This window comes from Mycoplana dimorpha, from assembly GCF_003046475.1.
GTDB lineage: Bacteria > Pseudomonadota > Alphaproteobacteria > Rhizobiales > Rhizobiaceae > Mycoplana > Mycoplana dimorpha.
Window position 1 is genome coordinate 393286 of the sequence record NZ_PZZZ01000002.1, and the last position, 56963, is coordinate 450248.

Annotated in this window: 52 protein-coding genes and 1 pseudogene (2 of these 53 only partly in view); 33 read left to right on the forward strand and 20 right to left on the reverse strand. The window is 65.5% G+C overall.

Annotation, left to right across the window (positions count from 1 at the left end; translation table 11 throughout):
• Positions 1-364, reverse strand: the 5' portion of a protein-coding gene (gene ubiB, locus C7449_RS05485; protein ID WP_108001771.1) for a 2-polyprenylphenol 6-hydroxylase. Its footprint begins 1211 nt before the window's first position; the window shows 364 of its 1575 coding nt (coding positions 1-364); its start codon is at positions 362-364; its stop codon lies off the left edge, out of view.
• A gap of 107 nt (positions 365-471) precedes the next feature.
• Positions 472-1251 (reverse strand): bifunctional demethylmenaquinone methyltransferase/2-methoxy-6-polyprenyl-1,4-benzoquinol methylase UbiE, encoded by a 780-nt coding sequence (gene ubiE, locus C7449_RS05490; RefSeq protein ID WP_108002070.1) that lies wholly within the window; start codon positions 1249-1251, stop codon positions 472-474.
• Positions 1252-1425: 174 nt separating this feature from the next.
• Here ubiE and mutM point away from each other — a divergent pair, with 174 nt between their 5' ends.
• The 3 genes from mutM to dnaA all read left to right on the forward strand — a co-directional run bounded on the left by mutM (position 1426) and on the right by dnaA (position 5373).
• Positions 1426-2316 carry a bifunctional DNA-formamidopyrimidine glycosylase/DNA-(apurinic or apyrimidinic site) lyase gene (mutM, locus tag C7449_RS05495; protein ID WP_108001772.1) on the forward strand — a complete coding sequence of 297 codons (891 nt, stop codon included), beginning with the start codon at positions 1426-1428 and terminating at the stop codon, positions 2314-2316.
• A gap of 387 nt (positions 2317-2703) precedes the next feature.
• Entirely contained in the window at positions 2704-2970 is a 267-nt protein-coding gene (gene rpsT / locus C7449_RS05500; protein WP_108001773.1) for a 30S ribosomal protein S20, read from the forward strand.
• Positions 2971-3822: 852 nt separating this feature from the next.
• Entirely contained in the window at positions 3823-5373 is a 1551-nt protein-coding gene (gene dnaA / locus C7449_RS05505; RefSeq protein WP_108001774.1) for a chromosomal replication initiator protein DnaA, read from the forward strand.
• 397 nt (positions 5374-5770) lie between these two features.
• On the opposite strand, the gene hemW is transcribed toward dnaA, so the two are convergent.
• From hemW to rph, 4 genes are all read right to left on the reverse strand, one after another.
• Positions 5771-6967, reverse strand: coding sequence for a radical SAM family heme chaperone HemW (gene hemW / locus C7449_RS05510; RefSeq protein WP_108001775.1), 1197 nt, complete (start codon positions 6965-6967; stop codon positions 5771-5773).
• 7 nt (positions 6968-6974) lie between these two features.
• Positions 6975-7619, reverse strand: coding sequence for an RdgB/HAM1 family non-canonical purine NTP pyrophosphatase (gene rdgB / locus C7449_RS05515; RefSeq protein WP_108001776.1), 645 nt, complete (start codon positions 7617-7619; stop codon positions 6975-6977).
• Positions 7620-7630: 11 nt separating this feature from the next.
• Positions 7631-8050 carry a VOC family protein gene (locus C7449_RS05520; protein WP_108001777.1) on the reverse strand — a complete coding sequence of 140 codons (420 nt, stop codon included), beginning with the start codon at positions 8048-8050 and terminating at the stop codon, positions 7631-7633.
• 164 nt (positions 8051-8214) lie between these two features.
• Positions 8215-8931, reverse strand: a complete 717-nt coding sequence (rph, locus tag C7449_RS05525) for a ribonuclease PH (RefSeq protein ID WP_108001778.1) — start codon at positions 8929-8931, stop codon at positions 8215-8217.
• A gap of 163 nt (positions 8932-9094) precedes the next feature.
• Here rph and hrcA point away from each other — a divergent pair, with 163 nt between their 5' ends.
• From hrcA to C7449_RS05540, 3 genes are all read left to right on the forward strand, one after another.
• The gene (hrcA, locus tag C7449_RS05530; RefSeq protein ID WP_108001779.1) at positions 9095-10174 is read left to right on the forward strand and encodes a heat-inducible transcriptional repressor HrcA; all 1080 of its coding nucleotides are present in this window, start codon (positions 9095-9097) and stop codon (positions 10172-10174) included.
• Between the two features lie 224 nt (positions 10175-10398).
• Positions 10399-11022, forward strand: coding sequence for a nucleotide exchange factor GrpE (grpE, locus tag C7449_RS05535; protein WP_108001780.1), 624 nt, complete (start codon positions 10399-10401; stop codon positions 11020-11022).
• Positions 11023-11233: 211 nt separating this feature from the next.
• On the forward strand, positions 11234-13201 hold the full coding sequence (locus C7449_RS05540; protein ID WP_108001781.1) for a BCCT family transporter: 1968 nt from the start codon (positions 11234-11236) through the stop codon (positions 13199-13201).
• 183 nt (positions 13202-13384) lie between these two features.
• Here C7449_RS05540 and ptsN read toward each other — a convergent pair whose 3' ends face one another.
• The 6 genes and pseudogenes from ptsN to lptC form a co-directional block, all read right to left on the reverse strand.
• A complete protein-coding gene (gene ptsN, locus C7449_RS05545) occupies positions 13385-13846 on the reverse strand; it encodes a PTS IIA-like nitrogen regulatory protein PtsN (protein WP_108001782.1) in 462 nt (153 codons plus the stop codon).
• A gap of 72 nt (positions 13847-13918) precedes the next feature.
• Positions 13919-14491, reverse strand: a complete 573-nt coding sequence (hpf, locus tag C7449_RS05550; RefSeq protein ID WP_108001783.1) for a ribosome hibernation-promoting factor, HPF/YfiA family — start codon at positions 14489-14491, stop codon at positions 13919-13921.
• Between the two features lie 246 nt (positions 14492-14737).
• Positions 14738-16303, reverse strand: a pseudogene (rpoN, locus tag C7449_RS05555) (RNA polymerase factor sigma-54); the annotation flags it as partial.
• A gap of 244 nt (positions 16304-16547) precedes the next feature.
• Positions 16548-17333 carry an LPS export ABC transporter ATP-binding protein gene (gene lptB, locus C7449_RS05560; protein WP_108001785.1) on the reverse strand — a complete coding sequence of 262 codons (786 nt, stop codon included), beginning with the start codon at positions 17331-17333 and terminating at the stop codon, positions 16548-16550.
• A gap of 20 nt (positions 17334-17353) precedes the next feature.
• Complete coding sequence (locus C7449_RS05565) at positions 17354-17926, reverse strand: LptA/OstA family protein (RefSeq protein ID WP_108001786.1); 573 nt, start codon at positions 17924-17926, stop codon at positions 17354-17356.
• 7 nt (positions 17927-17933) lie between these two features.
• Positions 17934-18596, reverse strand: coding sequence for an LPS export ABC transporter periplasmic protein LptC (lptC, locus tag C7449_RS05570; RefSeq protein ID WP_108001787.1), 663 nt, complete (start codon positions 18594-18596; stop codon positions 17934-17936).
• 223 nt (positions 18597-18819) lie between these two features.
• On the opposite strand from lptC, the gene sppA reads away from it, so the two are divergent.
• From sppA to C7449_RS05585, 3 genes are read left to right on the forward strand one after another with little or no spacing between them, the layout of a single operon-like run.
• A complete protein-coding gene (sppA, locus tag C7449_RS05575; protein WP_108001788.1) occupies positions 18820-19770 on the forward strand; it encodes a signal peptide peptidase SppA in 951 nt (316 codons plus the stop codon).
• 27 nt (positions 19771-19797) lie between these two features.
• Positions 19798-20100, forward strand: coding sequence for an integration host factor subunit beta (locus tag C7449_RS05580; RefSeq protein WP_108001789.1), 303 nt, complete (start codon positions 19798-19800; stop codon positions 20098-20100).
• Positions 20101-20153: 53 nt separating this feature from the next.
• The gene (locus C7449_RS05585; RefSeq protein WP_108001790.1) at positions 20154-20495 is read left to right on the forward strand and encodes a LapA family protein; all 342 of its coding nucleotides are present in this window, start codon (positions 20154-20156) and stop codon (positions 20493-20495) included.
• A gap of 215 nt (positions 20496-20710) precedes the next feature.
• On the opposite strand, the gene C7449_RS05590 is transcribed toward C7449_RS05585, so the two are convergent.
• Positions 20711-21163, reverse strand: a complete 453-nt coding sequence (locus C7449_RS05590; RefSeq protein ID WP_108001791.1) for an SRPBCC family protein — start codon at positions 21161-21163, stop codon at positions 20711-20713.
• Between the two features lie 135 nt (positions 21164-21298).
• On the opposite strand from C7449_RS05590, the gene C7449_RS05595 reads away from it, so the two are divergent.
• The 5 genes from C7449_RS05595 to C7449_RS05615 all read left to right on the forward strand — a co-directional run bounded on the left by C7449_RS05595 (position 21299) and on the right by C7449_RS05615 (position 27183).
• Entirely contained in the window at positions 21299-22465 is a 1167-nt protein-coding gene (locus tag C7449_RS05595) for a class I SAM-dependent rRNA methyltransferase (RefSeq protein WP_108001792.1), read from the forward strand.
• On the forward strand, positions 22462-23322 hold the full coding sequence (locus tag C7449_RS05600) for a TrmH family RNA methyltransferase (protein WP_108001793.1): 861 nt from the start codon (positions 22462-22464) through the stop codon (positions 23320-23322). Before C7449_RS05595 ends, C7449_RS05600 begins: the two co-directional genes overlap by 4 nt.
• Positions 23319-23816, forward strand: a complete 498-nt coding sequence (gene lspA, locus C7449_RS05605) for a signal peptidase II (protein WP_108001794.1) — start codon at positions 23319-23321, stop codon at positions 23814-23816. Before C7449_RS05600 ends, lspA begins: the two co-directional genes overlap by 4 nt.
• A 62-nt stretch (positions 23817-23878) precedes the next feature.
• Positions 23879-26149 carry a hybrid sensor histidine kinase/response regulator gene (locus tag C7449_RS05610; RefSeq protein WP_108002071.1) on the forward strand — a complete coding sequence of 757 codons (2271 nt, stop codon included), beginning with the start codon at positions 23879-23881 and terminating at the stop codon, positions 26147-26149.
• A gap of 155 nt (positions 26150-26304) precedes the next feature.
• A complete protein-coding gene (locus tag C7449_RS05615) occupies positions 26305-27183 on the forward strand; it encodes a GNAT family N-acetyltransferase (protein WP_108001795.1) in 879 nt (292 codons plus the stop codon).
• A 77-nt stretch (positions 27184-27260) separates the two neighbouring features.
• Here C7449_RS05615 and C7449_RS05620 read toward each other — a convergent pair whose 3' ends face one another.
• From C7449_RS05620 to C7449_RS05635, 4 genes are all read right to left on the reverse strand, one after another.
• Positions 27261-28226, reverse strand: a complete 966-nt coding sequence (locus C7449_RS05620; RefSeq protein ID WP_108001796.1) for a LysR family transcriptional regulator — start codon at positions 28224-28226, stop codon at positions 27261-27263.
• Between the two features lie 89 nt (positions 28227-28315).
• On the reverse strand, positions 28316-29341 hold the full coding sequence (locus C7449_RS05625; protein WP_108001797.1) for a histone deacetylase family protein: 1026 nt from the start codon (positions 29339-29341) through the stop codon (positions 28316-28318).
• Between the two features lie 27 nt (positions 29342-29368).
• Positions 29369-30688: an MFS transporter gene (locus tag C7449_RS05630; RefSeq protein WP_108001798.1), complete on the reverse strand. Its 1320-nt coding sequence runs from the start codon at positions 30686-30688 to the stop codon at positions 29369-29371.
• 490 nt (positions 30689-31178) lie between these two features.
• Positions 31179-33464 (reverse strand): NADP-dependent malic enzyme, encoded by a 2286-nt coding sequence (locus tag C7449_RS05635; protein ID WP_108001799.1) that lies wholly within the window; start codon positions 33462-33464, stop codon positions 31179-31181.
• Between the two features lie 129 nt (positions 33465-33593).
• On the opposite strand from C7449_RS05635, the gene mutS reads away from it, so the two are divergent.
• The 3 genes from mutS (at position 33594) to murJ (ending at position 40841) form a co-directional block, all read left to right on the forward strand.
• Positions 33594-36323: a DNA mismatch repair protein MutS gene (mutS, locus tag C7449_RS05640; RefSeq protein ID WP_108001800.1), complete on the forward strand. Its 2730-nt coding sequence runs from the start codon at positions 33594-33596 to the stop codon at positions 36321-36323.
• A gap of 103 nt (positions 36324-36426) precedes the next feature.
• The gene (locus tag C7449_RS05645; RefSeq protein ID WP_108002072.1) at positions 36427-39249 is read left to right on the forward strand and encodes a [protein-PII] uridylyltransferase; all 2823 of its coding nucleotides are present in this window, start codon (positions 36427-36429) and stop codon (positions 39247-39249) included.
• Positions 39246-40841: a murein biosynthesis integral membrane protein MurJ gene (gene murJ, locus C7449_RS05650; protein ID WP_108001801.1), complete on the forward strand. Its 1596-nt coding sequence runs from the start codon at positions 39246-39248 to the stop codon at positions 40839-40841. Before C7449_RS05645 ends, murJ begins: the two co-directional genes overlap by 4 nt.
• A 36-nt stretch (positions 40842-40877) precedes the next feature.
• Here murJ and C7449_RS05655 read toward each other — a convergent pair whose 3' ends face one another.
• Entirely contained in the window at positions 40878-41369 is a 492-nt protein-coding gene (locus tag C7449_RS05655; protein WP_108001802.1) for a YcbK family protein, read from the reverse strand.
• 306 nt (positions 41370-41675) lie between these two features.
• Between C7449_RS05655 and trpS the strand changes: the two genes are divergently transcribed.
• The 15 genes from trpS to trmB all read left to right on the forward strand — a co-directional run bounded on the left by trpS (position 41676) and on the right by trmB (position 55418).
• Positions 41676-42740, forward strand: coding sequence for a tryptophan--tRNA ligase (gene trpS, locus C7449_RS05660; RefSeq protein WP_108001803.1), 1065 nt, complete (start codon positions 41676-41678; stop codon positions 42738-42740).
• A 197-nt stretch (positions 42741-42937) separates the two neighbouring features.
• Positions 42938-43429, forward strand: coding sequence for a universal stress protein (locus C7449_RS05665; protein WP_108001804.1), 492 nt, complete (start codon positions 42938-42940; stop codon positions 43427-43429).
• Positions 43430-43561: 132 nt separating this feature from the next.
• Positions 43562-44131, forward strand: coding sequence for a NifU family protein (locus C7449_RS05670; protein WP_108001805.1), 570 nt, complete (start codon positions 43562-43564; stop codon positions 44129-44131).
• A gap of 30 nt (positions 44132-44161) precedes the next feature.
• Complete coding sequence (tsaB, locus tag C7449_RS05675) at positions 44162-44821, forward strand: tRNA (adenosine(37)-N6)-threonylcarbamoyltransferase complex dimerization subunit type 1 TsaB (protein WP_108002073.1); 660 nt, start codon at positions 44162-44164, stop codon at positions 44819-44821.
• A 5-nt stretch (positions 44822-44826) separates the two neighbouring features.
• Positions 44827-45318 (forward strand): GNAT family N-acetyltransferase, encoded by a 492-nt coding sequence (locus tag C7449_RS05680; RefSeq protein ID WP_108001806.1) that lies wholly within the window; start codon positions 44827-44829, stop codon positions 45316-45318.
• Positions 45319-45382: 64 nt separating this feature from the next.
• Positions 45383-45811, forward strand: a complete 429-nt coding sequence (locus C7449_RS05685) for a Fur family transcriptional regulator (RefSeq protein WP_108001807.1) — start codon at positions 45383-45385, stop codon at positions 45809-45811.
• Positions 45812-45849: 38 nt separating this feature from the next.
• Complete coding sequence (locus C7449_RS05690; RefSeq protein ID WP_108001808.1) at positions 45850-46638, forward strand: lysophospholipid acyltransferase family protein; 789 nt, start codon at positions 45850-45852, stop codon at positions 46636-46638.
• 42 nt (positions 46639-46680) lie between these two features.
• The gene (gene miaB, locus C7449_RS05695; RefSeq protein ID WP_108001809.1) at positions 46681-48081 is read left to right on the forward strand and encodes a tRNA (N6-isopentenyl adenosine(37)-C2)-methylthiotransferase MiaB; all 1401 of its coding nucleotides are present in this window, start codon (positions 46681-46683) and stop codon (positions 48079-48081) included.
• A gap of 29 nt (positions 48082-48110) precedes the next feature.
• A complete protein-coding gene (locus C7449_RS05700; RefSeq protein WP_108001810.1) occupies positions 48111-49166 on the forward strand; it encodes a PhoH family protein in 1056 nt (351 codons plus the stop codon).
• A gap of 16 nt (positions 49167-49182) precedes the next feature.
• Positions 49183-49686, forward strand: coding sequence for an rRNA maturation RNase YbeY (gene ybeY, locus C7449_RS05705; RefSeq protein ID WP_108002074.1), 504 nt, complete (start codon positions 49183-49185; stop codon positions 49684-49686).
• A 12-nt stretch (positions 49687-49698) separates the two neighbouring features.
• Positions 49699-50871: a hemolysin family protein gene (locus C7449_RS05710; protein ID WP_108001811.1), complete on the forward strand. Its 1173-nt coding sequence runs from the start codon at positions 49699-49701 to the stop codon at positions 50869-50871.
• A gap of 174 nt (positions 50872-51045) precedes the next feature.
• Entirely contained in the window at positions 51046-52629 is a 1584-nt protein-coding gene (gene lnt / locus C7449_RS05715) for an apolipoprotein N-acyltransferase (RefSeq protein ID WP_108001812.1), read from the forward strand.
• A gap of 147 nt (positions 52630-52776) precedes the next feature.
• On the forward strand, positions 52777-53196 hold the full coding sequence (locus C7449_RS05720) for a helix-turn-helix domain-containing protein (RefSeq protein ID WP_108001813.1): 420 nt from the start codon (positions 52777-52779) through the stop codon (positions 53194-53196).
• 175 nt (positions 53197-53371) lie between these two features.
• A complete protein-coding gene (gene metK / locus C7449_RS05725) occupies positions 53372-54631 on the forward strand; it encodes a methionine adenosyltransferase (RefSeq protein WP_108001814.1) in 1260 nt (419 codons plus the stop codon).
• A gap of 85 nt (positions 54632-54716) precedes the next feature.
• Positions 54717-55418: a tRNA (guanine(46)-N(7))-methyltransferase TrmB gene (trmB, locus tag C7449_RS05730; protein WP_108001815.1), complete on the forward strand. Its 702-nt coding sequence runs from the start codon at positions 54717-54719 to the stop codon at positions 55416-55418.
• A gap of 15 nt (positions 55419-55433) precedes the next feature.
• Here the strand turns inward: trmB and C7449_RS05735 are convergent, their stop codons facing one another.
• Complete coding sequence (locus C7449_RS05735) at positions 55434-55691, reverse strand: BQ00720 family protein (RefSeq protein ID WP_108001816.1); 258 nt, start codon at positions 55689-55691, stop codon at positions 55434-55436.
• Between the two features lie 142 nt (positions 55692-55833).
• A complete protein-coding gene (locus C7449_RS05740) occupies positions 55834-56265 on the reverse strand; it encodes an Hsp20 family protein (protein ID WP_108001817.1) in 432 nt (143 codons plus the stop codon).
• 183 nt (positions 56266-56448) lie between these two features.
• Here C7449_RS05740 and C7449_RS05745 point away from each other — a divergent pair, with 183 nt between their 5' ends.
• Positions 56449-56963 carry the 5' portion of a nucleoside hydrolase gene (locus tag C7449_RS05745; protein WP_108001818.1) on the forward strand. 430 nt of this gene lie beyond the right edge of the window, so the window shows 515 of its 945 coding nt (coding positions 1-515); the start codon lies at positions 56449-56451; the stop codon falls past the right edge of the window.

Below are 56963 nucleotides of genomic sequence, written 5' to 3' on the forward strand. Positions count from 1 at the left end.
GGTCGGAGACGGTGCGACCGAGCGAGGCCTCGACCGTGGCCACGGCTTCGGCCATCGGGAAGGTCGCCATGCGGTCCTGCAGTGCCGACAGGTCGTCGGCGATGGCGACGCCGACGACGTCCGGGCGGGTAGCGAGGAACTGGCCCATCTTGACGTAGGAAGGCCCGAGCCGCTCGATGGCGTGCGCAAGCCTGGCACTGCGATCCTCCTTGGCGGAGCGGCGGCGGGCGAAGAGGCCGGCGACCTTGCTGAGGAAACGGGCCGACGGCGGCATCTCCTGGACCGGCAGCGTCGAGACGACGCCCTCGCGCACCAGCACCCAGCCGACGCGAACAAGGCGGAAGTAGGCGGCAGGCGTGGTCATGCGCGCTCACCGGAGCCGGAAAGGCCACTGCACGCCCGGACGGACGCGCCGCGGTCGTCGAGAGAGCTGGGTGTAGCGGACGATGTCTCGGATCGATGCCGCATGCCTCAGAGCTTCCAGCCGGAATGCAGCGCCGCGATGCCGCCGGTATAGTTGGTGAAGCTGACGCGCGAAAAGCCGGCGGTGCGGATCATCGTGGCAAAATCCTGCTGGTCGGGGAACTTGCGAATGGATTCGACCAGATACTGGTAGGGCTCGGCCTCGCCGGTGACCATCTTGCCGAACTGCGGGATCGCCTTGAACGACCAGGCGTCATAGAAGCGGTCCAGCAGCGGAACTTCGACTTCGGAAAACTCCAGCACGAGCAGGCGGCCGCCGCGCTTCAGGACACGATAGGCCTCCGACAGGGCGACGTCGATGCGCGGCACGTTGCGTATGCCGAAGGCGATCGTGTAGGCGTCGAAGGAGTTGGCCTCGAATGGCAGTTCCTCGGCATTGGCCTCAACGAAGTCGAGATTGGCCGAAAGCCGCTTCTTGGCAGCGCGGTCGGCCCCGACCGAGAGCATCGAGCCGTTGATGTCGAGCACGGTGGCATGCGCCTGCCGATCCGACGCCTCGACGATGCGAAAGGCGATATCGCCGGTGCCGCCGGCAACGTCGAGCACCCGGTAGGCGGGCTCCTTGCGCGGGTTGAGGGCGGCGATCATCGCGTCCTTCCAGGCCCGGTGCAGGCCGGCGGACATGATGTCATTCATGATGTCGTAGCGCTTGGCGACCTTGTGGAAGACGTCGTTGACGAGCGCCTGCTTTTCGCCGGCTGCCACCTGGCGGAAGCCGTAGGAGGTTTCCATGCCGCCATCCGCCGCGGTTCGTTCCCGATCGCTCATGCCTGTCTCCACCTGGGGCGCCTCGGCCGAACGGACCGGGTGCCGGGATTGCCGCGAAAGGCCCGTTTCGGGCTGCGGCATCGTCGCGCTGGTATATAGGATAAAGATCGGCGATAGGGAATTGCGCAGCCGCGGCAAATGCGCCGCACGGTTAAATCTCCCAAGGAGTTGGCAATGCCGGAACTGCCGGAAGTGGAAACGGTCAGGCGCGGCCTGGCACCGGTGATGGAGGGGGCGGTGATCGCCCGGGCCGAGCTCCGCCGGCCCGACCTGCGCTTTCCCTTTCCCGCCCGTTTCGCCGAACTGCTGTGCGGGCAGAAGGTGCTGTCGCTCGGGCGGCGTGCGAAATACCTGCTGATCGACCTCGAAGGCGGCGACGTCGTCATCGCCCATCTCGGCATGTCCGGCTCTTTCCGCGTCGTTGACGGCACGGCGGCGGAGGTGCCCGGCGATTTCCACCACCCGCGAGGCAAGGACGAGCGGCACGACCATGTGGTCCTGCATCTCGACACGGAAGGCGGGCGCAAGCGTGTCATCTATAACGATCCGCGTCGCTTCGGCTTTATGGACCTGGCCCGGCGCGAGGCGCTGGCCGACCATCCCTATCTGCGCGACCTCGGCGAGGAGCCGACCGGCAACGCGCTCGATGCCGCCTATCTGGCGGCACGCTTCCGCGGCAAGAGCCAGCCTCTCAAGACGGCGCTGCTCGACCAGAAGACGATCGCCGGGCTCGGCAACATCTATGTGTGCGAGGCGTTGTGGCGGGCGCACCTTGCCCCGGAGCGGCCGGCGGGTAGCCTGGTGACGGCGGCGGGCAAGCCGCGCAAGGAGCTTCTGGCGCTGACGGAGGCAATCCGCGCTGTGATCGCCGAGGCAATCGAGGCGGGCGGTTCGACCCTGCGCGACCACATCCGCGCCGACGGCTCGCTCGGCTATTTCCAGCATTCGTTTTCCGTCTACGATCGGGAAGGGGAGGCCTGCCGCACGCCAGGCTGCCGCGGTACCATCGGCCGCATCGTCCAGGCCGGCCGTTCGACGTTCCAGTGCACGGTCTGCCAGAAGTAGGGGCGTGGATCGCCACGCAAGAACGGGTGGGCCCGGCTTGCCGTCAAAGCGGAGGCGGAGGGTTCCCCGCAGGGCGGGTGCGGCACGCGGATAAGGCGAATTCATCACCTGAAGCGCACTCGGCAATTCTTGAGCCATGAGAACCAGGCGCATCCCGGGGCGGCAGGGGCAAAGCCCCGCATTCTGAATCGTTCGCGCCGGATTTCGCTGCCGGATTCTTCACATTCCGCGTTGACGGGCCCCGCAATTCCCGCTATACGCCGGCCACAGTTTGGAAAGCCTCATCAAGGTTTTCCGAGATTGCTCCCGAATTGCTTGGATGACAGGTCGCAGTGACCCGGCACGGCGAAGGCGGAGTTCGTGTCCGGTTTCTGAAGAGAGGCATCCATGGCCAATACGACTTCGGCGAAAAAGGCGACCCGCAAGATCGCTCGCCGCACTGCAATCAACAAGTCTCGCCGCTCGCGCGTCCGCACCTTCGTACGCAAGGTGGAAGAGGCGATCGCCTCCGGTGATGCAACCGCCGCCGCCGCCGCCCTGAAGGCAGCCCAGCCGGAACTGATGCGCGCCGCCACCAAGGGCGTGCTCCACGCCAATACGGCGTCCCGCAAGGTGTCGCGACTCGCGAGCCGCGTGAAGGCGCTGTCCGCCTGATATTTGCGACAAGCTATGCGTTTTTAAGAGAGCTCGGCGGTTTCGCCGGGCTTTTTCTTTGCCTTTTTGTCGCCGTTATGGTTAACGCGCAAAGCTTCGGCATTGTTGTCCGTGTGACACAATAAAGCTAATAAAAACAAACGCTTGTGGGAGGATGGCGGCAGGATCGCCGCCTTCGGTGGGGGCAATTGAGGCGCGCTGCGAGTCAAGAAAATTATTATTCTTTGCGATTCGCGTGCCCCTGAAAACGGCCTCCAACAGAAAGCCATTGATTCGTAACAGATTCTTCGCCGGAGGCCGCCGTCTGAGTCAAATTGCGGCTTCGGAGTCAACGGTTGCGGCTTAATATTGCGTAAAATTGGCCATTGATCTTGCCGTTTGATCCTGCCTAAATGCCTTCCACAGGGGACACACAATACGTGTAGACGAATTGCAGAACACTGCCGGAGCGGGTGGTGCGAAGTGGTTCGACCCTGTAGCGGAGTGCATAGCTCCGCCTCATCTGACACCGGAAGCAGTCGACCGGCCGCCGCAAGGCTTGGCCGGAGCGGTATCCCTTGCCGTCGACGAGGTCCGGTGTTGCCGCGAGGACGGCAGCAGCAAACTGCCAGATGAGGGAATGCCCGCCTGCGCGTCTATACGAGGAGTTGCGCATCGGCGGGAAGGACAGGCAGGCGCGACGGCAGAAGCCGAGCGCCTACGGGTCCGAAATGCGGGTCGCGTTCGTGGGGGCGAGGCGACCGGCAAATCCGACACCGCGCCGCCGATGGCTCCGGCAGCGCGCGTAGGGGGCAATGCAAACGGTGCCGGCATGACCTGCCGGTGCAGCGACTGAACTTGAAAGGCGGCAAAATGCAAGCGAACACGGCCACGTCTGTTGGTGCATTCGGCAATGGGGACGATGCACTCAAAGCGATCGCAGAGACAAGCGACAAGCCAGGGGACACGACCGATACCAAGCATGACGTCCTTTTTGATCGGGTCAGCGCACGTCTGAAGGCGCAAGTCGGCCAGGACGTCTATGCAAGCTGGTTCGGGCGGCTCAAGCTGCACTCCCATTCCAAAAGCGTCGTCCGGCTCTCGGTGCCGACGACCTTCCTCAAGTCCTGGATCAACAACCGCTATCTCGACCTGATCACCTCGCTCTTCCAGCAGGAAGACCCGGAGATCCTCAAGGTGGAGATCCTGGTGCGCTCGGCAGCCCGCAGCGGCGGTCCGCGCGTCGAGGAGACCGTTGCGGTCGCCGCGACCGCTGCGGCATCCCAGCCGCGCCGCCCCGCCGGTCCGCAGCCGATCGGCCAGGCCGTCGCCGGCGTCACCCCGCAGGCGGCGCCGCAGCGCCAGCCCGCCCAGGGTCCGTTGTTCGGCTCGCCGCTCGACCCGCGCTACACGTTCGAAAGTTTCGTCGAGGGGTCGTCCAACCGGGTTGCGCTCGCCGCCGCCAAGACGATCGCCGAAGCCGGTGCCGGCGCGGTGCGTTTCAACCCGCTGTTCCTTCATTCAACCGTCGGCCTTGGCAAGACGCATCTTCTGCAGGCGATCGCCAACGCGGCGCTGTCCAGCGCCCGCAGCCCGCGCGTCGTCTACCTCACGGCCGAGTATTTCATGTGGCGCTTCGCGACCGCGATCCGCGACAATGACGCGCTGTCGCTCAAGGAGACGCTGCGCAACATCGACCTCCTGGTCATCGACGACATGCAGTTCCTGCAGGGCAACTCGATCCAGAACGAGTTCTGCCATCTGCTCAACATGCTGCTCGATTCCGCCAAGCAGGTGGTGGTCGCGGCCGACCGGGCGCCCTGGGAGCTGGAATCGCTGGATCCCCGCGTCCGCTCCCGCCTGCAAGGCGGCGTCGCCATCGAGATGGAGGCGCCGGACTATGAGATGCGCCTCGAAATGCTCAAGCGCCGTCTCGAACTGGCCCGCCAGGAGGACGCCTCCCTGGATATCCCGGCCGAGATCCTCAGCCACGTTGCCCGCAACATCACCGCGAGCGGCCGCGAGCTTGAGGGTGCCTTCAACCAGCTGCTTTTCCGCCGCACCTTCGAGCCCCAGCTCACGGTCGAACGCGTCGACGAGTTGCTGGCGCATCTGGTCGCCGCCGGCGAGCCGCGCCGCGTGCGCATCGAGGACATCCAGCGGGTCGTCGCCAAGCACTACAACGTCTCGCGGCAGGAGCTGGTGTCGAGCCGGCGCACCCGCGTCGTCGTCATGCCGCGGCAGATCGCCATGTACCTGTCCAAGACGCTGACGCCGCGCTCCTTCCCGGAGATCGGCCGGCGGTTCGGCGGCCGCGACCACACGACCGTGCTGCACGCGGTGCGCAAGATCGAGGACCTGATCGCCTCCGACACCAAGCTCAGCCACGAGATCGAGCTGCTCAAGCGACTGATCAACGAATAGCATCGGCGAACCCGCCAGGAGATGCGGCCCTTGAGCCCGGGGAGTACGAGACCCCGGGCTTCTTTTTGCCCAGGCGATGATTGCGTAGCCAGCTATGATGATGCGAGCGGCGCGTAAATCCGGGCAGCCGGCCGTCATGCTTCTGCGCCAAGATGGCGCCGGCGAGCATCGTCTCGGGCGCTTCCCGCTCTCATCGGAAATATGGTGCTTTCGAAACCCCGCGCGGTCGCCGGCGATTTTAATCACGCACGTCAACTGCGTGGTGGCGCTGTCGGCACCCAGCTCTCGTTTGCCCGCTGCACGAGGCTGGCACTTCTTGGCCGAAGCTTAGCCGGATTTTTATTGGAGCGCTGGGCTGGTGGAAGTCGCGACGGTCGGGCGTTGAGGACAACCCCAGTCAGCAGGCGAGGTCGGCCACCACCGCGTCGAGGATCAGCATGCCGGAAGGCGTGCAGCGCAGCCGCGAATTGCCGAGGCGCTCGATGAAGCCGTGATCGATCAGGAACTGCTCGCGGTCGGGATCCGGGCCGCGGCCGGAAAGCGACTGCCAGCGGGCGAGGTCGACGCCCTCGGTCAGGCGCAGGCCCATCAGCAGCAGCTCATCCGCCTGCTCCTCCATTTCCAGCACCGTCTGCTCGACCATGCCGTGACCGTTCTCCTCGACCTGCATGAGCCAGGTCTCCGGGTGGCGTTCGGTGGCGGTGGCGATCTTCGCTCCCTGCGTTGAGAGACGGCCATGGGCGCCCGGGCCGATGCCGGCATAGTCGCCGTAGCGCCAATAGGTGAGGTTGTGGCGGCTTTCGGCGCCGGGGCGGGCGTGGTTGGAGACCTCATAGGCCGGCAGGCCCTCGCGGGCGGTGATTTCCTGCGTCGCCTCATAGAGGATCGCCGATTGCTCGCCGTCGGGAACGACCAGCTTGCCGGCTTTTTGCAGGCCGTGAAAGGCGGTGCCTTCCTCGATGGTCAACTGGTAGAGCGAGAGGTGGTCGACGGCATAGGAAACCGCCTGGCGCAGTTCGGCGTCCCACTCGGCCACCGTCTGGTCGGGCCGGGCATAGATCAGGTCGAAGGACATGCGCGGAAAAATCTCGCGGGCAAGGCGGATCGCCTTCAGCGCGTCCGCGACGTCGTGCAGGCGGCCGAGGAATTTGAGGTCGCGGTCGTTCAGCGCCTGGACGCCGAGCGAGACGCGGTTGACGCCGGCGGCGCGATAGCCGCGGAAGCGCTCCGCCTCGACGCTGGAGGGATTGGCCTCCATGGTGATCTCGATGCCGTCGGGCACATGCCAATGACGGGCGATCCCCGACAGGATCGCATCGACGGTCGAAGGCGCCATCAACGACGGCGTGCCGCCGCCCATGAAGATGCTGGTGACGGTGCGCGGGCCCGATAGCGCGCGCATGGTCGCCATCTCCTTCAGGAAGGCGGCGACGAAGCGCTCCTGGTCGACCGCCTGGTGGCGGACATGGCTGTTGAAGTCGCAATAGGGGCATTTGGCGGCACAGAACGGCCAATGCACATAGACGCCGAAGCCGGGATCGAAAGGATCGCCGCCGATCGGTTGGCGCGGTGCGAAGGGGGTGACCGCCGTCATCGCCGTCTCACGCTTCCAGGCAGGTTTCAACGAAGCGCTTGAAGGCGCGGGCGCGGTGCGACAGTGCTTCGGCCTGGCCCGGCTTCCAGCCGTGCTTCTGCTCGGCACTCATCTCGCCGAAGGTGACGTCATGCTTCTCCGGCTGAAACACCGGATCGTAGCCGAAGCCCTGGGTACCGCGCGGCGGCCAGACGACGGTGCCCTCGATCTCGCCGCGGAAGAACTCGGCGTGACCGTCCGGCCAGGCGAGGCAGAGGACGGAGACGAACCGGGCGGCGCGGTCCGCCGGGGTGGCGGCACCTTTTTCCGCAAGCGCCCGTTCAACCTTCTCCATCGCCATGGAGAAGTCGCGGCTGCCGTCTTCCTTCTCCGCCCAGTTGGCGGTGTAGACGCCGGGGGCGCCGTCGAGCGCGTCGATCACCAGGCCGGAGTCGTCCGACAGCGCCGGCAGGCCGGCGGCCCTTGCGGACGCCAGCGCCTTGATCGCGGCATTCTCCTCGAAGGTGGTGCCGGTCTCATCGGGTTCGGCAAAGTTCAGGTCGGCGGCGGACTTCGCTTCGAAGCCGAGCGGGCCGATCAGATCCTGAATCTCGCGGATCTTGCCGGCATTGTGGCTGGCGACGACGATGGTCCGGGTATCGAGCTTGCGCATGTGTTGTCCTGTCAGGTCAGCCCCCAAAGGGCGGGTTCGGCGCATTCGAGGCTGTTTCCGGCGGGGTCGCGGAAATAGATGGATCGGGCGCCGGTCGGCCAGCGGAAATCCGCTTCGATGGCGATGCCCGCTTCTTTGAGCTTTTCCGCCCAGAAATCAAGCGCGCTGGCTGAGACGCGAAAGCAGGCGTGGCCGGGGCCGGTCGTGCCGTGCACCGGAACCGGCAGCGCATGCGGCGGCGGCGGCACGGCTGTCTCCTTGGGATTGAAGATCAGCAGCACGCCCGGACCGCAGCGGTAGAAGACGTGACGCCCGCCATGGCGACTGATCTTCTCGAGGCCGAGCAGGCCGCCATAGAAGGCTTCCGCCGCGTTAAGGTCTTCGGCGTAGAGGGCGGTTTCGAGGATGCCTTCCAGCTTTGCGGTTTCCATATCGCGCCCTCGGCCGCTCGCCCCCTCGGCCGGTCGCTTTAGGCCGGCATGGGCCACCCATATTGGCCGCCGGCCCGCTCGATGCAAGGGGCGTCCCGGCGTGGCCGACGCCATGTAGGGATTAAGTCTCGCCGGCGGTAAAGAAGCCGGCGAGGGGGCAAATTTCAGGCGATGGCCTGCTTCTGCATTTCCACCAGTTCGGCGATGCCGGTGCGGGCGAGCGCCATCAGTCCGGCAAACTCTTCCTCGGTGAACGGCTTGCCCTCGGCGGTGCCCTGGATCTCGACGATGCCGCCAGACCCGGTCATGACGAAATTGGCGTCCGTCTCGGCGGCAGAATCCTCGAGATAATCGAGGTCGATCACCGACTGGCTGGCGAAGATGCCGCAGGAGATCGCGGCGACATGGTCCTTCAGGACCTTCTCGACCTTGACCATGCCGCGGGCCTCCATCCACCTCAGGCAGTCGTGGAGCGCGATCCAGGCGCCGGTGATGGCGGCGGTGCGGGTGCCGCCATCGGCCTGCAGGACGTCGCAGTCGATGGTGATCTGCTTCTCGCCGAGCGCCGTCAGGTCGACGACGGCGCGCAGCGAACGGCCGATCAGTCGCTGGATCTCCTGGGTGCGGCCGCCCTGCTTGCCGGCCGCCGCCTCGCGCTTCATCCGCTCGCCGGTGGCGCGCGGCAGCATGCCGTACTCGGCCGTGACCCAGCCCTTGCCGCTGTTTCTCAGCCACGGCGGCGTCTTCTCTTCGAGGCTCGCCGTGCACAGCACATGGGTATCGCCGAACTTGACGACGCAGGAGCCCTCTGCGTGCTTCGAGACATTGCGCTCGAAGGTGACCTTGCGCATCTGGTCGGTTTTTCTGCCTGACGGCCGCATCGCGAACTCCGTAACTCGCCTTGAACGTTTCGCCCATGCTTCTAGACGAGTTCGCCCCGCGAGGAAATTGCCGAATGGCCGATCTGCTGGAAAATCAACCGGCCTATTGGCGCTGGGCCGCAGGATAACTATAGTCCTGCATGAAAGGATGCGTTTGGCGGGCATGGCATTGAAGAACCGTACGGAGACAGAAATCCACAAGGCGCTGGACGAGCGTTCCGGCGAGATCTTCCGCCGGATCGTCGAGAGCTACCTGCAGCACGGGGAGCCGTTGGGGTCGCGCAGCCTGTCCCGCATCCTGCCCATGTCGCTGTCGCCGGCGTCGGTACGCAACGTCATGAGCGACCTCGAGGCGCTGGGGCTGATCTATTCGCCGCATGTCAGCGCCGGCCGGCTGCCGACCCAGTTGGGACTGCGCTTCTTCGTCGACGCCTTCATGCAGGTGGGCAGCATCTCCGAGGAGGATCGGGCCTCGATTGCCCGGCACGTGCATCGCCCCTCGCATGGTCAGGGCGTCGAGACGATGATGAGCGAGGCGAGCCAGATGCTGTCGGGCATGTCCCGCGGCGCCGGCATCGTCATCACGGCGAAGAGCGACTCCGTGCTCAAGCACGTCGAGTTCATCCGGCTCGAACCGACGAAGGCACTGGTGGTGCTGGTCGGCGAGCATGATCAGGTGGAAAACCGCATCATCGAACTGCCGGTCGGGACGACGAATTCGCAGCTGACGGAGGCGGCAAATTTCCTCAACGCCCATCTCGCCGGCAACACGATCGGCGAAGCCCGCACCCAATTGGAACGGCTGCGCCACGACGTGCGCCGGGAACTGGACCAGCTGTCGCAGGACCTGGTCGAGCGCGGGCTCGCCGTCTGGTCGGGCGGGGCGGACGAGGCCAGGCCGACGCGGCTGATCGTGCGCGGCCGCGCCAACCTGCTGGAAGGCGTTGCCGGTTCCGACGACGTCGAACGGCTCAGGATGCTGTTCGACGATCTGGAAAAGAAGGAAAGCCTGATCGAGCTTCTCAACCTTGCCGAGACCGGTCCGGGCGTGCGCATCTTCATCGGGTCGGAGAACAAGTTGTTCTCGCTTTCCGGCTCGTCGCTGATCGTGGCCCCTTACCGTGACAGCGACGAGCGGATCGTCGGCGCGGTCGGCGTGATCGGGCCGACGCGGCTGAACTATTCGCGGATCGTGCCGATGGTCGACTATACGGCCCAGCTGATGTCCCAGCTTTCCCGTTGACGCGAGCCGACGGACTTGGCTGCGAACGCCGATCAAGCCTTGATTTTTTCAGTCCGAAGCTCGATATCGGCCTCAACTCCCTCTGCCGATGCGTACCCTCCAGGGCGCGGCAGCCGGGAACAACACGGGCGCCTGTCGCTCTGGCACTTTAACCCCGCGCATGGCCCGGCGGCGCGACAGAGCGGTCCCGGGCCGGCGCTCGTTTTCTCAATCCGGAGAAACCAATGACCGACGATACCAGCAAGCATGCACCCGACGCCCCAGGTGACGAGCCCGAGCCCGCCGCTGTGTCGCCCGAAAACAGCGAAGCCGCCGCGCAGCCCCAGGCGGATGCCGATCCGCTTGAAGCACTGAAGACGGAGAACGCCGAGCTGCGCGACAAATATCTGAGGCTCGCTGCCGACATGGACAATCTGCGCCGCCGCACCGAGCGCGACATCAAGGACGCCAAGTCCTACTCCATCGCGGGCTTTGCGCGCGACATGCTGGGGGTGTCCGACAACCTGCGTCGCGGGCTGGAGGCGATACCGGCCGAGGCGCGCGAAGCCGGCGGAGCCGGGTTCACCGCCTTGATCGAGGGCGTCGAGATGACCGAGCGCTCGATGCTGGCGGCGCTGGAGCGCCATGGCGTGCGCAAGCTCGAGCCGATCGGCGAGAGGTTCGACCCGCATTTCCACCAGGCGATGTTCGAGATCCCGAACGCCGAGGTGCCGAACGGCACGGTCCTGCAGGTGGTGCAGGACGGCTACGTCATCGGTGAGCGCGTGCTGCGCCCGGCCATGGTCGGCGTCTCAAAGGGCGGCCCGAAGGCGCCGGCCAACGGCGGCGACCAGCCCGAGCAGGCCTGACGGCCGGCTCTTCGGCTGGAACGTGATGACAGCCCGGCGCGATGGCGCCGGGCTTTTCGTTTTCCGGAGGTGTCGCAACGGATCGCGGAAGGGGCGTGTAAGCCGATCCGTGCGCCAGGGCAAAACGAAAGGCTGTTCTGGAGGAGCTTCCGGGGTTACCCTCTGGCGCGATCCGCGCGTTGCCGAATGGCAGCGGAAAGGGAGGTCTGGAATGAAGCAGCCGCTCACCGGGATCTCGCCCATCTCTTTCTACGGCTCGGCGATCATCTCGCTGGGTCTCATCATATTTGCCTCCGCCGCACCCGATGCGGCTGCCGCCGTATTCAAGCACGCCAACGACTGGATCATTGCCGAGGCTGGCTGGTTCTACATGCTTGCCGTCGGCGGCTTCGTCATCTTCCTGCTGGTGCTTGCCATCAGCCCGCTTGGCCGGATCAAGCTCGGCCCCGACGAAGCGGAGCCGGATTACAGCTACGGCACCTGGGTGGCAATGCTGTTCAGCGCCGGCATGGGCATCGGCATCGTCTTCTACGGCGTCGCAGAGCCGATCATGCATTTCAGCGCGCCGCCGGATGCTGCACCCCGCACCCCGCAGGCCGCGCGTGATGCGATGGAAGTGACCTTCTTTCATTGGGGCGTGCACGCCTGGGCGATCTACGCCGTGATGGGGCTGGCGCTCGCCTATTTCGGCTACCGCAAGGACGAACCGCTGGTGATACGCTCGGCCTTCCGTCCTTTGCTGGGGGACCGGATCAACGGGGCGATCGGCGACGTCATCGACATCTTCGCCGTGGTCGGCACGCTGGCGGGACTTGCCACGTCGCTTGGCCTGGGGGTCGCCCAGCTCAACGCCACCGGCGCCTACCTGTTCGGCCTGGCGCAGAACCTTCCAACCCAGCTCGTGCTGATCGGGATCGTCACCGGGCTTGCGACCGTTACGGTCGCGACCGGGCTCGACAACGGCATTCGCCGGCTTAGCGAGATGATCATCATCGTCTCCTTCATCCTGATGTTCCTGATTTTGGCGCTCGGGCCGACGCGCTTCCTGCTGCAGGCGTTCGTTGAGAACATCGGCCTCTACCTGAACGGCTTCATTGGGCGCACCTTTCACATCTATGCCTACGAGCCGACGGAATGGGTGGGCACCTGGACGTTGTTCTATTGGGGCTGGTGGATTTCCTGGTCGCCCTTCGTCGGTCTGTTCATTGCCCGCATCTCGCGCGGGCGCACCATCCGCCAGTTCCTGCTGGGCGTGCTCTTCGCCCCGGCGGGCTTCAGTTTCATCTGGTTCACGGTCTTCGGCGACGTCGCTATCTGGCTCGACATCCACGAGGCGAACGGCCAGATCGCCACGACCGTGGCGGGAAACATGCCGATCGCGCTGTTCACCGTCTTCGAGTACCTGCCCTGGTCAAGCTTCCTCGCCTGGCTCACGGGCCTGCTGGTTGCGGTCTATTTCGTCACCGCCTCCGACGCCGGCGCGCTGGTGATCGCCATGATAACCTCGCAAGGGAACGAGGAGCCGGTGCTGTGGCTCCGGGTGTTCTGGTCGCTCGTCTGCGGCGGGGTCGCTGCCTGCCTGTTGCTGGCCGGCGGGCTGGGCGCCGTGCAGATGGCAGCGGTGATCGCGGCTCTGCCGCTTGCCGTGCTCATGGTGCTGATGTGCTACGGCATCTGGAAGGCGTTGAGCGACGAGGTGGCGCTGACGACCAGCGCCAGCCTGCCGGCGGCGCCGATGGTGCCGCACGAGGCGGCGCGATTCTGGCGGCGGCGCATTAGCGCCATCATCGACCACCCCGGCAGGCTCCAGGTGGAACGGTTCATCGCCACGACCGTGGCCAAGGCCTTCGAAAGCGTGGCGCGCGAACTGGAGAAGCCCGAGCACATCGACGCCGGCATCGAAAAGACCTCGGACGGCCTGCGCTTCGTCATCAGCCATGGCGAGACGGTGCCGCCCTTCGTCTATGAGGTCCGCCCCGTCAGCAAGCCGATTCCGGCTTTCGTCGTCACCGACGCTTCCCGCAAGGAGGGCGGACGCAACCGCTATTATCGCGCCGAGGTGTTCCTCGCCCAGGGCAGCCGCGGCTACGACATCTACGGCTACGATCTCGACCAGGTCATTGCCGACATCGTCAACCACTATGGCCGCTACCGCCATTACCTGGCGATCACGGCATGAGAGACGCGAAAAGGGAAGGGACTTCGGCGCGCCGGCAGCTCGCCGGATCGGCTGCTCCAGAGAGCAAACCCGCTGCGTGTGGCCGGCTGTTCCAGTCGCTTGTGCCGATGTCCGGCGAAGCAGCCTGGCCCCCGGCAGCTATGCGTGAAGGGGCGAGGCCGCGCGCCGTGCCCGGCCGCAATGTCAGGCGGCGTTGGCCTGTTCTTCGCTGAGGCAGGCGTAGATCGCCGTCGCCGAATCCGAGGCGCGCAGCTTGGCCACCATGGTCGGATCACGCAGCACCCGGGCGATGCGCGAAAGGGCCTTCAGGTGGTCGGCGCCGGCCCCCTCGGGAGCCAGCAGAAGGAAGACGAGATCGACGGGCTGATCGTCCAGCGCCTCGAAGTCCACCGGCGCTTCAAGACGGGCGAACACTCCGGTGATCTGCGCAAGATCCTTGAGCTTTCCGTGCGGGATGGCGATTCCGTTTCCAACCCCGGTCGATCCGAGTCGCTCCCGCTGGAGGATGACGTCGAAAATCTCCCGTTCGGGAAGTCCGGTGATTTTTGCCGCCTTTATCGCCAGCTCCTGAAGCAACTGCTTCTTCGAGTTGGCCTTCATCGCCGGAATAATCGCACTCTGCTGCAGCAAACCTGCCAATGCCATTCTTCTGTCCTCGTGAGCCGCAGTGAAGGAACGAAGCAGGAAGCGCCCAGCCCGGATCGCTTCCTCCCCACTTTAGCCTTTAATACTGGCTGCATCTATCCAGCCAATATTGCCGTCATTACGCCGATAGACGATGTTGAGCTGCTCCTGGTCGACACTGCGGAAGAGTAGAACCGGCTCGTCGGTCATATCCAGAGCCATGACGGCGCTCGCGACCGACATGGTCTCGAGCTTCTTGGTGCTCTCCGCAATGATGGTCGGAGCGTAGTTCTCGGGGAGTTCGTCCTCATCCGGAAAGGAATCCATGACGGTGTATGCGACTTCCGCATACGTGTCCTGGCCGTTGCCGTTGTGATGGTCCTTCAGTCTGCGCTTGTACCGGCGAAGGCGTTTTTCGATCCGCTCCGAAGCCGCGTCGAAGGCCAGGATCGGGTCGTTCGCCTCGCCGGTGGCCTGCAGGGCGGCACCAGTGTCGAGGTGAACCTTGCAGTCGGCGCTGAATCGCGGACCGGACTTTTCCACGGTGACCTGGCTCGAAAATCCTCCATCGAAATACTTGGTTACCGACGCCCCGATCTGCTCTTCGATTCGCAACCGGAACGCGTCGCCAATTTCCATATGTTTGCCGGAGACACGCACACTCATGGAGTTTCCTCTCTCAATGTGATCTGCGCGTGACAGTCTATTCCAACCAACCCCTTCATCCAAGCACTTCGCGCTGGCAGCGCTCCTTCGTGCGTCCTGCCGGGGGAGGAAAACGGGGATACTTGGAGCCGGTTCTTAATACCCCTGAATTGGGGCGGGCATCTAGCCTGTCCCTGAGGGCAAGTCAACAGCGCCATCGATAGTCGTGCTGCTAACGTTTTGGCCAGGGCTTGGTTCCCCGGCCTTGAAGCCGGTCGCCTTGGCCAGGGCCCGCTTTTCGCGGCGGCGTTGGACGGAGGAGGGGATGTTCATCGCTTCGCGGTATTTCGCAACGGTCCGGCGGGCGATCTCGACGCCGCCCTTGTTCAGGATGTCGACGATGTCGTCGTCCGACAACACCGCTTCGGGCGCCTCGAGGGCGATCAGGGCGCGGATCCGATGGCGGACGGATTCGGCCGAGTGGCCGTCCCCTCCGGCGGTCGCGCCGATCGAGACCGTGAAGAAGTATTTCAGCTCGAAAAGGCCGCGCGGCGTCAGCATGTACTTGTTGGACGTGACGCGGCTGACGGTCGATTCGTGCATATTGATGGCATCGGCCACGGTCTTGAGGTTCAGCGGCCGCAGATGGTCGATGCCATGGAGGAGAAAGGCGTCCTGGCGGCGGACGATCTCGCTTGCCACCTTCATGATGGTTTTGGCCCGCTGGTCGAGGCTGCGGGTCAGCCAGTTGGCGTTCTGCAGGCACTCGCTCAGGAACGCCTGATTCTCCCCGGTCCGCCCGGCGTGTCGCGAGACGGCGGCGTAGTAGTCGTTGTTCACCAGCACGCGCGGCAGTGCCTCGGGGTTGAGTTCGACGAGCCAGCTGCCGTCGGGCGCTGCCCGCACGACGACGTCGGGTACGACGGCTTCCGACGGGCCGGGCTGGAAGCGGGCGCCCGGCTTGGGGTCGAGCTTGCGGATTTCCGCCAGCATGTCGACGAGGTCCTCCTCGTCAACGCCGCAGAGCTTCCTCAGCGTCTGGAAGTCGCGGCGCGCCAGGAGTTCGAGATTGCCGACCAGCGCCGCCATGGCCGGGTCGAATCGGTCGCGGGCGCGAAGCTGGATCGCCAGGCACTCCGCGAGCGAGCGGGCGAAGACGCCGGGCGGATCCAGCTCCTGCAGCGTACCGAGCACTCGCTCGACCTCGCCGATCGGCTTGGCCAAGTGTTGCGCGATCGCCTGCAGCTCGGCAGGCAGATAGCCGGCCTCGTCGAGCTGGTCGATCAGGTGGGCGGCGATCAGCCGATCGACCGGGGAGGCGAGCGCGAACGGAACCTGGGCGGCGAGATGGTCGCGCAGCGACATCGGGGCCGAAACGTAGTCCTCCAGATCGTAGCCGGCCCCGTCGGCCGCCCCCGGCATCGATTTCCACTGCCCCAGCAGTTCCGGCGCGTCCGCAGCGCGCGGCCCGGCATCGTCGGGAAAGACGTTTTCCAGGCTGGCATCGAACGATTCCGTCATGGTGCCGGCGCTGCCGGCAGTCGCCGTGTCGTAGAGGTCGCCGGCCCCGCCGTCTCCAGATGCTTTGCCCTCGACGGGACGCTCCTCATTGACGGCGTAGTAATCCTCCCCCGTCGAGCGGGCGTCGTCGCCCCCGCGCCCTGTGTCCTCGCCGGCGACGAGTTCGAGGAGAGGGTTTTTCTCCACCTCGTTTTCGATGAACTGCATCAGTTCCAGATGGGTCATCTGCAGCAGCTGGATCGACTGCATCAGTTGCGGCGTCATCACCAGGGACTGGCTTTGCCGCAGAAGAAGGCTGGCTGCGAGTGCCATGCGGACGCTCAAACTCCTCTACGCCGCCGCATGCCGTCCCGGTCGATCAGGACGCCACAGGCCGTTGGATTTGCCGGGGATGGCGGGATTTGCAGGAGGCTTGCCGCTGGCGTGAACCGGCGTTGACGCGGCATGCCGCCGGCCCGGCATTCGGACTGGTCCAAAAATTGCTTGTTTGTCGTGCCGGGTCAAGCGACCGCATCGCAAGGCGGTCAAATTCGCCGCCGCCGTGACGTCCTTGCCGCTAGAGGCTGAAATTGTCGCCGAGATAGAGGCGCCGCACGTCGGGATTGGAGACGATGTCGTTGGCGCGGCCGTGGGTCAGCACCTCGCCGGCATGGATGATGTAGGCGCGGTCTATCAGCCCCAGCGTCTCGCGCACGTTGTGGTCGGTGATCAACACGCCGATGCCGCGCGAGGTCAGGTGCCGCACCAGCGCCTGAATGTCGGAAACCGAGATCGGATCGACGCCTGCGAAGGGTTCGTCGAGCAGCATGAAGGTCGGGTCGGTGGCCAGTGCGCGGGCGATTTCGAGCCGCCGCCGCTCGCCACCGGACAGGGCGATCGCCGCCGATTTGCGCAGGTGTGAGATCGAGAACTCGTCGAGGAGGCTGTCGAGCTTGCGCTCGCGGCGCGTCTTGTCCCGGTCGTGCACTTCGAGCACGGCGCGGATGTTCTGCTCGACGCTCAGTCCGCGGAAGATCGAGGCCTCCTGCGGCAGGTAGCCGACGCCCAGACGGGCCCGACGGTACATCGGCATGGTCGTCACGTCGTTGCCGTTCAGCTCGATCGTGCCTTCGACGACCGGCACCAGCCCGGTGATCATGTAGAAGCAGGTGGTCTTGCCGGCGCCGTTTGGCCCGAGCAGCCCGACCGCCTCGCCCCGCCGCACGACGAGCGACACGCCGTCGACGACCCGCCGTCCCCCATAGGTCTTGGTCAGGTTGCGGGCGATCAGCGTGCCTTCATAGCGCGAGGCGTCGAGGGTGCGGACAGCCTCGGGCGCAGGCTTCTTTGCTCGGCGCGTCATGCGGGGCAGCGATACAAGTGTCACGGGCGTGGGTTCGTCGGTTTGCGGGACTTCGGGTCGAGCTGGATCATCACGCGGCCGCCGCAGGCGTCGAGCTTGGCCTCGCCGGTTTTCATCAGGACGGTCAGCTGGCAGCCGACGAAGACGTTCTTGCCCTCCGACAGCACCACCTTGTCGCCCTTCAGCACGAAGACCTGGTCGACCAGGTTGAACGTGCCGGTATCGGCGGTCGCCTCCTGGGTGCCCGACTGCAGGAAGACCTTGTCGGCCACATCGATCTTTTCGATGTCCGCGTCACCGCTGGAAATGGAGCCGCCGCCCTGGGCGGTGTAGTGCACAACCATGCTGCCGGCCTGCAACGTCGTGGTGCCCTGCACGACCTTGACGTTGCCGGAGAACTGGGCGGTATTCGACTGCTGCTGGATCTCCAGCCTGTCGCTCTGGATCTGGATCGGCTTATCGTTGGACAGCTGAAGCCCCTTCAGCTGGCTCGTGGTTTCCTGCGCTGTTGCTGCGCTCGCGGCCAGGACGAGGCCGGCGGCGAGAAGCGGGAGAATGGCATGTCTTTGCGCGGGTTCAGAAAATGCGGACATCGTGGCCCTACTTCTCTCTGTTGCGGATGGCGGCGGGATCGACATTGACGACGACGTCTCCCTCAAAGACGACGGTCTGCCCTTTATCCGTCATTCGCAGCGACTGCGCAACAATCGAAGCTTCCTTCGACTGGATGGTGACCGGCTGCTGAGTGGCCATCCGGCCGCCGTTGATGTCCAGATGCGCGTCGCGGAAAGCGGCCTCCAGGCCGGTGTTGAGGCTGATGGTGAAGGGCGCGGTCATGTCGAGGACGTTACGGCCGCGGTCATAGATGCCGGTGACGGCATCGACCTGGGCCATCAGATTTTCGTTGACCGGCATCTTGGCGCGAATGTTTTCGAGCTGGATGATGTCGGGGTTCTTCATGTCCTGCAGGGCCCGGTCGGCCCGCATCGAATAGCTGATGCCGTCCCGGTTGCGCCCCGAGATGGCCGGGTTCTTCATCACCACCTTGCCGTCCTCGATCGTCGCGCTTTCGACATCGAGTTCGTCGGGCAGGTAGGTGCTGACGATCGAAACGACGGCGAAGATGCCGGCGATCAGCAGCCCAAGCACCGGTAGGGCGATCTTGAGGGTGCGCACGCGCGCGGAATGGCGCGCGGCGCGGCGGTAAGCCTCCGTCGACGCCCGGGGTTCGGCGAGATACGTATCAGCGACTGTCGTCAGCATATGCCTATTCGTTGTTCGGGCCTCGATCGCAGGACCCGTGCCGGATCAGCCGCCTTGGGGAATAACGGGCCCGATATGGCGATTATTCCCTGAACAACCAATGGATGCCCAAAAACGGCTAGGATGAATTGCTATTTGTGCTGCTAATGCCATATCGAAGAGGCACTTGGCAAATGGGACGTGTCCCTTTGCTGCAGGAACGACCGCACGGGGACCTTTCGCGATGAACCAGTCCACCATTGCCGACCGGCGGCAGTTGCGCCGCAAGCTCACTTTCTGGCGCGTCTTCGCCTCGCTGATCGCGGTGATCGCGGCGTTTGTGGTGATCGCGTTGAACTGGCCGCCACAGGCGGCCACCCAGGAGCATGTCGCCCGAGTCTCCATCCACGGCATCATCACCGACGACCGCGAACTGCTGGAACGGCTCGACCGCATCGCCAAGAACGACCGGGCCAAGGCGCTGGTGGTTTCGATCAATTCGCCGGGCGGCACCACCTATGGCGGCGAGGTGATCTTCAAGGCGTTGCGCAAGGTGGCCGAGAAGAAGCCGGTTGTTGCCGATGTGCGCACGCTCGCTGCTTCGGCCGGCTACATGATCGCTGCGGCAGGCGACACGATCATCGCCGGCGACAGCTCGATCACCGGCTCGATCGGCGTCATTTTCCAGTATCCGCAGCTGAAGGACCTGATGGACAAGGTCGGCGTCTCGCTCGACGAGATCAAGTCGGCGCCGTTGAAGGCAGAGCCGTCGCCGTTCCACCCGGCGAGCGAGGAAGCCAAGGCGATGATCCGCCGCATGGTGGACGACAGCTTTGCCTGGTTCGTCGATCTCGTCGCCGATCGCCGCAAGCTACCGCGCGAGGACGTGCTGCGGCTCGCCGACGGCAGCATCTACACCGGCCGGCAGGCCCTGCAGGCCAAGCTCGTCGACACCCTCGGCGGCGAGGAAGAAATCCGCGCCTACCTATCAACGCGGTCGCTCGACAAGAACCTGCCGGTCATCGACTACGAGGCGCCGCGCCGCGCCGGCCTGTTCGGCTTCAGTCTTGACGGGGCCGACTGGATGAGGGGGCTGCTGGGTTTCGACGTGGCCCCTTCCAAGGCGCTCGAAAAGCTCGGCGGCGAAAAGTTGTTCCTTGACGGTCTTGTCTCGGTTTGGCAGGTTGGGCCTTGAAAATACACGCGTTTTGAGGGGGCTACAGTGATCAAGTCTGAATTGGTACAGATCGTCGCCGCTCGTAATCCGCATCTTTACCATCGCGACGTCGAGAACATCGTCAACGCGGTGCTGGACGAAATCTCCGATGCACTCGCTGCCGGCAACCGGGTCGAGCTGCGCGGCTTCGGCGCCTTCTCAGTAAAGAACCGCCCCTCGCGTTCGGGTCGCAACCCGCGGACCGGCGATTCCGTCTTCGTCGAGGAGAAGTGGGTTCCCTTCTTCAAGACCGGCAAGGAACTGCGCGAGCGGCTCAACCCCGACCACGCGGACAAGGACGCCGACTGACCTCGGCGCCGCGCCGCGGCCCACCCTAACATCCAAATGCGGGAGGCGGCTCCATGTTCAGGAAGATCGTCAACATCCTCGTGCTGGCGCCGGTCGGCGTCATCCTGATCGTCCTGTCGGTTGCCAACCGGCAACCGGTGCGGCTGGCACTGAATCCGTTCCGACCGGATGATTCGATGCTTTCGACGACGGCGCCGTTCTTCGTCTATCTCTTCCTCGCCCTGCTTATCGGCATGGTCATCGGCGCACTCGCCACCTGGGTCAGCCAGCACAGGTACCGCAAGCGCGCCCGCACCGAGGCGGTCGAGGCCATGAAGTGGCAGACCGAGGCCGACAAGCATAAGGCGCGCGCCGAAACGCTCGCCGCGCAGTCGCTTCTTCCGGTGCAGAAGTAGTTGTCGGCAGCGCCGAGCGGGCGCCACCGCCCCTGAACCACCGCAGGTACGTCCCGCCGTCTGTCAATCCTTCATCAGGCAGCCTGCTCCTCAATGGGGCGAAGACGATGGGCCGACCGGTACCCTCTCCCCGCTTGCGGGGGCGGATGGAGGTAAGGCGAGGGCAATGCAGGTACGCGGTGGGGCCTCGCCGATCGGCGGGGGCAGCCGCGATGTCAGGCGTTCGTTCCGCTATTCAGCCGCTCGCTGAGATCGGTGAAGAACTGCGCTGCAAGCTTCTTCGAGGTGGAATCGATCAGGCGGGAGCCAAGCTGTGCGAGCTTGCCGCCGACCTGCGCCTTGACGGTGTAGGACAGGATCGTGTCGTTGCCGTCTTCGGCGAGGGTGACGTCGGCGCCGCCCTTGGCGAAGCCGGCGATACCGCCCTTGCCTTCGCCGGAGATCGTATAGCTCTGCGGCGGGTTCAGATCGGACAGCGTCACCTCGCCGTTGAAGGTGGCCGACACCGGGCCGATCTTGATCTTGACGGTGGCCTCGAGCTCGGTCGGCGACTTCATCGTCAGCGACTGGCAGCCGGGAATGCAGGCCTTCAGGATCTCGGGATCGTTGAGCGCCGCCCAGACGGCATCGCGCGGCGCGGCGATCCGCTCTTCACCAGACATGTCCATGGCGTCCTCCTCCTGGCTCCGCTCGATTTATCGCAGATCGGAAAGCGCTTTGCCAAGTGGGTGAGCAATGCTATTTGGTCTCGCTTTCCCCGCGGATCTTCGTCCGCTTGCACTGAACCGAAGACGGACTGCGACGTGAAGGACAAGAACCGCCGGCAGAACAAGGGCACCGCCGCCACAGGCGTCGCACGAGCCCAGCGCCCGCGACCGGCTTCGGCGCCTCGCAAGGCTGACAAGGCGGCGTCCAAGACCGGCGCCCAGCAGGCGCCGTCACGTCGGCCCGCGCCGGGAGAAGTCCGCGGCGAAGCGAGGAACCGGGCTCCGGCTAGCGGAGCACGCGCACCGGCGGCCGTCGAATCGCAGCGCCGTCTCATCGTTCGCACCGGCGAAGTGCCCGCCGAGCGGGTGCCGCTGATCCTCGAGACGGCCGGCACGGACGACTATCGCCTCATCGACAGCGGCGCCGGCGAAAAGCTCGAGCAGTACGGCCCATACCGGATCGTCCGTCCGGAGGCGCAGGCGCTATGGCCGCGCAGCCTGCCGACCCATGTCTGGGACAAGGCGGACGCGATCTTCACCGGCGACACCGACGAGGACGGCATGGGCCGCTGGCGCTTTCCGGGCGCGGCCCTTGGCGAGACCTGGCCGATGCGGCTGCTCGACACCGACTTCTACGGCCGCTTCACCGCCTTTCGCCATGTCGGCGTCTTTCCCGAGCAATTGGCGCACTGGAGCTGGATGAAGGCGCGCGTCGAGGCGGCCGACCGGCCGCTGAAGGTGCTGAACCTGTTCGGCTATACCGGCGTCGCCTCGCTGGTTGCCGCCCGCGCCGGTGCCGAAGTGACCCATGTCGACGCCTCGAAGAAGGCGATCGGCTGGGCGCGCGAGAACCAGGCGCTGGGGCGCGGCGAGAAGCTGCCGATCCGCTGGATCTGTGAAGACGCAATGAAGTTCATCCTGCGCGAGGAGCGCCGCGGCAGCCGCTACGACATCATCCTCGCCGACCCGCCGAAATTTGGGCGCGGCCCTAACGGCGAGGTCTGGCAGCTCTTCGACAACCTGCCGCTGATGCTCGACGTCTGCCGCGAGATCCTGGCGCCGGCCGAAGCGGCGCTGGTGCTGACCGCCTATTCGATCCGGGCGAGCTTCTACTCGATTCACGAGCTGGTGCGCGAGACGATGCGCGGCCGCGGCGGGCTGGTCGAATCCGGCGAACTCGTCATCCGCGAGGGCGGCATCGACGGCCGGACGCCCGGACGCGCGCTTTCCACCTCCCTCTTCAGCCGCTGGACCTCCGCATGAGCGAACATCACCGCGAACACGGGCCCCATCGCGTCGGACAGGTCAAGGAGGTGACGAGCCTCGCCAATCCGATCGTCAAGGACATCAAGGCGCTGGCGCAGAAGAAGGCGCGCGACGAGACGAAGACCTTCATCGCCGAAGGATTGAAGCTGGTGATCGACGCGCTCGAACTCGGCTGGACGATCCGCACGCTGGTCTATGCCAAGGCCGCCAAGGGCAAGCCGCAGGTGGAGCAGGTGGCCGCAAGGACATTTGCGAAGGGCGGACTGGTGCTGGAGGTCAGCGAGAAGGTGATGTCGGCGATCACCCGGCGCGACAATCCGCAGATGGTGGTCGGCGTGTTCGAGCAGCGTTACGCGACGCTGAAGGACATCCGCCCGAAGGCGGGCGAGACCTATGTGGCGCTCGACCGGGTGCGCGACCCGGGCAATCTCGGCACGATCATCCGCACCGCCGATGCCGCAGGCGCCAGTGGCGTCATCCTCCTCGGCGACACCACCGATCCCTTTTCACTCGAAACAGTGCGGGCGACCATGGGCTCGGTCTTCGCGATGCCGGTCGCCAAGGCATCCGTCGGCGATTTCCTGCGCTGGCGAAAGGATGTCGGCGCAAAGATCGTCGCCACCCACCTGGCCGGTGCCGTCGACTACCGCACCATCGACTACGGCAAGCAGCCGGTGGTGCTCTTGATGGGCAACGAGCAGGCAGGCATTCCCGACGAACTGGCGCGCGAGGCCGATGCGCTGGCGCGCATTCCGCAAGCCGGCCGGGCCGACAGCCTGAACCTTGCGATCGCCACCGGCATCATGCTGTTCGAGGCCCGCCGCCACCTGCTGTCGCTGGAGGCTTCGGCATGATCGACCGGCCCCCCTTCTTCTCCCGCCCGCTCCCGGTCGTCACGTTCGTGCTGCTTGCGGTGGTCCTCGACCAGTTGGTCAAGCTGGCAGTGGAGACCTGGTTGCCGTTCGAACAGCCCGTGCATGTCGTTCCGATGCTGGCGCTCTACCGCACCTACAATTTCGGCGTTGCCTTCTCGATGCTGTCGGGCATGGAGGGCTGGTTCATCGTCGGCTTGCGGCTCGTCGTCGTCGCCTTCGTGATCTGGCTGTGGCGGCAGACGCCGAAGGCGCGGGGGCTGGCCCATGCGGGCTACGCGCTGATCATAGCCGGGGCGATCGGAAATCTCGTCGATCGGCTGCTGTTCGGCTACGTCATCGACTATGTGCTGTTCTACACCGCGACCTGGTCCTTTGCCGTTTTCAATCTCGCCGACAGCTTCATCACCATCGGCGCCGGCGTCATCCTGCTCGATGAGCTGTTGCTGACGCGGGCGCGCAAGAGCAAGGCCTGATCGTTAAAATCCGAGCGGATTGCAAAAGCCGTTCTGAACGGGTGGCGTGCTACATCGGCGCCATGAGCGAACCGGCGAAACTTCAGCGCCGGCTCCGGGCGGAATTTGCGCAGGAGCCGCAACAACGGCAAGGCCCGCATCGCCAGCAAGGCGGCGCGGCCGGTGCGGCCTCGCCTGTATCCACGTTGCGGGCGAGCGGGAAAAAGGTCCCAGCCGATCCGGCCATCCTGACCGGCATCATTATAGGCGTTGCGGTGCTTTCGGCGGGGCTCGTGCTGGTTGCCGGCTTGCTGGGGGGATTCTACGCCGCGGCGCCTGCTCTCGCCGTCGCCGGGATCGCGAGTGCGCTCATTGTCTTGCGTGGCGGGCTGAAGGCGGAGCGGCGCCTGCGCGGCCACGCCGAAGATCACCGCGACCGGACCTGGGAGCAGGACGAGACGGCGGCGGTCACCGCCGCGATCCACGACATGCTGCGCGACATCGTCGTGGTGCGGTCGCTGGATGGGCGCATCCTCCGCGCCAACGCCGTGCTCAGGGATCTCGTCGGCCCCGTCGATCCAACCGGGCTGACCTGCGCGCAGCTCGGGCTCGAGTTCCGCGCGCGTGAGCTGCCACATCGTCACGATGTCGAGATCGCGACCCCCGATGGCGCGCGCATCTACGCCTGGCACGACATCACCATGCGCGATCATGCCGCCGGCGACCTGGTGGTCCACAGCATCGCCCGCGACGTCACCGAGGAACGCAGGGCAGAGCAAGAGCGCGAGCTCGCCCGCCGCCGGGCCGAGATCGCAAGCGAGGCGAAATCGCAGCTGCTCGCCACGGTCAGCCACGAAATCCGCACGCCGCTGTCCGGCATTCTCGGCATGTCGCACCTGATCGGCCAGACACGGCTGACGGCCGAGCAGAAGAACTACCTGGCCGGTATCCGCCAGTCCGGCCATGCTCTCGTCCAGCTTGTTGACGACCTTCTCGACTTCGCCACTATCGAGGCCGGTCGCTTCCAGTTGCGTCCGAGCGAGGAGCCGTTCCGGCCGCTGCTCGAAGGCGTGGTGGAAATGCTGTCGCCGCGGGCGCACGAAAAAGGAATCGAGATCGGTTCCTTCGTGTCGGCCGAGGTCCCCACGGTGATGCTCCTCGACGGGCCGCGGCTGCGGCAGGTGCTCTACAACGTGCTCGGCAATGCGGTGAAGTTCACCCAATCCGGCGGGGTCTTTCTCGAGACCACGGTCGAGGCCGGCCATCTTGTCGTGCGGGTGGCAGACACCGGCCCGGGCATGAGCGCCGAGGACCAGGCGCGGATCTTCGATGCCTTCGAGCAGGCGGGAGCGCTGACGCAGCGGCGCGGCGGAGCGGGCCTTGGCCTTGCGATCTCGGCGCGCATCCTGCGCGAGGCCGGTGGCGCGCTGACGCTCTCGAGTCAGCCGGGGCGCGGTTCCGTCTTCACGATCCGCATGCCGGCGGCGCCGACGACAGCCGCCATGACGGGGCAGGGGGTACCGCTGCGGGGGTCCCGGGTGTTCCTTTATGCTCCAGACGGACCTGCCGCCAGGGCGCTGCAGCGGACGATCGAGACGCTGGGCGGGAACTGCCGCCACCTGGCCGACCTCGCCGGAGCGCTGGCCTTTGCGCAGGGGGCGGCCGCCGGGGAGCTGACCGACGTCATCGTCGACAACAGGCTTTCCGCCGAGTTCCGGCGCGAGCTCGCCGAGCTTCCAGCCTTCGCCGACCGGCGGGTCCGCCGGATCTACCTCGTCAACCCCGAGGAACGCACCGGCCGGGCGATCGGCAACGGGGAGGGCTACGACGCCTGGCTGATCCGCCCCTTGCGCGAGCGCTCGCTGGTGGAGGTGCTGCGCGGCCGCATGAAAGGCATCGAGATTCGCGACGCGATCAACGACAACCGGCCGCCGCCTGACGAGCCGTGCGCCGAAGTGGGACCGGTCCCGTCCGTGGGCTCGGGACGGATCCTGCTTGCCGAGGACGATCCGGTGAACGCCATGCTGACCCGTTCGGTGCTGGCAAGGGCCGGATTCGAGGTGAGCCTGGTCGAAGATTTTCCTGCACTCCTGCGCGCACTGGACCAGCCGGAGGCTCCGCCCGTCGTCGTGATCACCGATCTCCGCATGCCGGGCGGTGACGGGCATGCCGTCGTGCGCCGGCTCGTCGGCGACGATCGGCACCGCCTGCCGGTGATCGTGCTGACGGCGGAAGCGAGCCCCGAACTCAGCGCGGAACTGATCGCCTGCGGCGCCGCAGCGGTCCTTCTCAAGCCCGCCGACCTGCAGGTTCTGCTCGGCGAGGTATCACGGCTCATCGCGGTGCACTCTTAGCTTCCGAAGGGCTCGCTTCCCGCCTCCGGCTGCGGCGCAGGAAAGACGGGCTTGCCGGCCGCTGCGCCCGCCCCTATGGTCCCCCCGCCGATGTCACGGTGCTGTCGCAGATTCGTGTTCTAAAGCGCATAGATGACGTTGAACGGGATTCGCGAATGACCATCGAGATCGCAGAGGCCGAAGTGGCCGCCGAGGCTCTGGCTTCGGCATGCCAGGCTTCACTTTCCAAGGGCACCGATGTGCTCGGCCGGATCGGCCCGCTGGAAACACGGGTGGCTCGGACCGACGCCGAGATCGATGCCGCACAGGCCATCCGCTACCGGGTTTTCGTCCAGGAGATGGGCGCCCAGGTTCCGCCGGACGCGATGCGCCGCGGCCGCGATATCGATGCCTGGGATTTGGTCTGCGACCATCTCCTGGTGCTCGACACCTCGATTGAGGGCGATGCCGACGAGCAGGTCGTCGCAACCTACCGGCTGCTGCGCCAGGACGTCGCAAGGCACGCCGGCGGCTTCTACTCGCAGACGGAGTTTGATCTCGAGCCGCTGCTCGCCCGCCATCCCGGCAAGCGTTTCATGGAACTCGGCCGCTCCTGCGTGCTGCCGCAGTACCGCACCAAGCGGACCATGGAGCTGCTCTGGCAGGGCGCCTGGGCCTATGCGTTGAAGCACCGCGTCGATGCCATGTTCGGCTGCGCTTCCTTCGCCGGCTCCGTGCCGGAGGAGCATGCGCTGGCGCTGTCCTTCCTGCACCAGAACGCACTTGCCGGCGGCGACTGGGCCGTCGCCGCCCATGCCGAGCAGTACCGCACGATGGACCTGATGCCGAGCGAGGCCGTCAACGCCCGCAAGGCGCTCTCGGCGATGCCGCCGCTGATCAAGGGCTATCTGCGGCTCGGCGCGATGATCGGCGACGGCGCGGTCGTTGACCACGCCTTCCGCACGACGGACGTGCTGATCGTGCTGCCGATCGAAAGCATCTCCGGGCGCTACCTCAACTACTATGGTGCCGATGCGGGGCGGTTCGCCAGCTGAGCCCCCCGGAAGCGGCGGCGGGCCACATGGGCTTGCGCCAGTCCTTGGCGATGGGCCGGTCTTGAGCACGGCCGGACTCAGATGGTGCGACTGGCGAGCGTGGTGCGCTGCAGGAATGCAAGGAAGGCGTCGCGGAAGGCCGTTTCAGGTTCGGTGAGCTTGCGCTCGGAATTCCAGACGAAGAACACATCGATCTCGGCAACGCCTTCGTCCGGGGGCAGGCGCCGCAACAACTGCGCCTCGACATCCCGGGCGATCAGGTGCTCGGGCAGCCAACTCAGCCCCATTCCGGTGATCACCATTCGCCTGATCTCGTCGATGTTGGACGAGGTGCCCACGACCCGCCCGGTGAAGTCGCGTTGGTCGCGGAAGATCGTCAGCGGCGAAAGCGCATCGCCGATCTGGTCGCTGGCGAAACGCACGAAATCCTGATCGCGCAAGGCCTCGAGGTCGACGACCGGGCGCGAAAACAGCGGGTGGTGGCGGCCGCAGACAATGACGTAGCGCTGTCGCATGAAGAGATGCCGCTGCAGGTCTTCCTGGCTGCTGCGCGACAGACAGATGCCGAGCCCGGGCTGACGCTTGGCAAGGGCGTCGAGGATGGCCGAACTCGGCAGGACCTCGATATTGAATTCGATGCCCGGATGGCGCCGGTGGAACTCGGTCAGGAACTCGTCATAGGCCATGCTCTGGATGCGGCTCATCACGAGCAGGCGCAGCGGGCCGGATACCTCGTCGCGGCTCTCTCCGACGGCCGCATCGATCCGGGCGACCGCACTATAGGCGTCACAGGCAATGGCGTAGATTTCTTCGCCAAGGGTGGTGAGGCGGAATTCGCCGCCGCGTCTCACCAGAAGCCTGCCGCCGAGATTGTCTTCGAGTCGCTTCAGCGACTGACTGACGGCGGGCTGGCTGACCTGCAAGGCGAGCGCTGCCCGTCCGACGCCGTGCTCCTGAACGACGAACATGAAGGTGCGCAGCAGGTTCCAGTCGATGCGCTGGCGCGCGAGGCTGGCGGCGGGGCGGGGGCGATTCCTGGTCATGCGGAGCGGTAGGGAAGATGAGGACGGGAATCTCCCGCCCTCTGTTGCGGCCGAAAGCGAAGCGCCGAACCGCTGCCTTCGGAGGCGGCTCAGGAACGACGGCTCATGAAACCCGTAAAGAACCGCTCTGACAAGGCCTTGAGGCCATCGATGTAGTAACCCCCCTCCTGGACGATCAACGTCGGAAGCTGGAGGGTTCCGATGGCCTCGCCGAGACGCTGGAAGCCATTCTCGGAAACGGCAACCTTGGCCTGCGGGTCGCGCTCGAAAATATCGAAGCCGAGCGACAGGACCAGGGCGTCCGGCTGGAAGAACTCCAGCGCCCGAACGGCCTGCGCCAGGCGATCGAAGAATACGCTCTCGGGCGAACCGTGCGGCATGGGCAGGTTGAGATTATATCCCTCGCCTTCGCCCGCACCGCGCTCGTCCTCGTAACCGGCAGTCACCGGGTAGAAGTTGGTCGGGTCGCCATGGATCGAGATGTAGAACACATCCCGCCGATCATAGAAGATCTCCTGGATCCCCTGGCCGTGATGCATGTCGGTGTCGAGAATGGCAACCCGCTTGTAGCGGGAGCGGAGGCGCTCCGCGGCGATCGCCGCGTTGTTGAGATAGCAGAACCCGCCCGCAGCGTCGCGGCGCGCGTGATGACCCGGGGGGCGGCACAGGGCATAGGCTTCGAGCGTGCCGTCGGCCAGGGCATCCGCCCCCGCTACCGCACACTGCGCGCTGGCGTAGGCGGCCCGGAACGTGCCCGGGCCGATCGGCGCGCTGCCGTCCGCCAGGTAGCGGGCCGCCTTGGCGAGAACGCCGCGCAGTGCGTTCGGTTCGCGCACGAAGATGTTGGAAACGACCTCCTCGCCCCAATCCTCGCCCAGCGCCATCCATTCGGCGTGGGCGTCCTGCAGGAAGCGCAGATAGTCGAGCCCATGCACGCGGGCGATGGGCTCTCCCCCTGCGTCAGCCGGCGTTTCGACGCCGAAGCCGAGGCTCTTGACGGCCGCCAGCAACGCCTCGGTGCGCTGCGGCACCTCCTGCGGCTGGCGCATCTGGCCGCGTGAAAAATAGGTGCGCGGATGATGCAGGGTCTGGTCCGGATGGTAGAAAGTTTTCATGGGTCACGGTCTTCCTTCTTGTCCGCCTCAGGCAGTCGCCTGCTGCAGCTGACGCTGGCGCGGGCGCTGCAGTGCGATTACCGACACCAGGGAGATCAGCGAGATGGCGCTGAAGAGGATGGCGAGCGGCGTCCAGTCGCCCTTGGCGTTCTCGGCGAGGATGGTGCCGACGATGGGCGTCAGGCCGCCGAAGATCGCGCCGCTCAGCTGGTAGGCCATGGAGATGCCCGTGTAGCGGATGCGGGTGGGGAAGCTGTCGCTGACAAAGCCGGCGATCACCGCGTAGAAGGCGCCGAGGCCGGCGACCGCCAGGCCGACGCCGATGGTGACGCTCGTCAGCGTTCCCTGATCGACCAGCGTGAACATCGCAAACGGGGTCACGACCGAGATGGCCGCCGTCGCAATCAGGAACCGATGGACGCCGACGCGCTCGGCGACATAGGCCGAAAGCGGCGTGATGAAGAACTGCATGATCGAGACGAGCAGCAGGCAGTTCAGGATCAGAGCACGATCCATGCCGAGATAGGTCGTCGTGTAGGCAATCATGAAGGTGTTGGTGAAGTAGAAGCCGGCGATGCCGAGAACATTGGCGCAAATGGCCGTGATCAGCAGCAGCGGCGCGCCGCGCAGCACTTCCCAGAGCGGCGGCTGGGCGGCCTTGGCCTCCTTCAGGCGGCGCTGCTGCTCGGCCACGAATTCCGGTGATTCCTTGACGCCGATGCGGATGGCAAAGCCGATGACCAGCATCACGGCACTGAACAGGAACGGCACGCGCCAACCCCACGACAGGAAGTCCTCTTCGGGCATCGCGGTGACGATCATGAACATGACCATCGAGAGGATCAGGCCGGCCGGGCTGCCGAGCTGGGCGAAGGACGCGAAGAACGTGCGGCGGTCCGGGCTCGGCGAATGTTCGCCGGCCATCAGGACCGCGCCGCCCCATTCGCCGCCGACCGCGACACCCTGGACAAGACGCAGCAGTACAAGCAGGACGGGCGCCCAGATGCCGATCGACGCATAGGTGGGCAGGAGACCGATGAGGATCGTGACGGTGCCCATCATGAAAAGCGTGATGATGAGCGACTTCTTGCGTCCGATGCGGTCGCCGACATGGCCGAAGATGGCCCCGCCCAGCGGCCGTGCGAGAAAGCCGACGGCGAACGTGCCGAATGCCGCGAGCGTGCCGTAGAAGCCATCCACCTGCGGGAAGAATAGCTTGCCGAAGACCAGCGCGGCAGCCGTGCCGTAGATGTAGAAGTCGTACCACTCGATCATGGTGCCGATGAAAGCCGCGGTGGAAGCCCGTACGGGTTGGTGCTCGCCCCCGGCGGTCACAGATGTCGCCATGCCAAAGATCCTCCAAGCATGATGGGAAGTCGGCCGACTTTAATTAGTCGGCAATCATAAGCTAGGCGGAGATTTGTTATCTCCTACATTCGCAATGCTTATGATGGGCCCTTGGCGCCGCCGGCGTCGGCGCGAGCAGGGGCATACCCAAGGAAACGGCCGACCGGCCCCAGCGCTTAAGGGGGCATTGCGGCAGCCGCGTGGTAGCGAAGTTAAAATTCTGACGATCCGCGACGCCGGCACGCGGTGGCCGCACGTGGGCGGCAACTGAGGGTTGCTGGGTATCTGACGCATGCGGGCCGTCCGCTTACCCGACGCTACCGCGCCAGCCTCGAAGGCGACCACAGGGGCTGCGCCGACGCAGGGTTCAGCAGGGCCGACGCTTCAATCCGCGATGCGCGAGGGAAACCTTATGCCCAACAACGCCTCTGGGCACTTACTCCGCAAAGGGCCGCAATCAAGCAAGGGCGGCCCTTCGGGGACGGTCAGTTCAAACCCCGGCGTTATACGCCGCGAGCGCCGCCATGTTGACGATGTCGCTGTCCTTTGCGCCCATCGAGACGATCTGCACCGACTTGTCGAGGCCGACCAGGAGCGGGCCGATGACGGTCGACCCGCCGAGTTCCTGCAGCATCTTGGTCGAGATCGAGGCCGAATGGAAGGCGGGCATGACGAGCACGTTGCCGGGCCCGGAGAGGCGGCAGAACGGATACTGCTCCATGATCTTCGGGTTCAGCGCCACATCGGCGGCCATCTCGCCGTCATACTCGAAATCGACGCGGCGCTTGTCGAGCATCTTCACCGCCTCGCGCACCCGCTCCGAGCGCTCGCCGGACGGGTTGCCGAAGGTGGAATAGGCGAGCATCGCCACCCGCGGCTCGTAGCCGAGCCGGCGCGCCAAGCCAGCGGCTTCCTCGGCGATGTCGGCCAGCTCTTCGGCAGACGGCATGTCGTGGACGGCGGTGTCGGCGACGAGCACGGTGCGGCCGCGGCAGAGCGCCAGCGAGGCGCCGATCACCCGGTGGCCGGGCTTGGCGTCGATGCAGCGGCGCACGTCCTCCAATGCGGTCGAGTAGTTGCGGGTCAGCCCCGTCACCATGCCGTCGGCATCGCCCAGCGCCACCATGCAGGCGGCGAAATGGTTGCGGTCGTTGTTGATCAGGCGCTGGGCGTCGCGGAACAGGTAGCCATTACGCTGCAGGCGGGCGTAGAGATAGTCGGTATAGGCATCGTTGCGCTTGGAGATGCGGGCATTGAGAAGCTCGATGCCCGGCCGGTCGAGATCGATGCCGGCCTTTTCGGCGACGCTGCGCATCCGCTCCTCGCGACCGAGGAGGATGGCGGTGCCAAGCTGCTGGTTGGCGTAGGAGACGGCGGCGCGCATCATCTGCTCTTCCTCGCCCTCGGCGAAGACGACGCGCTTCGGATGTCGGCGCACGCGCGCATAGATGTTCTGCAGCGTCGAGGCGATCGGGTCGCGCCGCGCCTTCAGTTCGCGCGCATAGGCGTCGAGATCGAGCAGCGGCCGGCGGGCGACGCCGCTGTCCATCGCCGCCTTCGCCACGGCGACCGGGATCGCCGAGATCAGGCGGGGGTCGAAGGGCACCGGGATGATGTACTGGGCGCCGAAGCGCGGGCGGTTGCCCTGGTAGGCGGCCGCCACGTCGTCAGGCACGTCCTCCTTGGCGAGGTTCGCCAGGGCCTGCGCCGCGGCGATCTTCATCGCGTCGTTGATCGTGGTGGCGCGAACGTCGAGGGCGCCGCGGAAGATGTAGGGGAAGCCGAGGACGTTGTTGACCTGGTTCGGATAGTCCGACCGTCCCGTTGCGACGATCGCGTCGTCGCGGATGCGGGTAACTTCTTCCGGGGTGATTTCAGGGTCGGGATTGGCCATGGCGAAGATGATCGGCTGCGGCGCCATCGATTTGACCATCTCCGCCGTCAGCGCCCCCTTGGCCGACAGGCCGAAGAACACGTCGGCGCCGTCGAGCGCCTCCTTCAGGCTGCGCCGGTCGGTGTCGACGGCGTGCGCCGACTTCCACTGGTTCATGCCCTCTTCGCGGCCCTGGTAGATGACGCCCTTGGTGTCGCAGAGGATGACGTTGTCCGGGGCAAAGCCCATCGCCTTGATCAGCTCGATGCAGGCGATCGCCGCCGCACCCGCGCCGTTGCAGACGAGCTTGGTCGTCTTGAAGTCGCGGCCCGTCAGTGCCAGCGCGTTGATCAGGCCCGCGGCGGCGATGATCGCCGTACCATGCTGGTCGTCGTGGAAGACGGGAATGTCCATCAGCTCGCGCAGGCGCTGCTCGATGATGAAGCAATCGGGCGCCTTGATGTCCTCGAGGTTGATGCCGCCGAAGGAGGGGCCGAGATAGCGCACGCAGTTGATGAACTCGTCGACATTTTCCGTGTCGACCTCAAGGTCGATCGAATCGACATCGGCGAAGCGCTTGAAGAGGACCGACTTGCCCTCCATCACTGGCTTGGAGGCGAGCGCGCCGAGATTGCCGAGCCCGAGGATGGCCGTGCCGTTCGAGATCACGGCGACCATGTTGCCGCGTGCGGTGTAGTCGTAGGCGCGCGAGGGATCCTCGGCGATCGCCTTGACCGGGACCGCGACCCCTGGCGAATAGGCGAGTGACAGGTCGCGCTGGGTCGCCATCGGCTTGGTCGGGGTGATCTCCAGCTTTCCGGGCCGGCCGTGGGCGTGGAAATCCAGCGCCTCCTGATCGGTCACGCTTGCGACCGCCCGCTTCTTCTTGCCGGTCTCCGACATCTGTACTCCCCATGCAAATTGGATCACGCTTCTGTGGGCAGCGCCTATCCGCACTCCCCCGAGCTGTTGTCTTCTATAGCGACGCGCGGCTAGGGTGGCACCTGTTTTTTTAGGGTGAATTGTCTTTCCGTGAACGACCAAACTCTGCGCAACAGCGACATATTGACGACGGCCGAACTCGCCAGCGGCGCGAGCCGCGCATCGGCGACGCCGATGATGGAACAGTATATCGAGATCAAGGCGAACAACCCCGATAGCCTGCTGTTCTATCGCATGGGTGATTTCTACGAGCTGTTCTTCCAGGATGCGGTTGACGCTTCCCGCGCGCTCGGCATCACGCTGACGAAGCGCGGCCAGCACATGGGGCAGGAGATTCCGATGTGCGGCGTGCCCATCCACGCCGCCGACGACTACCTGCAGAAGCTGATCGCGCTCGGCTTCCGCGTCGCCGTCTGCGAGCAGGTGGAGGATCCGGCCGAGGCGAAGAAGCGCGGTTCGAAATCGGTGGTGCGCCGCGACGTCGTGCGGCTCGTCACCCCGGGGACGCTGACGGAAGAGAAGCTGCTCTCGCCGTCCGACGCCAATTACCTGATGACGCTGTCGCGCATCCGCGGCGGCGGGGAGCCGTCGATGGCGCTCGCCTGGATCGACATCTCGACCGGCGTCTTCCGGCTGGCCGAGACGACGCAGCAACGCCTTCTCGCCGACATCCTGCGGATCGAGCCGCGCGAGCTGATCGTTCCGGACACGCTGTTCCACGACCCGGAGTTCCGGCCGGTGATCGACGTGCTCGGCCGCGTGGTCGTACCCCAGCCGGCGGTGCTGTTCGACAGCGCCACGGCCGAGGGGCGGATCGCGCGCTATTTCGACGTCGGCACGCTCGACGGCTTCGGCACCTTTTCGCGCGCCGAGCTGTCGGCGGCGTCTGCCGCGGTCGCCTATGTCGAGAAGACGCAGCTTGCCGAGCGCCCGCCGCCCGAGCGCGAAAGCGCCGCCTCCACGCTGTTCATCGATCCGGCGACGCGCGCCAACCTCGAACTTGTGCGGACCCTGTCCGGGGAAAAGAGCGGCACGCTTCTGAAGGCCATCGACCGGACGGTAACGAGCGGCGGCGCCCGGCTGCTGGCCGAGCGGCTGATGTCGCCGCTGACCGACCCGGAACCGATCAACGAACGGCTCGATTCGATCGCCGCGCTCACCGATCGGCCATCCTTCGCCTCCGACCTGCGCGACGCGCTGAAGCTCTTGCCCGACATGCCGCGGGCGTTGTCGCGGCTGGCGCTTGGCCGCGGCGGGCCGCGCGACCTCGGTGCCCTGCTGCAGGGCCTGCGCGCCGCGGCGGCGGTCGCGCGGATGATGGCGCAGGAGGAACTCGACGGCGAGTTGGCCGCGGCGCTCGCCGATATTGCGGCGCTGCCGACCGAGTTGGCGCAGCGGCTGGAGGCAATGCTGGCTGACGAACTGCCGCTTCTCAAGCGCGACGGCGGCTTCATCCGCGAAGGGGCGGATGCCGAACTCGACGAGATGCGGTCCTTGCGCGACCAGTCGCGCCGGGTGATCGCCGGTCTGCAGCTGCAATATGCCGAGGAGACCGGCGTCAAGTCGCTGAAGATCAAGCACAACAATGTGCTCGGCTATTTCATCGAGGTTTCGGCGGGCAATGCCGCGGCGCTGACCGACGGGGACGAGGCGAAGGCGCGGTTCATCCACCGTCAGACAATGGCCGGCGCGATGCGCTTCACGACGACGGTGCTGTCCGAACTGGAGACCAAGATCGCCAATGCGGCCGACCGGGCGCTGGCAATCGAGCTTGCCGCCTTCGATGCTCTGACCGAGGCCGTCGTCGCCGAGGCCGACGCGATCAAGGCGGCCGCGCGGGCCCTTTCCGTCATCGATGTCTCGCAGGGACTGGCGGTGCTCGCCGAAGAGCAGGCCTATTGCCGTCCGGTGGTCGACCGCTCGAAGATGTTTTCGATCGTCGGTGGCCGCCATCCGGTGGTCGAGCAGGCGCTGCGCCGCCAGGCCGGCAATCCTTTTGTCGCCAATTCCTGCGACCTGTCGCCGACCGGCGGCAAGGGCGCCAGGGGCGACGGCGCGATCTGGCTGCTGACCGGCCCCAACATGGGCGGCAAGTCGACCTTCCTGCGCCAGAACGCGCTAATCGCCATCCTGGCCCAGATGGGCTGCTACGTTCCGGCCGAGAGCGCCCACATCGGCATCGTCGACCGGCTGTTCTCGCGGGTCGGTGCGTCCGACGATCTGGCGCGCGGCCGCTCGACCTTCATGGTCGAGATGGTCGAGACCGCGGCGATCCTCAACCAGGCGACCGAGCACTCGCTGGTCATCCTCGACGAGATCGGCCGCGGCACGGCGACGTTCGACGGGCTGTCGATCGCCTGGGCGGCGGTGGAGCACCTGCACGAGGTCAATCGCTGCCGCGGCCTGTTTGCCACCCATTTCCACGAACTGACGGTGCTGTCGGAGAAGCTCGGCCGCCTTTCCAACGCCACGATGCGCGTGAAGGAATGGGACGGCGAGGTGATCTTTTTACACGAGGTCGGGCCCGGCGCGGCCGACCGTTCCTATGGCATCCAGGTGGCGCGGCTCGCGGGATTGCCGCCGTCGGTTGTGGCGCGGGCGAAGGACGTGCTCGCCAAGCTGGAGGACGCCGACCGCAAGAACCCGGCGAGCCAGCTGATCGATGACCTGCCGCTGTTCCAGGTGGCGGTGCGGCGCGAGGAGGCGAAGAGTGCCGGCGTCTCGAAGGTCGAGGAGATGCTGAAGGGCCTGAGCCCCGACGACCTGTCGCCGCGCGAGGCGCTGGAGGTACTCTACGCGCTGAAACGGGAAGCAGGCTGAACGACTGTCGCCGCGACCCGAAAAGGGCTATAGCCCATCAGCACCGACGAGGTGAAGAGACCCGAGAGGCAGCAGGCGGCCGGCATTGATGGACAGCAAGCTGATGGTTCCGGCCCATTCGGGCCTGCTCGATGGCGCGGCGCTCAGGGCGCAATGCGAATTCATCGCCCGCGCCCATGCCGATCATCGCGACCAGATGCGCCAGGCGCTGCTCGCCGCTCTGAAGAAGGCCTACGTCGAGGGCCGCGAGCAGGCGCGCGAACTTCTGTTCACCGACGGCAGCGGCAGCGCCTGTGCCGCTCGCCTGTCATGGCTGCAGGATCAGATCGTCACGGTGCTGCATGAATTTGCGCTGAACCACGTCTTCGGAGCGGTCGCCACGCCGGAATCCGCCCGGATCGCCGTGACGGCGGTCGGCGGCTACGGGCGCGACACGCTGGCGCCAGGATCCGACATCGACCTGCTCTTCCTGCTGCCGGCGAGACCCGCGCCGTGGAGCGAGCCGGCGATCGAGTTCATGCTCTACATACTGTGGGACATGGGCTTCAAGGTCGGCCACGCAACCCGCAGCCTGGAGGAGTGCATCCGCCTCTCCAAGGACGACATGACGATCCGCACGGCGATCCTCGAGGCGCGCTATCTCTGCGGTTCGCGGGATCTGTTCGATGAGCTGACCCGGCGCTTCGAGCACGAGATCGTGAGCGGGACGGGGCCGGAATTCATCGCTGCCAAGCTTGCCGAACGCGACGAGCGGCACGGCAAGGCCGGCGACAGCCGCTACCTGGTGGAGCCGAACGTCAAGGAAGGCAAGGGCGGGCTTCGCGACCTGCACACGCTGTTCTGGATCGCCAAGTATCATTACCACATCCGCGATCCGGAGGACCTCGTCAGGCTCGGGGTACTGTCCCGCCACGAGCTCAAGCTGTTCCAGAAGTCGGAAGATTTCCTGTGGGCGGTGCGGTGCCATATGCATTTCCTCACCGGCAAGGCCGAGGAGAGGCTGTCATTCGACATCCAGCCCGAGATCGCCGCTTCGCTCGGCTACCAGCCGCATCCGGGACTTTCCGCCGTCGAGCGATTCATGAAGCACTATTTCCTGGTGGCAAAGGACGTCGGCGACCTGACGCGGATCTTCTGCGCCGCGCTGGAGGATCAGCAGGCCAAGGAGGCGCCGGGTATCTCGGGTGCGTTCAGCCGCTTCACCCGTCGCAACCGCAAGATCGCCGGCACCCTCGACTTCGTCGAGGACCATGGCCGCATCACGATCGCCGGTCCGGATGTCTTCAAGCGCGATCCCGTCAACCTGATCCGGCTGTTCCACATCGCCGACATCAACGAACTGGAGTTTCATCCCGACGCGCTGAAGCTCGTCACCCGTTCGCTGAAGCTGATCAACAACGCCCTGCGGGAGGATGAGGAAGCGAACCGGCTGTTCCTGTCGATCCTGACCTCGCCGCGCGACCCGGCGCTGATCCTGCGCCGCATGAACGAATCCGGTGTGCTCGGCCGCTTCATACCCGACTTCGGCAAGATCGTCGCGATGATGCAGTTCAACATGTACCACCACTACACGGTCGACGAACACCTCATCCGCTCCGTCGGCGTACTTGCAGCCATCGATCAGGGACGCGAGGCCGAGGCACACCCGCTCACCGCCCAGATCATGCCGGGCCTCGAGGACCGCGTGCCCCTGTATGTGGCCGTGCTGCTGCACGACATCGCCAAGGGACGGCCGGAGGATCACTCTGTCGCCGGCGCCAGGGTGGCGCGCAAGCTCTGTCAGCGCTTGGGGCTGTCGCCGAAGCAGACCGAACTGGTCGTCTGGCTTATCGAGGAGCACCTGCTGATGTCGATGGTGGCGCAGACGCGCGACCTCAACGACCGCAAGACGATCGTCGACTTCGCCGAGAAGGTGCGGTCGATGGAGCGGCTGAAGATGCTGCTAATCTTGACGGTTTGCGACACGCGCGCCGTCGGGCCGGGCGTGTGGAACGGCTGGAAGGGGCAACTGCTGCGCACGCTCTACTACGAGACGGAACTGCTGCTGTCCGGCGGCTTCTCGGAAGTGTCGCGCAAGGAACGGGCGAAGTTCGCCCGCGAGACGCTTGCGGAGGCACTGGTCGACTGGCCCCAAAGGGAGCGCAAGGCCTATGCGCGCCTGCACTACGACCCCTACATGCTGACGGTGCCGCTGGAGGACCAGGTGCGGCACGCCGCGTTCATTCGCGGCGCCGACAGGGCGGGTCAGGCGCTGGCGACGATGGTGCGGACCGATTCCTTCCACGCCATTACCGAAATCACCGTCCTGTCGCCGGACCATCCGCGACTGCTGACGGTGATCGCCGGCGCCTGCGCGGCGGCCGGCGCCAACATCGTCGACGCGCAGATCTTCACCACCTCCGACGGCCGCGCCCTCGATACCATCCTCGTCAATCGGGAGTTCCCGGACGATGCCGACGAGACGCGCCGCGCCGCCAGCGTCGGCCGGATGATCGAGGACGTGCTGTCCGGCCGCAAGCGGCTGCCGGAGGTCATCGCCACCCGCACGCGTGGTCGCAAGCGGTCGAAGACCTTCGTCATTCCGCCGGCGGTGACGATCTCGAACACGCTGTCGAACAAGTTCACGGTCATCGAGATCGAGTGCCTCGACCGCCCTGGCCTGCTTTCGGAGGTGACGGCGGTTCTGTCCGACCTGTCGCTCGACATTGCCTCGGCGCACATCACCACCTTCGGCGAGAAGGTGATCGACACCTTCTATGTGACCGATCTGCTCGGCCACAAGATCACCAACGAGAACCGGCAGAACAACATCGCCGCCCGTCTGAAAGCCGTCATGGCCGAGGAGGCGGACGAGGCGCGCGACCGGATGCCGTCCGGCATTCTCGCGCCGGCCGGCACACTGGCAGGGACAAGAACCAAGCAATGAGTCTGGTCAAGAAATTCGCGACCGTCGGCGGGGCGACGCTCGGCAGCCGCGTCCTCGGTTTCGCCCGCGAAACGCTGATGGCGGCAGCACTCGGCACCGGTCCGATGGCCGATGCCTTCTACGCGGCATTCCGCTTTCCCAACCTGTTCCGCCGGCTGTTTGCCGAGGGCGCCTTCAACGCTGCCTTCGTGCCGCTGTTTGCCAAGGAGATCGAGGCAGGCGGCATCGATGGCGCCAAGCGGTTCTCGGAGGAGGTGTTCGGCGTCCTGTTCACCGTGCTTATGATGATCACCATCGCCATGGAACTGGCGATGCCGTGGCTGGTGGCGTGGATCATCGCCCCGGGTTTCGTCGGCGAACCGGAAAAATTCGGCGTGACGGTGGAACTCGCCGCCGTGATGTTTCCCTACCTGATGTGCATGTCGCTGACGGCGATGCTGTCGGGCATGCTCAATTCGCTGCATCACTATTTCGCCGCGGCAATTGCCCCTGTCTTCCTCAATGTCGTGTTGATCGGCGCGCTCGGCTTGGCGCTGTGGACGGGTGCCTCGCCGCTTCACACGGCGTGGTATCTTTCCTGGGGCGTGCTGGCGGCCGGCGTCCTGCAGATGGCGGTGCTCTATGCCGGCGTGCGCCATGCCGGCATGCGCATCGGCTTCCGCCGGCCGCGGATGACGCCCAACGTCAAGCGGCTGCTGTGGCTGGCGCTGCCCGCGGCGGTGACCGGCGGCATCACCCAGATCAACCAGATCATCGGGCAGATGATCGCCTCCACCAAGGAAGGGGCGATCTCGGTGCTGCAATATGCCGACCGCGTCTACCAGTTGCCGCTCGGCGTCGTCGGCATCGCCGTCGGCGTCGTGCTCCTCCCCGAACTGGCCCGTGCGCTGAAGGCCGGTCACGAGAGGGAGGCGGGCAACCTGCAGAACCGCTCGATGGAGTTCGTGCTGTTTTTGACGCTGCCGGCGGCCGGCGCGCTGTGGGTGATTTCCGACGAGATTGTTCGCGTGCTCTACGAGCGCGGCGCGTTTTCGCCGGAGACGACCTCGGTCGTGGCGGGGACGCTTGCGATCTACGGCCTCGGCCTGCCCGGCTTCGTGATGATCAAGGCGCTCAATCCCGGGTTCTTTGCCCGCGAGGACACGAAGACGCCGATGCGCATCACGATGGTATCGGTGGCCGTCAATTGCGTGCTCGCCGTCTCGCTCTTTCCCTTCTTCTACGAACGCGGCATCGCCACGGCCGAGGCGGCTTCCGGCTGGCTGACGGCGATCGTCCTGTTCGTGACGCTGGTGCGGCGGGGCCACTGGCCGCTCGACAAGGCACTGGCCTGGCGCGTGGTGCGGCTCCTGATCGCGACCGTGGTGATGGCAGTCAGCCTCCATCATCTTGCCGATGCGATGGCCGACCGGCTCGCGCCGACCGCGCCACTGCTCGACCAGGTGTCCGCGCTCGGCATACTGGTGGCCTTTGCAATGACGGTCTACTTCGGGATTGCCTTCCTTATCGGCGGGGCCGATCTCGGCATGATCCGCCGCAACATCAGGCGCACCCCCGCCACGAGGACGGACGTGCCGGAGGGCGGCGAGTAGGGGCCTGATCGCCTTCGCCCTGCGTACACGGCTGCCTCAGCGCATGGCTACAACGGTGGTCGGCTTCGGCTTCTTCAGGCGCGCCAGGCCGCGATTGCAGTAATTCCAGCGTCGGCTCGGTCCGACATCGACATGAACGATGCCGTTGCAATAGGTGCCGATGCCGCCGATGCCCGGCGCCGTCCTGGCCGCGGCCACGATGCGACTGACGGCAACGCCCGGCACGCGGATGTCGGCCGCCATGCACTTGCGGTGATACGAGCCCCGCCGCCCGTTCGAGCGGTGGCCGGAGGTCACGAGCGGTCGCCGTCCCGTCTGCGCAGCGATGTGGGCGAGAACGACGTGCAGCGCCCCGGGAAAGCAGCTGTGCCGCACGCGCGGCGTCTGGGTGGCATAGGCCAGCGTAACCCGCGCTTTCTCCTTCTTGAGAATGATTTTCTGGACTTCGCCGTCAGCCTCCGCATCGAAGGCAAACAATGACGAAAGCGCGAACAGGCTGGCGAGTGCGATGGAACAGGCATTTCCCATGATACCCCTCCCTTTTTTCCCGTCTTGCGTGTTGGCATGGGTCTCCTGCTGTTCTTGCGGGAACTAAAATCCGAAAAAAGGCTTTTGTGGGGATAAAAATGCTAACAGTAGCTAGTACTTATGGAGGATTGCGGTGGCCCCGGTGATCCCGGCTGCGCGCGCGGGAACCATATCCGGCCGCGGCCGGACGGGGCAGCGCGGTTGCCTGGCGGTATTGATTGTGGCCCGGGCGGCGTGCATAAGCACGAGCGTGAACCAGTTGCAGCAGCCGCTGCTTGGGCCCTCCACCAGCCTCACGAGGACAACATGACCGCATTCAAGCCGCTCGTCTTTTCCGGCGTCCAGCCGACGGGCAATCTGCATCTCGGCAACTATCTTGGCGCGATCCGCAAGTTCGTCGCCCTGCAGGAGAACAACGACTGCATCTACTGCGTCGTCGACCTGCATTCGATCACCGCGCAGCTCGTTCACGAGGATCTGCCCGGCCAGATCCGCTCGATTGCCGCCGCCTTCATCGCCTCCGGCATCGACCCGGAAAAGCACATTGTTTTCAATCAGTCGGCGGTGCCGCAGCATGCAGAGCTCGCCTGGATCTTCAACTGCGTCGCGCGCATCGGCTGGATGAACCGCATGACCCAGTTCAAGGACAAGGCCGGCAAGGACCGCGAGAATGCCTCGCTGGGTCTGCTGGCCTATCCGAGCCTGATGGCGGCCGACATCCTCGTCTATCGCGCCACCCACGTGCCGGTCGGCGACGACCAGAAGCAGCACCTGGAACTAGCGCGCGACATCGCCATGAAGTTCAACCTCGACTTCCAGACGAAGATCCGCAGCGCCGGCACCGGCGTCGATATCGTCGTCGGCGAGGAGCCGGTGCACGCCTATTTTCCGATGGTCGAGCCGCTGATCGAGGGCCCGGCGCCGCGCGTCATGTCCTTGCGCGACGGCACCAAGAAGATGTCGAAGTCCGACCCGTCCGACCTGTCGCGCATCAACCTAATGGATGATGCGGACACGATCTCGAAAAAGATACGCAAGGCCAAGACCGACCCGGATGCGCTGCCGGGCGAGGTCGAAGGGCTGCAGGGCCGGCCCGAGGCGGAAAACCTCGTCGGCATCTATGCCGCGCTTGCCGATACGTCGAAGGCGAAGGTGCTGTCCGAATTCGGCGGCCAGCAGTTTTCCACCTTCAAGCCGGCGCTGGTCGATCTCGCCGTCAGCGTGCTCTCGCCGATCACCGGGGAGATGCGCCGGCTGATGGAGGACACGAGCCACATCGACGCGATCCTGCGCAGGGGCGGCGAGCGGGCGCGGGAGCGGGCCGAGAAGACCATGGCCGAGGTGGCCGACATCATCGGCTTCCTGCGGTAAGACGCCGGGCCCGTCGGTATGCGGCTCCTCGGGGCGCTGGGGAAGAGTCGTATGCCGCCCGGCGATCAGGTGGAACGTCTGCGAGCAGTGCGTACCACCTGCCGCCGATGCAGAGGGCGAAGCGGACCAGGAATGCCAATTCCCATCGTTCGGATTTGGTATAAGCTGAAGCAGAATCGACCGAAAGCGAACGTATCATGCTGTCTCGACGACTTTCACGCCTGGAAGGCCATCGCCGGAAGTTCCTGGCGATCGTCGACGATACGCCGGAGTGCCAGCGCGCCATGAATTATGCCGCGGCGCGCGCGAAGAACTCGGGCGGAGCCGTAGTGCTGCTCTATGTGATCCCGACCGGCGATTTTCGCGAGTGGCTGGGCGTCGAGGAGATCATGCGGGCGGAGGCGCGCGAGGAGGCCGAGTCCATTCTCGCCAAAGCGGCGCAGACGCTGCGCGAGTCGCTCGGCATCGAACCGGAGACGGTGATTCGCGAGGGAAATGTAAGCGAGGAGATCAATGCGCAGATCGAGGAGGACCAGGATGTGGCCATCCTCGTTCTGGCGGCAGGTTCGGCAAAGGAGGGACCGGGTCCGCTCGTCTCCTCGCTGGCCGGCCGCAGCGCTGCATTTCCGATCCCGGTGACGGTCATTCCGCAGAACCTGACCGATGAGGAGATCGCTGCGCTGAGTTGATCTGCCGGGGGCTTTGGCGATCGGCAAATCCGTCGCGATGCCTTGATGCGGCGGTCGTAAAGGCCTATGTTCCTTGGAACGGTTCTAAACAATTCCGCCGTGGCGCGCGCCCCGGCCGCAGGAGACGAGACGATGTTCATCCAGACGGAAACCACGCCGAATCCGGCAACGCTGAAGTTCCTGCCCGGCAAGGTCGTGCTGGAGGACGGCACCGCCGAGTTCCGCGACGCGACCGAGGCGGCCGCCGGCTCGCCGCTCGCTGCGCGCCTGTTCGCCGTGCCCGGCGTCACGGGCGTGTTCTTCGGCTACGATTTCATCACCGTGACCAAGGACAACGCCGACTGGCAGCACCTGAAGCCGGCGATCCTCGGTTCTATCATGGAGCACTTCATGTCCGGGCAGCCGATCCTTGCCGGCGGCTCCCAGGGCAGCGACGAAGCCGACGAGGGCGAGTTCTATGACGAGGGCGATGAGGCGATCGTCGCAACGATCAAGGAGCTGCTCGCCACCCGCGTCCGTCCGGCGGTTGCCCAGGACGGCGGCGATATCACCTTCAAGGGGTACCGCGACGGCCGCGTCTATCTCAACATGAAGGGCGCCTGCTCCGGCTGCCCGTCCTCCACCGCCACGCTGAAGCACGGCGTGCAGAACCTGTTGCGCCATTTCGTACCGGAAGTGCAGGAAGTTGAAGCGGTCATGTAATTTCCGGCACCCGCAGCCCGGGTGCCGCCGATGATCCTGCTGGCAATCGATACCTCCGGCAGCGGCTGCTACGCGGCCATCCACGACAGCGACACGGACCGGCCCCTGGGCACGGCCGGCGAAGTGATCGGCCGCGGCCACGCCGAGCGGCTGATGGATTTCATTGACCAGGCGCTGGATAATGCCGGCATGGAAATGACGGCGATCGACCGGATCGCCGTCACGGTCGGCCCCGGATCCTTCACCGGCATTCGCGTCGGTGTCGCGGCCGCCCGGGGGCTGTCGCTGGCACTCTGCGTTCCCGCCGTCGGCGTCAGCACGCTCGCGGCGCTTGCTGCCGCCCACCTGCGCGAACATCCCGGCGCACCGGTGTTCGTCGCCATGGATGCCAAGCGCGGCGAGGCCTATTGCCAGGCCTTCTCGGTCAACGGCGAGCCAGCAGGCGAGGCGACAGTCCTCTCCATAGACGATGCAAGGACGAGGGCCGCTCGTGTCGGCGGCACGGTGATCGGCTCGGCCGCGCCGCTTCTGTCCGGCGCCGAGGCGGCCGGTCCGCCCGACGCGGTGTCCATCGATATCGTCGCGCGCCTCGGTGCAATCGCCGACCCGCAGACCGCGCGACCGAAGCCCTTTTACCTTCGCGGCCCGGACGCCAAGCCCCAGGCCGGGTTCGCCATCGCGAGGGCCTGATTGCCGTGTCGCTGACCGATTTCATTCGCAAGCCGGTGTTCGAAATCTTTCCGCTCGAGGCGGGCGACCGCATGGTGGCCGCCGCCCTGCACAAGGCGCGTTTCACCCGACCCTGGAGCGACGGCGAGTTGCACGCGCTGTTGGCGCAGGACACCGTGTTCGGTTTCGTGGCCTGGCAGGTGAATGCCCTGGCCGGCCGCCCGGCCGGCGGCTTCGTGCTGGCGCGTGCGGCGGCGGGCGAGGCGGAAATCCTGACGATCAGCGTCGATGCACGCTTCGAGCGGAGCGGCCTCGGCTGGCGGTTGATGCAGGCGGCGCTGCGGGAGGCGCGCATGCGCGGCGCCGAGGAGATGTTCCTCGAGGTCGACGAGGGCAACATAGCAGCGCTGCGGCTCTACGACAGGCTCGGCTTTGCCAAGGTCGGCGAGCGCAAGGCCTACTATGAGAGCGCCGGCGGGCGGTCCACGGCGCTTGTCATGAGGCGCGATCTTCGCTAGTCCCGTTGTCACATGTCAGGGCATTCACATATGCCCGGCCGGACTGCGACGGGAAATGGGGCGAATGACAGAACTGGAAAAAACGCTGGAAGAGCTTTGCGTCGAGCGCGGCATGCGCATGACCGAGCAGCGCCGCGTGATCGCCCGGGTGCTGGAGAGCTCCGCCGACCATCCGGACGTGGAGGAACTCTATCGCCGCTCGGCCGAGGTTGATCCGCGCATCTCCATCTCCACCGTCTACCGCACGGTCAAGCTGTTCGAGGACGCCGGGATCATCGAGCGCCACGACTTCCGCGACGGCCGCTCGCGCTACGAGACGGTGCCCGAGGAGCACCACGACCACCTGATCGATCTGAAGAGCGGCCAGGTGATCGAGTTCCACTCGCCGGAAATCGAGGCGCTGCAGGAAAAGATCGCGCGCGAGCATGGCTTCAAGCTCGTCGACCACCGGCTGGAACTCTATGGCGTTCCGCTGAAGAAGGAGGGCGAGTAGGGCGGTCTGCTGATACGCCGCCTGCTCGCGAGACCCGCTTGATCGCCTGGCTCCGCATCGCCCTTGCCCTTTTGTGCCTGACGATCGTGACGCTGGCCTTGCTGCCGGTTCAACTCGTCGCATTGCGCTTCGACCTGAAACTCCGGCGGCGCGTCCCGCGCCTCTGGCATCGCGCCGCCTGCCGGCTGATCGGCCTGAAGGTGCGGGTGCACGGCACGCTGGAGAGGCGCCGGCCGCTGATGCTTGCAGCAAACCACGCCTCCTGGAAGGACATCCTCGTCCTCGGCTCGATCGCCGATGTCGTCTATATCGCCAAGTCCGAGGTTCGCGAGTGGCCGGTGTTCGGTGTCCTTGCCCGCCTGCAGGCGTCGATCTTCGTCGTCCGCGAGGAAAAGCGAAAGACCGGCGAGCAGGTGAACGAGATCGGCAGCCGGCTCGCCGATGGCGAGATCGTCGTGCTGTTCCCGGAGGGGACGACCTCGGACGGCAACCGGCTCCTGCAGATCAAGACCTCGCTGTTCGGCGCCGCGGCGAGCGCGGCCGCCGGAGCGCCCGGCGGCACGGTCTACATCCAGCCCGTATCGATCGCCTATACCGGCATCCATGGCATGGCGATGGGGCGCTTCCACCGGCCGATCGCCGCCTGGCCCGGCGACATCGCGATGGCGCCGCACCTGCTCGGCATCCTGAAGGAGGGGGCGCTCGACGTCGACGTCGATTTCGGCGAGATGATCGCCTACGGGCCCGGCAGCAACCGCAAGGTCGTCAGCCGCGAGGTTGAGGCACGGATTCGCGGCATGCTCGGCGATCGGCTGCGGGGCCGCTGACGGGGCTTCATTTGTCGGGCTTTTTCCACTAAAGAACCCGCCATGACCGACCAGAATTCGACAGGCGCGGTGGCCGGGCAGTCCGCACCCGCCGCAGGCGGCACCCGCAAGGTGTTCGTCAAGACCTATGGCTGCCAGATGAACGTCTACGACAGCGAGCGCATGACCGACGCGCTGTCGAAGGACGGCTATGAGCCGACGACCACGCTCGAGGACGCCGATCTGGTGCTTCTCAATACCTGCCATATCCGCGAGAAGGCGGCGGAGAAGGTCTATTCGCAGCTGGGGCGGCTGCGCGACTTGAAGAAGGCGCGCGCCAAGGAAGGTCGCGAGTTCATGATCGGCGTCACCGGCTGCGTCGCCCAGGCCGAAGGTGGCGAGATCCTGCGCCGCGCCCCGGCCGTCGATCTCGTCATCGGCCCGCAGACCTACCATCGCCTGCCTGAGGCGCTGAAGCGCGCCAAGCAGGGCGAGCGCGTCGTCGATACCGACTATGCGATCGAGGACAAGTTCGAGCACCTGCCGGCACCGAAGAAGGCGCAGACCCGGGCCCGCGGCGTCACCGCGTTCTTGACCGTGCAGGAGGGCTGCGACAAGTTCTGCACCTTCTGCGTGGTGCCCTATACGCGCGGCTCCGAGGTCTCCCGGCCATTGGCGCAGATCGTCGCCGAGGCGGAACGGCTGGTCGAGGCCGGGGTGCGTGAGATCACCTTGCTCGGCCAGAACGTCAATGCCTGGCATGGCGAGGGCGAAGATGGGGTCGAACGCGGCCTCGGCGCGCTTTTGACCCGCCTCTCGCAGATCGACGGCCTGGCGCGCATCCGCTACACGACCAGCCATCCGCGCGACATGGACGACGAACTGATCGCCGCCCATCGCGACCTGCCGAAGCTGATGCCCTATCTGCATCTGCCGGTGCAGTCGGGCTCCGACCGCATTCTCAAGGCGATGAACCGGCGCCACACGGCGGCCGAATATGTCGCGCTGATCGAGCGCATCCGCGCGGTCCAGCCGGATCTCGCCATCTCCGGGGACTTCATCGTCGGCTTTCCCGGCGAGACGGATGCGGACTTCGAGGACACGCTGGAGTTGGTGCGCCAGGTCGGCTATGCGCAGGCGTTCTCGTTCAAGTATTCGGTCCGGCCGGGCACGCCGGGCGCCGAGATGGACGGACAGGTCCCCGAGGGTGTAAAGTCGGAGCGGCTCGAAAGGCTGCAGGCTCTACTGTTCGAGCAGCAGACGGCATTCGCCGCCGGTTGCGTCGGCAAGGAGATCGACCTGCTTCTCGAAAAGCCCGGACGGATGCCCGGTCAACTGGTCGGGCGGTCGCCTTGGCTGCATCCTGTTAATATAGATGCAAATGGCTCCGAAATCGGTGACATTGTAAGAGCACGAATCACCGGAGCCGGCCCGAACAGCCTTTTCGCAGAGGCGATCGGTTGACGGGGCGGCCGACAAGGGAGCCTTGCCGCTTGAACGGACACGAATTGATGATGACATCGCCGCGCCAGTCGAAGCCGCCTGCGACAGACGCAAATCACTTCGTGCTAACCTTCGAGAACAACCGATACGCCAGCGAACTGTTCGGCCAGTTTGACCAGAACCTGAAGCTTCTGGAACAGCGGCTGCAGGTCGATGCGCGCGCGCGGGGCAATTCCGTCGCCATCTCCGGCGATGTGGTGGCGACGAACCAGGCCCGCCGGGCGCTCGACTACCTCTATGGCCGCCTGCAGAGCGGCGGCTCGGTGGAACTGTCCGACGTCGAAGGGGCGATCCGCATGGCGGTGGCCGCCGATGACCAGCTTTCGCTCCCGACGATGGAGCGCAAGGCCAAGCTGACCATGGCGCAGATCTCCACCCGCAAGAAGACGATCGCCGCCCGCACCCCGATGCAGGACGCCTATATCCGGGCGCTGGAGCGCTCGGAACTCGTCTTCGGCGTCGGTCCCGCCGGCACCGGCAAGACCTATCTCGCCGTCGCCTATGCCGCCCAGCTTCTGGAGCGCGGCGCGGTGGACCGGATCGTGCTGTCGCGGCCGGCGGTGGAGGCGGGCGAGCGGCTCGGCTTCCTCCCCGGCGACATGAAGGAGAAGGTCGATCCGTACCTGCGGCCGCTCTATGACGCGCTCTACGACATGATGCCGGGCGACAAGGTGGAGCGGGCGATCACCGCCGGCGTCATCGAGATCGCCCCGCTCGCCTTCATGCGCGGGCGCACGCTTGCCAATGCCGCGGTCATCCTCGACGAGGCGCAGAACACCACCTCGATGCAGATGAAGATGTTCCTGACGCGTCTCGGCGAGAACGGCCGCATGATCGTCACCGGCGATCCGAGCCAGATCGACCTGCCGCGCGGCGTCAAGTCCGGCCTGGTGGAGGCGCTGCACATCCTGCAAGGCGTCGAGGGCGTGTCGGTAGTCCGCTTCAAGGATGCGGACGTCGTGCGGCACCCGATGGTCGCCCGCATCGTGCGGGCCTACGAATCCCAGAGCGCCGTACAGGATGAAAGCGAGCACCTGGACCGCTGAGGCGGTCCTGATCTCCATGAGTGAAATCGATATCCAAATCAGCGTCGAGGAAGGCGCTTGGCCCGACGAGGCGACGCTCCGATCGCTGAGCGAGCGCGTCATCGGGGCCGCGGCGCGCCACCTTGGGAAGGAGGAGGGGCAGCCCTTTCCGAGCGAGCCGCCGGAACTGTCGCTGCTGTTCACCGACGACCCGTCGATCCGCACGATCAATGCCGAGTGGCGTGGCCAGGACAAGCCGACGAATGTGCTGTCGTTCCCCGGATCGCCGCTCCAGCCGGGCGGCATGCCGGGGCCGATGCTTGGCGACATCATCCTCGCTTACGAGACCCTGCAGCGTGAGGCGGGCGAGTTGGGCAAGCCCTTCGACGATCACCTGACGCATCTTCTGGTGCATGGATTTCTCCATCTCTTCGGTTATGATCATATGGAAACCGACGAGGCCGAAGAAATGGAGGGGCTCGAGACTCGCATTTTGGGTGAGCTTGGCCTATCTGACCCCTACGGGCACGACCCGGTTTGACAGTCTGGAACCATGAGCGATTTGAGAACACAGCCGCTTTCGGCTGAAACGAGCGAGGCCGGCGCCTCAGATCAGGACGACGGGGGCAGTACGCCCAGGCCGGAACCTCAGTCGAGGCCGGCCCCATCCTTCTGGGCGCGGGCGACGCGCTTCTTCCGCAACAGCGATGCCTCGACGCTGCGGCACGACCTTGCCGAGGCCCTCAAGACTTCCGACCCGGAAGGCGATGCGGCCTTCTCGCCCGAAGAGCGGGCGATGCTGCACAACATCCTGCGCTTCCGCGAGGTCAGGGTTGAGGACGTGATGGTGCCGCGCGCCGACATCGAGGCGGTCGAGCAGGACATCACCATCGGCGAACTGATGGTGATCTTCGAGGAATCCGGCCATTCCCGCATGCCGGTCTATTGCGACAGCCTGGACGATCCGCGCGGCATGGTCCACATCCGCGACCTGCTCGCCTATGTGACCCGGCAGGCGCGCAACAAGCGGCGCACCGGCGCAAAGAACGGCGCCGCCGCCAAAAACGGCGCCACACCGGCCCCGGCCGCGAGCGACAAGACCGTGAAGGCGCCTAGGGCCCAGTTCGATCTTGCCCGCGTCGATCTCGGCAAGACTGTGCTGGAAGCCGGAATCATCCGCCCGGTGCTGTTCGTGCCGCCGTCGATGCTCGCCTCCGACCTGATGGGGCGCATGCAGGCCGGTCGCATCCAGATGGCGCTTGTCATCGACGAATACGGCGGAACGGATGGGCTCGCCTCGCTGGAGGACATCGTCGAGATGGTCGTCGGCAACATCGAGGACGAGCATGACGACGACGAGGCGATGATCACTCGCGTCTCCGACGACGTGTTCATGGTGGATGCCCGCGCCGAACTCGAGGAACTGGCAGAGACGATCGGCAGGGATTTCGACATTCGCGAGCAGCTCGAGGACGCCGACACGCTCGGCGGCCTGATCTTCGGGTCACTCGGCCGCATCCCGGTTCGCGGCGAGGTCGTGCAGGCGATACCGGGCTTCGAATTCCACGTGCTCGATGCCGATCCGCGCCGGGTCAAGCGGGTGCGGATCACCCGCAAGCGGCCGCCCGCCCAGCGTCGCCGGCAACCGAGGCCGGAAGGAGAGATTGTCCCGGCCGTGCCGGAGCACGTGCTCACCGAAAGCGGCAAGACCGAGGGGAATGCCTGACGCGGCAACGGAGGCTCCGCCGTTTGCCCGCCCGGGTGCACAAGCGGGCTCGCCGACACTGCCGTCCCGCCTCCCGCTGGCGGCGGGCCGCCGGCGGGCCTGCTGTGGGCGACAAGCGTCCCTTTTTTTGAAAGACTTGCCGCGCTGATTCGCGAAAGAGCGAGAGGGGACGGAATGAAGCGTCTGTCAGGCAGGGTCATGCTGCTGTCCGGGTGGACGCGGGCGCTGGTCGCATTCCTTGCCGGCCTGTTCGGGGTGCTGGCACTGCCGCCGTTCGGCTTCTTCGCCGCCCTGTTCGTCTCCTTCACGGTACTGGTGTGGCTAATCGATGGGGCGAGCGGCGATCCGGACGCCGGCGTGCTGCGCCGGCAGGCGCCGGCTTTCCGCGTCGGCTGGTGCTTCGGCTTCGGTTACTTCCTCGGCGGATTGTGGTGGCTCGGCAACGCACTGCTGGTGGAGGCGGACGAATACGCCTGGGCGCTGCCGCTGGCCATCCTCGGACTGCCCGCATTCCTGGCGCTTTTCTACGGTCTGGCGACGGCGCTTGCCCGTCTGTTCTGGTCTGACGGAGTGGGGCGCATTCTCGCATTGGCAGCCGCGTTCGGACTGGTCGAGTGGCTGCGCTCCTGGCTGTTCACCGGCTTTCCGTGGAACGCGGTGGGCTATGGCGCCATGCCGGTGCCGTTGATGATGCAGCCGGCTCGCTTTCTCGGCATCGCTGGAATGAACGTGCTCGCTGTTTTCGTCTTTGCGGCTCCCGCGTTGGTGTGGACCGGTCGCGGCAAGCGCCTCGGCCTGTCGCTCGCCGGTCTGCTGCTCGCGCTGCAGGCGGGCTACGGCTTGTATGTGCTCCACGTCCTGCCGGATCCGGCCGACAGCGGCGTGACCGTCCGCCTCGTGCAGCCGGTGATCGATCAGTCGGCAAAGCTCGACGACGCGCAACGCGCCGCGGTCTTCGAGAAGCATCTGGCGCTGACGAGCGCCGCCGCTAGCGGCAAGCGCCCCGACATCGTGGTGTGGCCGGAGACCTCGATTCCCTTCATCCTCACCGACAATCCGGATGCGCTCGCCCGCATCGCCGAGGTGCTGGAGGACGATCAGGTGCTGCTGGCCGGTGCGGTTCGGGTTGAGGAAGCGGGCGCTGGCAAGCCGCCGCGCTACTACAATTCAATCTATGCGATCGACGGCCGGGGACAGATCCTCGGCGCCGCGGACAAGGTCCATCTCGTTCCGTTCGGCGAATACATGCCGTTCGAGGGCCTTTTCATGTCCTGGGGGGTCGATGCGGTTGCCGCCATGCCGGGCGGCTTTTCCGGTGCGCGGCTCCATCAGGTGCTGACGCTTCCCTCGCAACGTTCCTTCTATCCGCTGATTTGCTACGAGGCGATCTTTCCGGGCGAGATCGACGCCGCCGCCTTCGGCACGGATGCGCTCCTGAACATCACCAACGATGCCTGGTTCGGCAACACGCCCGGCCCCTACCAGCATTTCCACCAGGCTCAGTTGCGTGCCGTCGAGACCGGCCTGCCGCTCGTGCGCGCTGCCAATAGTGGCATCTCCGCGGTTGTAGATTCGAAAGGCCGCACTATATTAGGACTTGCTTATGACAAGGATGGTTTCATCGACGCAGCCTTACCGGGAACAAGCCCGGCGTTTCCTGATAAACTATCACAAAACCTCTGGTTTTGGGGTCTAGTTGCAATCTTTTTCACAGGGGCGGCGATTTCTCGCATTGGTTTTATCCGGTGGGCGAATTGACCGAAAACCCCTAAAATTGCATAGTGGCGGTCGCCGGTGTCTTTTTCGTATTATCAGTTCCGAGGCTATCTTCGGGTACAACGTGACGTTAGGTCTTATGATCGATGCCGGGCAATACGGGGCCATTTCGCACGTTAGGACACAGCAATGATTGAGAACAAGAAGAAGCCGAACCCGATCGACATTCACGTCGGTAGCCGGATCCGCCTTCGCCGCACCATGCTCGGCATGAGCCAGGAAAAACTGGGCGAAAATCTGGGAATCACCTTCCAGCAGATCCAGAAGTACGAGAAGGGCACGAACCGCGTCGGCGCCAGCCGCCTGCAGAACATTTCCAGCATTCTCAACGTGCCGGTTTCCTTCTTCTTCGAGGATGCGCCGGGCGATAGCTCGGGCAGCCAGCCCGGCATGGCCGAGGCCGCCAGCTCGAACTATGTCGTCGATTTCCTGTCGTCTTCGGAAGGCCTGCAGCTGAACCGGGCTTTTGTGAAGATCGCCGACCCCAAGGTGCGCCGCAAGATCGTCGACCTGGTCAAGGCGCTCGCCGCCGAGGCCGAAGTCGAATAGCGGCTCGCCGCCTGACAACCTGCGACTTTCAAGAAAACGGCTCTTCGGAGCCGTTTTTCTTTGCCTGCACGACTAAAAGATAATCGGACATAAACATATGTTTATGTCGTTCTGCGCTTGTTTTTGGGGCTTGAAATGACTAAGACGGGACATCTTCATTGAGGGGAATTCCCGTATGCGCAGCAACTACCTCTTCACCAGCGAGTCCGTGGCCGAGGGACATCCCGACAAGGTCTGCGATCGAATTTCCGACGAGATCGTCGACCTGGTCTATCGTGAGGCGAACAAGACGAAGTTCGATCCCTGGTCCGTCCGCATCGCCTGTGAGACGCTCGCGACCACGAACCGCGTGGTCATTGCCGGCGAAGTGCGGCTGCCGCCGAGCCTCCTGAAGAAGGACAAGGACGGCCGCGACGTCATCAATCCGGCCAAGTTCAGGGCCGTCGCGCGCAAGGCGATCCGGGATATCGGCTACGAGCAGAGCGGCTTCCACTGGAAGACCGTCAGGATCGACGTGCTGTTGCACGCCCAGTCCGATGATATTGCCCAGGGCGTCGACAACGCTGCCGACCACCAGGGCAACGAGGGTGCCGGTGACCAGGGCATCATGTTCGGCTATGCCTGCCGCGAGACGGCGGAGCTCATGCCGGCCCCAATTTACTATTCCCACCGCATCCTTCAGCTGCTCGCCGACGCCCGCAAGAAGGGCGACGGCGACGTCGCCAGGCTCGGCCCCGATGCCAAGAGCCAGGTGACGGTGAAGTATGTCGACGGCAAGCCCGACGAGGTCAGTTCGATCGTTCTGTCGACCCAGCACCTCGATGACAGCTGGGACTCGACCAAGGTCCGCAAGGTGGTCGAACCCTATATCCGCGAGGCGCTTTCCGACATCCGCATCGCCGACGATTGCAGATGGTACATCAATCCCACCGGCAAATTCGTGATCGGCGGCCCGGACGGTGACGCGGGACTGACCGGCCGCAAGATCATCGTCGACACCTATGGCGGCGCCGCCCCGCATGGCGGCGGTGCATTCTCCGGCAAGGACACGACCAAGGTGGACCGCTCGGCGGCTTACGCGGCACGCTATCTCGCGAAAAACGTTGTCGCCGCGGCCTTGGCCGAGCGCTGCACCATCCAGCTTTCCTATGCGATCGGCGTGGCCCAGCCGCTGTCGATCTATGTCGACCTGCACGGTACCGGCAAGGTGACCGAGGATCAGGTCGAAGCGGCGATCCGCAAGGTGATGGACCTTTCGCCGTCCGGCATCCGCCGCCATCTCGACCTCAACAGGCCGATCTATGCCAAGACCTCGGCTTACGGCCATTTCGGCCGCAAGGCCGGCCGCGACGGTTCGTTCTCCTGGGAGAAGCTGGACCTGGTGAAGCCGTTGAAGGATGCGCTGAAGGCCGAGACGCTGAAGGCCGCCGCCTGATCGCCCTTTACGGGTCGCCCGGGAAGACTGTAAAGCGGGTGCCTCCTTCAAGGAGACGCCCGCTTTTATCGTGAGAGACACAGCCATGACAGATCAGCAGCACCCGGTTCGCGCCACCGAAGCCTTCTTCGGGCGACGCAAGGGCAAGCCGCTGCGCGAGCGGCAGGCGCAAGGCATGGCTGCGCTGCTGCCGGCCCTGAAGCTCGATCTTGGGACGCCAGCGCCGTCCAGTCTTTCTGCACTGTTTCCTGTTCCGGTGGACGAGGTGCGTCTGGAGATCGGCTTCGGCGGCGGAGAACATCTCGTCCACCGAGCGCAGGAAAGGGCGAATACCGGGTTCATCGGCGTCGAGCCCTTCGTCAATTCAATGGCGAAGTTTCTGTCCCGCGTCGACGATCTGGGGCTGAAGAATGTCCGCGTCTATGATGACGACGCGACCGAGGTTCTGGACTGGCTGCCGGCGGCGTCGATCGACCAGATCGACCTGCTCTATCCCGATCCCTGGCCGAAGCGGAAGCACTGGAAGCGCCGCTTCGTCTCGGCGGTCAATCTGGACCGGTTCGCCCGGGTGCTGAAACCCGGAGGGCGGTTCTGCTTTGCGTCCGACATCGACACCTACGTCAACTGGACGCTGTTGCATTGCGGGCGACACCCGGCCTTCGAATGGATGGCGGAAAACGCCAGCGACTGGCTGACGCCCTTTGTCGGCTGGCCCGGCACCCGTTACGAGGCAAAGGCCCGGCGCGAGGGCCGGAGCTCGGCCTATCTCACCTTCAGGCGGGGGTGACCCGACCGTTCGATTTCAATGCAGGCTGACCGTGCGCAGTTCGTCTTCCGCTGCCTTGTAGAAGGTGCTGGAACGGTTGTCGGTCAGAAGGATGGGCGTGCCGTCGGCGCCGAACAGCGCCCAGAGGTCGAGGTTCGGATCGATGTCCGGTGCTTCCGGGAAGCAGCGCGACACCTCGTCGGCGCGCATCTTGCGGATATAGCCGAGTTCGCCGGCGCCCAGATGCGCAAGATCGGCCTTGCTGACTTTGGGGGTGATGGTTTTCAGTGCCATGTTCGCCTCCTGGGCAAATCGCCGGATTGGCTACCGGCCTGATCCGGATGCCCGCTGTCGTCATGACCCGTCGGTGCGTCCGGTTAAGATCAGACTATCCTTAACGCCGTCCGGCGGCTGTGCCCGCAGGAACGCACTTGGCCTAGTCTGGTACGGAAATGTTAATTTTTCTTACCATGCGCTCCGGCTCGGGACGCACGAGGTCGATCGAGAGAAGGCCGTTGCGCAACTCGGCACCCAGTACCCGCATGCCATCGGCAAGGACGAACATGCGCTGGAACTGCCGGGCGGCAATGCCGCGGTAGAGATACTCGCGCTCGCTCGCGTCGGTCTGGCGGCCGCGGACGATCAGCTGGTTCTCCTCCGTCGTCACCTCCAGTTCGTCCTCGGAAAACCCGGCGACGGCGAGTACAATGCGCAGCCGTTCCGGAGAGCCCTCCGCGCTGTCGGCGCGGATACGTTCTATGTTGTACGGCGGGTAGCCATCATTGCCCTTGGCAATCCGCTCGAGCGATTTCTCCATGGCATCAAAGCCGAGCAGCAAAGGGCTGGCGAAGGGCGTCATGCGGCTCATTTCATTAGTCCTTGCGTTCAAGCGACCGGTGGGGGACCCGAATTCGGCATCCCGACACGCGCAATATGGGTATTGCCAGTCGGGCGTGCAAGACGCTTGCGAAGCGGCGCCCGGCCAATATAGTCCCGCTTCGCCGGAGGGACGGCGCGCCGCCAAAATATTGATTCGCAACAGTGAGGCCCGATGTCGCAGCCAAGAAAGATAATCATAGACACCGACCCGGGGCAGGATGACGCGGCGGCGATCATGCTGGCGTTCGGCAGTCCGGAGGCGATCGATGTTCTTGGCGTCACCACGGTTGCCGGCAACGTGCCGCTGCCGCTGACCGCCCGCAATGCACGCATCGTCTGCGAGCTGTGCGGGCGTCCCGACGTCAAGGTTTTCGCCGGCGCCGACGCGCCGCTGAAGCGCCCGCTGGTGACCGCCGAGCATGTGCATGGCAGGACCGGCCTGGACGGACCCGATTTCGACGAGCCGACGATGCCGCTGCAGGAGAAGCACGCGGTCGACTTCATCGTCGACACGCTCCGCAGCGAGCCGGCCGGGACCGTGACCCTGTGCACGCTGGGGCCGCTGACCAACGTTGCGCTGGCGCTCCAGCAGGCGCCGGACATCGCCGGACGTGTGGCCGAGCTCGTCATGATGGGTGGCGGCTTCTTCGAGGGCGGCAACATCACGCCGGCGGCGGAGTTCAACAT

Coding starts and splice junctions, on each gene's coding strand:
- C7449_RS05635 (WP_108001799.1), bottom strand. CDS start 33,464: ATGTCGGAGACCGGCAAGAAGAAGCGGGCGGTCGCAAGCGTGACCGAT.
- ptsN (WP_108001782.1), bottom strand. CDS start 13,846: ATGGCATTGGCAGGTTTGCTGCAGCAGAGTGCGATTATTCCGGCGATG.
- C7449_RS05665 (WP_108001804.1), top strand. CDS start 42,938: ATGCTGTCTCGACGACTTTCACGCCTGGAAGGCCATCGCCGGAAGTTC.
- C7449_RS05645 (WP_108002072.1), top strand. CDS start 36,427: ATGGTTCCGGCCCATTCGGGCCTGCTCGATGGCGCGGCGCTCAGGGCG.
- tsaB (WP_108002073.1), top strand. CDS start 44,162: ATGATCCTGCTGGCAATCGATACCTCCGGCAGCGGCTGCTACGCGGCC.
- C7449_RS05685 (WP_108001807.1), top strand. CDS start 45,383: ATGACAGAACTGGAAAAAACGCTGGAAGAGCTTTGCGTCGAGCGCGGC.
- C7449_RS05720 (WP_108001813.1), top strand. CDS start 52,777: ATGATTGAGAACAAGAAGAAGCCGAACCCGATCGACATTCACGTCGGT.
- C7449_RS05520 (WP_108001777.1), bottom strand. CDS start 8,050: ATGGAAACCGCAAAGCTGGAAGGCATCCTCGAAACCGCCCTCTACGCC.
- dnaA (WP_108001774.1), top strand. CDS start 3,823: ATGCAAGCGAACACGGCCACGTCTGTTGGTGCATTCGGCAATGGGGAC.
- C7449_RS05625 (WP_108001797.1), bottom strand. CDS start 29,341: ATGAAAACTTTCTACCATCCGGACCAGACCCTGCATCATCCGCGCACC.
- C7449_RS05610 (WP_108002071.1), top strand. CDS start 23,879: ATGAGCGAACCGGCGAAACTTCAGCGCCGGCTCCGGGCGGAATTTGCG.
- C7449_RS05585 (WP_108001790.1), top strand. CDS start 20,154: ATGTTCAGGAAGATCGTCAACATCCTCGTGCTGGCGCCGGTCGGCGTC.
- trpS (WP_108001803.1), top strand. CDS start 41,676: ATGACCGCATTCAAGCCGCTCGTCTTTTCCGGCGTCCAGCCGACGGGC.
- rph (WP_108001778.1), bottom strand. CDS start 8,931: ATGCGGCCGTCAGGCAGAAAAACCGACCAGATGCGCAAGGTCACCTTC.
- lnt (WP_108001812.1), top strand. CDS start 51,046: ATGAAGCGTCTGTCAGGCAGGGTCATGCTGCTGTCCGGGTGGACGCGG.
- C7449_RS05670 (WP_108001805.1), top strand. CDS start 43,562: ATGTTCATCCAGACGGAAACCACGCCGAATCCGGCAACGCTGAAGTTC.
- murJ (WP_108001801.1), top strand. CDS start 39,246: ATGAGTCTGGTCAAGAAATTCGCGACCGTCGGCGGGGCGACGCTCGGC.
- C7449_RS05735 (WP_108001816.1), bottom strand. CDS start 55,691: ATGGCACTGAAAACCATCACCCCCAAAGTCAGCAAGGCCGATCTTGCG.
- rdgB (WP_108001776.1), bottom strand. CDS start 7,619: ATGCGCAAGCTCGATACCCGGACCATCGTCGTCGCCAGCCACAATGCC.
- ybeY (WP_108002074.1), top strand. CDS start 49,183: ATGAGTGAAATCGATATCCAAATCAGCGTCGAGGAAGGCGCTTGGCCC.
- C7449_RS05655 (WP_108001802.1), bottom strand. CDS start 41,369: ATGGGAAATGCCTGTTCCATCGCACTCGCCAGCCTGTTCGCGCTTTCG.
- hemW (WP_108001775.1), bottom strand. CDS start 6,967: ATGACGGCGGTCACCCCCTTCGCACCGCGCCAACCGATCGGCGGCGAT.
- metK (WP_108001814.1), top strand. CDS start 53,372: ATGCGCAGCAACTACCTCTTCACCAGCGAGTCCGTGGCCGAGGGACAT.
- miaB (WP_108001809.1), top strand. CDS start 46,681: ATGACCGACCAGAATTCGACAGGCGCGGTGGCCGGGCAGTCCGCACCC.
- C7449_RS05615 (WP_108001795.1), top strand. CDS start 26,305: ATGACCATCGAGATCGCAGAGGCCGAAGTGGCCGCCGAGGCTCTGGCT.
- lspA (WP_108001794.1), top strand. CDS start 23,319: ATGATCGACCGGCCCCCCTTCTTCTCCCGCCCGCTCCCGGTCGTCACG.
- grpE (WP_108001780.1), top strand. CDS start 10,399: ATGACCGACGATACCAGCAAGCATGCACCCGACGCCCCAGGTGACGAG.
- C7449_RS05620 (WP_108001796.1), bottom strand. CDS start 28,226: ATGACCAGGAATCGCCCCCGCCCCGCCGCCAGCCTCGCGCGCCAGCGC.
- lptB (WP_108001785.1), bottom strand. CDS start 17,333: ATGACGCGCCGAGCAAAGAAGCCTGCGCCCGAGGCTGTCCGCACCCTC.
- hpf (WP_108001783.1), bottom strand. CDS start 14,491: ATGAGTGTGCGTGTCTCCGGCAAACATATGGAAATTGGCGACGCGTTC.
- ubiE (WP_108002070.1), bottom strand. CDS start 1,251: ATGAGCGATCGGGAACGAACCGCGGCGGATGGCGGCATGGAAACCTCC.
- lptC (WP_108001787.1), bottom strand. CDS start 18,596: ATGCTGACGACAGTCGCTGATACGTATCTCGCCGAACCCCGGGCGTCG.
- rpsT (WP_108001773.1), top strand. CDS start 2,704: ATGGCCAATACGACTTCGGCGAAAAAGGCGACCCGCAAGATCGCTCGC.
- C7449_RS05590 (WP_108001791.1), bottom strand. CDS start 21,163: ATGGACATGTCTGGTGAAGAGCGGATCGCCGCGCCGCGCGATGCCGTC.
- hrcA (WP_108001779.1), top strand. CDS start 9,095: ATGGCATTGAAGAACCGTACGGAGACAGAAATCCACAAGGCGCTGGAC.
- sppA (WP_108001788.1), top strand. CDS start 18,820: ATGAACCAGTCCACCATTGCCGACCGGCGGCAGTTGCGCCGCAAGCTC.
- C7449_RS05630 (WP_108001798.1), bottom strand. CDS start 30,688: ATGGCGACATCTGTGACCGCCGGGGGCGAGCACCAACCCGTACGGGCT.
- C7449_RS05740 (WP_108001817.1), bottom strand. CDS start 56,265: ATGAGCCGCATGACGCCCTTCGCCAGCCCTTTGCTGCTCGGCTTTGAT.
- mutM (WP_108001772.1), top strand. CDS start 1,426: ATGCCGGAACTGCCGGAAGTGGAAACGGTCAGGCGCGGCCTGGCACCG.
- C7449_RS05565 (WP_108001786.1), bottom strand. CDS start 17,926: ATGTCCGCATTTTCTGAACCCGCGCAAAGACATGCCATTCTCCCGCTT.
- C7449_RS05710 (WP_108001811.1), top strand. CDS start 49,699: ATGAGCGATTTGAGAACACAGCCGCTTTCGGCTGAAACGAGCGAGGCC.
- C7449_RS05600 (WP_108001793.1), top strand. CDS start 22,462: ATGAGCGAACATCACCGCGAACACGGGCCCCATCGCGTCGGACAGGTC.
- C7449_RS05540 (WP_108001781.1), top strand. CDS start 11,234: ATGAAGCAGCCGCTCACCGGGATCTCGCCCATCTCTTTCTACGGCTCG.
- trmB (WP_108001815.1), top strand. CDS start 54,717: ATGACAGATCAGCAGCACCCGGTTCGCGCCACCGAAGCCTTCTTCGGG.